Origin of the sequence: Marinobacter sp. DUT-1 (assembly GCF_050379415.1) — a bacterium.
Classification (GTDB): domain Bacteria; phylum Pseudomonadota; class Gammaproteobacteria; order Pseudomonadales; family Oleiphilaceae; genus Marinobacter.
In genome coordinates, this window is the sequence record NZ_JBNRLS010000008.1 from 1 (window position 1) to 51549 (window position 51549).

General features: G+C 60.1%; 45 protein-coding genes, 2 rRNA genes, 1 other RNA gene and 1 pseudogene. 8 read left to right on the forward strand and 41 right to left on the reverse strand.

Going from position 1 to position 51549, the window contains the following annotated elements; all coding sequences use genetic code 11:
• Nucleotides 1-138: 138 nt before the first annotated feature.
• From ACQUTG_RS17795 to ACQUTG_RS17805, 3 genes are read right to left on the reverse strand one after another with little or no spacing between them, the layout of a single operon-like run.
• Nucleotides 139-978, reverse strand: coding sequence for a thymidylate synthase (locus ACQUTG_RS17795; RefSeq protein ID WP_428920664.1), 840 nt, complete (start codon nucleotides 976-978; stop codon nucleotides 139-141).
• Nucleotides 975-1763, reverse strand: a complete 789-nt coding sequence (gene lgt / locus ACQUTG_RS17800; protein ID WP_428920665.1) for a prolipoprotein diacylglyceryl transferase — start codon at nucleotides 1761-1763, stop codon at nucleotides 975-977. The genes ACQUTG_RS17795 and lgt overlap by 4 nt, the downstream gene beginning before the upstream one ends.
• Nucleotides 1764-1773: 10 nt before the next feature.
• Entirely contained in the window at nucleotides 1774-2571 is a 798-nt protein-coding gene (locus ACQUTG_RS17805; RefSeq protein WP_428920666.1) for a sulfite exporter TauE/SafE family protein, read from the reverse strand.
• Between the two features lie 98 nt (nucleotides 2572-2669).
• Here ACQUTG_RS17805 and ACQUTG_RS17810 point away from each other — a divergent pair, with 98 nt between their 5' ends.
• The 4 genes from ACQUTG_RS17810 to dxs all read left to right on the forward strand — a co-directional run bounded on the left by ACQUTG_RS17810 (nucleotide 2670) and on the right by dxs (nucleotide 6655).
• Nucleotides 2670-3443 carry an NRDE family protein gene (locus ACQUTG_RS17810; protein ID WP_428920667.1) on the forward strand — a complete coding sequence of 258 codons (774 nt, stop codon included), beginning with the start codon at nucleotides 2670-2672 and terminating at the stop codon, nucleotides 3441-3443.
• Nucleotides 3444-3496: 53 nt separating this feature from the next.
• Entirely contained in the window at nucleotides 3497-3751 is a 255-nt protein-coding gene (locus ACQUTG_RS17815; RefSeq protein WP_092005260.1) for an exodeoxyribonuclease VII small subunit, read from the forward strand.
• Entirely contained in the window at nucleotides 3751-4647 is an 897-nt protein-coding gene (locus ACQUTG_RS17820) for a polyprenyl synthetase family protein (protein WP_428920668.1), read from the forward strand. The genes ACQUTG_RS17815 and ACQUTG_RS17820 overlap by 1 nt, the downstream gene beginning before the upstream one ends.
• 76 nt (nucleotides 4648-4723) lie before the next feature.
• Nucleotides 4724-6655 (forward strand): 1-deoxy-D-xylulose-5-phosphate synthase, encoded by a 1932-nt coding sequence (gene dxs / locus ACQUTG_RS17825; protein WP_428920669.1) that lies wholly within the window; start codon nucleotides 4724-4726, stop codon nucleotides 6653-6655.
• 85 nt (nucleotides 6656-6740) lie between these two features.
• Here the strand turns inward: dxs and ribA are convergent, their stop codons facing one another.
• From ribA to ACQUTG_RS17855, 6 genes are all read right to left on the reverse strand, one after another.
• Nucleotides 6741-7352 carry a GTP cyclohydrolase II gene (gene ribA, locus ACQUTG_RS17830; protein WP_428920670.1) on the reverse strand — a complete coding sequence of 204 codons (612 nt, stop codon included), beginning with the start codon at nucleotides 7350-7352 and terminating at the stop codon, nucleotides 6741-6743.
• 133 nt (nucleotides 7353-7485) lie between these two features.
• Entirely contained in the window at nucleotides 7486-8019 is a 534-nt protein-coding gene (gene moaC, locus ACQUTG_RS17835; protein ID WP_428920671.1) for a cyclic pyranopterin monophosphate synthase MoaC, read from the reverse strand.
• Between the two features lie 30 nt (nucleotides 8020-8049).
• Nucleotides 8050-9033: a Nudix family hydrolase gene (locus tag ACQUTG_RS17840; protein ID WP_428920672.1), complete on the reverse strand. Its 984-nt coding sequence runs from the start codon at nucleotides 9031-9033 to the stop codon at nucleotides 8050-8052.
• Nucleotides 9034-9035: 2 nt separating this feature from the next.
• Nucleotides 9036-10253 carry a bifunctional glutamate N-acetyltransferase/amino-acid acetyltransferase ArgJ gene (gene argJ / locus ACQUTG_RS17845; RefSeq protein ID WP_428920673.1) on the reverse strand — a complete coding sequence of 406 codons (1218 nt, stop codon included), beginning with the start codon at nucleotides 10251-10253 and terminating at the stop codon, nucleotides 9036-9038.
• Nucleotides 10254-10359: 106 nt separating this feature from the next.
• Entirely contained in the window at nucleotides 10360-13107 is a 2748-nt protein-coding gene (secA, locus tag ACQUTG_RS17850) for a preprotein translocase subunit SecA (RefSeq protein ID WP_428920674.1), read from the reverse strand.
• A gap of 196 nt (nucleotides 13108-13303) precedes the next feature.
• Nucleotides 13304-14239, reverse strand: coding sequence for a peptidoglycan DD-metalloendopeptidase family protein (locus ACQUTG_RS17855; RefSeq protein WP_428920675.1), 936 nt, complete (start codon nucleotides 14237-14239; stop codon nucleotides 13304-13306).
• 231 nt (nucleotides 14240-14470) lie between these two features.
• Here ACQUTG_RS17855 and ACQUTG_RS17860 point away from each other — a divergent pair, with 231 nt between their 5' ends.
• Nucleotides 14471-14917 carry a DUF721 domain-containing protein gene (locus ACQUTG_RS17860; RefSeq protein WP_428920696.1) on the forward strand — a complete coding sequence of 149 codons (447 nt, stop codon included), beginning with the start codon at nucleotides 14471-14473 and terminating at the stop codon, nucleotides 14915-14917.
• A gap of 11 nt (nucleotides 14918-14928) precedes the next feature.
• On the opposite strand, the gene lpxC is transcribed toward ACQUTG_RS17860, so the two are convergent.
• The 18 genes and pseudogenes from lpxC to rsmI form a co-directional block, all read right to left on the reverse strand.
• The gene (gene lpxC, locus ACQUTG_RS17865; RefSeq protein ID WP_428920676.1) at nucleotides 14929-15846 is read right to left on the reverse strand and encodes a UDP-3-O-acyl-N-acetylglucosamine deacetylase; all 918 of its coding nucleotides are present in this window, start codon (nucleotides 15844-15846) and stop codon (nucleotides 14929-14931) included.
• A gap of 399 nt (nucleotides 15847-16245) precedes the next feature.
• Nucleotides 16246-17235: pseudogene (gene ftsZ, locus ACQUTG_RS17870) on the reverse strand (cell division protein FtsZ); the annotation flags it as partial.
• Between the two features lie 96 nt (nucleotides 17236-17331).
• Nucleotides 17332-18567, reverse strand: coding sequence for a cell division protein FtsA (ftsA, locus tag ACQUTG_RS17875; RefSeq protein ID WP_343815020.1), 1236 nt, complete (start codon nucleotides 18565-18567; stop codon nucleotides 17332-17334).
• Nucleotides 18568-18602: 35 nt separating this feature from the next.
• Complete coding sequence (locus ACQUTG_RS17880) at nucleotides 18603-19442, reverse strand: cell division protein FtsQ/DivIB (protein ID WP_428920677.1); 840 nt, start codon at nucleotides 19440-19442, stop codon at nucleotides 18603-18605.
• Nucleotides 19435-20406 (reverse strand): D-alanine--D-alanine ligase, encoded by a 972-nt coding sequence (locus ACQUTG_RS17885; RefSeq protein WP_428920697.1) that lies wholly within the window; start codon nucleotides 20404-20406, stop codon nucleotides 19435-19437. The genes ACQUTG_RS17880 and ACQUTG_RS17885 overlap by 8 nt, the downstream gene beginning before the upstream one ends.
• 1 nt (nucleotide 20407) lies before the next feature.
• Nucleotides 20408-21853, reverse strand: a complete 1446-nt coding sequence (murC, locus tag ACQUTG_RS17890; RefSeq protein ID WP_428920678.1) for a UDP-N-acetylmuramate--L-alanine ligase — start codon at nucleotides 21851-21853, stop codon at nucleotides 20408-20410.
• Entirely contained in the window at nucleotides 21846-22931 is a 1086-nt protein-coding gene (gene murG / locus ACQUTG_RS17895) for an undecaprenyldiphospho-muramoylpentapeptide beta-N-acetylglucosaminyltransferase (protein ID WP_428920679.1), read from the reverse strand. The genes murC and murG overlap by 8 nt, the downstream gene beginning before the upstream one ends.
• The gene (gene ftsW, locus ACQUTG_RS17900) at nucleotides 22924-24123 is read right to left on the reverse strand and encodes a putative lipid II flippase FtsW (protein WP_428920680.1); all 1200 of its coding nucleotides are present in this window, start codon (nucleotides 24121-24123) and stop codon (nucleotides 22924-22926) included. Before ftsW ends, murG begins: the two co-directional genes overlap by 8 nt.
• The gene (murD, locus tag ACQUTG_RS17905; protein WP_428920681.1) at nucleotides 24123-25463 is read right to left on the reverse strand and encodes a UDP-N-acetylmuramoyl-L-alanine--D-glutamate ligase; all 1341 of its coding nucleotides are present in this window, start codon (nucleotides 25461-25463) and stop codon (nucleotides 24123-24125) included. The genes ftsW and murD overlap by 1 nt, the downstream gene beginning before the upstream one ends.
• Nucleotides 25464-25478: 15 nt before the next feature.
• Nucleotides 25479-26564, reverse strand: coding sequence for a phospho-N-acetylmuramoyl-pentapeptide-transferase (mraY, locus tag ACQUTG_RS17910; protein WP_428920682.1), 1086 nt, complete (start codon nucleotides 26562-26564; stop codon nucleotides 25479-25481).
• The gene (locus ACQUTG_RS17915; RefSeq protein ID WP_428920683.1) at nucleotides 26564-27940 is read right to left on the reverse strand and encodes a UDP-N-acetylmuramoyl-tripeptide--D-alanyl-D-alanine ligase; all 1377 of its coding nucleotides are present in this window, start codon (nucleotides 27938-27940) and stop codon (nucleotides 26564-26566) included. Before ACQUTG_RS17915 ends, mraY begins: the two co-directional genes overlap by 1 nt.
• A complete protein-coding gene (locus ACQUTG_RS17920; RefSeq protein WP_428920684.1) occupies nucleotides 27937-29421 on the reverse strand; it encodes a UDP-N-acetylmuramoyl-L-alanyl-D-glutamate--2,6-diaminopimelate ligase in 1485 nt (494 codons plus the stop codon). The genes ACQUTG_RS17915 and ACQUTG_RS17920 overlap by 4 nt, the downstream gene beginning before the upstream one ends.
• A 4-nt stretch (nucleotides 29422-29425) precedes the next feature.
• Nucleotides 29426-31165, reverse strand: a complete 1740-nt coding sequence (locus tag ACQUTG_RS17925; protein WP_428920685.1) for a peptidoglycan D,D-transpeptidase FtsI family protein — start codon at nucleotides 31163-31165, stop codon at nucleotides 29426-29428.
• Nucleotides 31166-31206: 41 nt separating this feature from the next.
• Nucleotides 31207-31611: a cell division protein FtsL gene (gene ftsL / locus ACQUTG_RS17930; RefSeq protein WP_428920686.1), complete on the reverse strand. Its 405-nt coding sequence runs from the start codon at nucleotides 31609-31611 to the stop codon at nucleotides 31207-31209.
• Nucleotides 31612-31613: 2 nt separating this feature from the next.
• On the reverse strand, nucleotides 31614-32597 hold the full coding sequence (gene rsmH / locus ACQUTG_RS17935; protein ID WP_428920687.1) for a 16S rRNA (cytosine(1402)-N(4))-methyltransferase RsmH: 984 nt from the start codon (nucleotides 32595-32597) through the stop codon (nucleotides 31614-31616).
• On the reverse strand, nucleotides 32594-33046 hold the full coding sequence (mraZ, locus tag ACQUTG_RS17940) for a division/cell wall cluster transcriptional repressor MraZ (protein WP_113860877.1): 453 nt from the start codon (nucleotides 33044-33046) through the stop codon (nucleotides 32594-32596). Before mraZ ends, rsmH begins: the two co-directional genes overlap by 4 nt.
• Before the next feature lie 299 nt (nucleotides 33047-33345).
• An RNA gene (gene rnpB, locus ACQUTG_RS17945) (RNase P RNA component class A) lies at nucleotides 33346-33695 on the reverse strand.
• 54 nt (nucleotides 33696-33749) lie between these two features.
• On the reverse strand, nucleotides 33750-34622 hold the full coding sequence (gene rsmI / locus ACQUTG_RS17950) for a 16S rRNA (cytidine(1402)-2'-O)-methyltransferase (protein WP_428920698.1): 873 nt from the start codon (nucleotides 34620-34622) through the stop codon (nucleotides 33750-33752).
• Nucleotides 34623-34779: 157 nt separating this feature from the next.
• Between rsmI and ACQUTG_RS17955 the strand changes: the two genes are divergently transcribed.
• From ACQUTG_RS17955 to ACQUTG_RS17965, 3 genes are read left to right on the forward strand one after another with little or no spacing between them, the layout of a single operon-like run.
• Complete coding sequence (locus ACQUTG_RS17955; RefSeq protein WP_428920688.1) at nucleotides 34780-36666, forward strand: penicillin-binding protein activator; 1887 nt, start codon at nucleotides 34780-34782, stop codon at nucleotides 36664-36666.
• A gap of 20 nt (nucleotides 36667-36686) precedes the next feature.
• A complete protein-coding gene (locus ACQUTG_RS17960; RefSeq protein ID WP_428920689.1) occupies nucleotides 36687-37052 on the forward strand; it encodes a YraN family protein in 366 nt (121 codons plus the stop codon).
• 8 nt (nucleotides 37053-37060) lie between these two features.
• The gene (locus ACQUTG_RS17965) at nucleotides 37061-37651 is read left to right on the forward strand and encodes a D-sedoheptulose-7-phosphate isomerase (RefSeq protein ID WP_372988317.1); all 591 of its coding nucleotides are present in this window, start codon (nucleotides 37061-37063) and stop codon (nucleotides 37649-37651) included.
• A gap of 47 nt (nucleotides 37652-37698) precedes the next feature.
• On the opposite strand, the gene ACQUTG_RS17970 is transcribed toward ACQUTG_RS17965, so the two are convergent.
• The 14 genes from ACQUTG_RS17970 to ACQUTG_RS18035 all read right to left on the reverse strand — a co-directional run bounded on the left by ACQUTG_RS17970 (nucleotide 37699) and on the right by ACQUTG_RS18035 (nucleotide 51316).
• Nucleotides 37699-38112: a ClpXP protease specificity-enhancing factor gene (locus tag ACQUTG_RS17970; protein ID WP_092005402.1), complete on the reverse strand. Its 414-nt coding sequence runs from the start codon at nucleotides 38110-38112 to the stop codon at nucleotides 37699-37701.
• Between the two features lie 58 nt (nucleotides 38113-38170).
• Complete coding sequence (locus ACQUTG_RS17975; RefSeq protein WP_372988318.1) at nucleotides 38171-38800, reverse strand: glutathione S-transferase N-terminal domain-containing protein; 630 nt, start codon at nucleotides 38798-38800, stop codon at nucleotides 38171-38173.
• Between the two features lie 109 nt (nucleotides 38801-38909).
• Complete coding sequence (locus tag ACQUTG_RS17980; protein WP_428920690.1) at nucleotides 38910-39665, reverse strand: cytochrome c1; 756 nt, start codon at nucleotides 39663-39665, stop codon at nucleotides 38910-38912.
• Nucleotides 39665-40897 (reverse strand): cytochrome b, encoded by a 1233-nt coding sequence (locus ACQUTG_RS17985; RefSeq protein WP_092005361.1) that lies wholly within the window; start codon nucleotides 40895-40897, stop codon nucleotides 39665-39667. The genes ACQUTG_RS17980 and ACQUTG_RS17985 overlap by 1 nt, the downstream gene beginning before the upstream one ends.
• Entirely contained in the window at nucleotides 40897-41490 is a 594-nt protein-coding gene (petA, locus tag ACQUTG_RS17990) for a ubiquinol-cytochrome c reductase iron-sulfur subunit (protein WP_343814961.1), read from the reverse strand. Before petA ends, ACQUTG_RS17985 begins: the two co-directional genes overlap by 1 nt.
• Before the next feature lie 243 nt (nucleotides 41491-41733).
• Nucleotides 41734-42126: a 30S ribosomal protein S9 gene (gene rpsI, locus ACQUTG_RS17995; RefSeq protein WP_008937176.1), complete on the reverse strand. Its 393-nt coding sequence runs from the start codon at nucleotides 42124-42126 to the stop codon at nucleotides 41734-41736.
• Between the two features lie 12 nt (nucleotides 42127-42138).
• Nucleotides 42139-42567, reverse strand: a complete 429-nt coding sequence (gene rplM, locus ACQUTG_RS18000; RefSeq protein WP_008937175.1) for a 50S ribosomal protein L13 — start codon at nucleotides 42565-42567, stop codon at nucleotides 42139-42141.
• A gap of 204 nt (nucleotides 42568-42771) precedes the next feature.
• Nucleotides 42772-43557, reverse strand: a complete 786-nt coding sequence (locus ACQUTG_RS18005; RefSeq protein ID WP_428920691.1) for a TatD family hydrolase — start codon at nucleotides 43555-43557, stop codon at nucleotides 42772-42774.
• 23 nt (nucleotides 43558-43580) lie between these two features.
• Nucleotides 43581-45161, reverse strand: a complete 1581-nt coding sequence (prfC, locus tag ACQUTG_RS18010) for a peptide chain release factor 3 (protein ID WP_428920692.1) — start codon at nucleotides 45159-45161, stop codon at nucleotides 43581-43583.
• Nucleotides 45162-45249: 88 nt separating this feature from the next.
• Entirely contained in the window at nucleotides 45250-45741 is a 492-nt protein-coding gene (gene rimI / locus ACQUTG_RS18015; protein ID WP_428920693.1) for a ribosomal protein S18-alanine N-acetyltransferase, read from the reverse strand.
• Nucleotides 45741-46547 (reverse strand): 2-isopropylmalate synthase, encoded by an 807-nt coding sequence (locus tag ACQUTG_RS18020; protein WP_428920694.1) that lies wholly within the window; start codon nucleotides 46545-46547, stop codon nucleotides 45741-45743. Before ACQUTG_RS18020 ends, rimI begins: the two co-directional genes overlap by 1 nt.
• A 15-nt stretch (nucleotides 46548-46562) precedes the next feature.
• On the reverse strand, nucleotides 46563-48113 hold the full coding sequence (locus ACQUTG_RS18025) for a 2-isopropylmalate synthase (RefSeq protein ID WP_428920695.1): 1551 nt from the start codon (nucleotides 48111-48113) through the stop codon (nucleotides 46563-46565).
• Between the two features lie 117 nt (nucleotides 48114-48230).
• Nucleotides 48231-48345: ribosomal RNA gene (gene rrf / locus ACQUTG_RS18030) — 5S ribosomal RNA — on the reverse strand.
• A gap of 80 nt (nucleotides 48346-48425) precedes the next feature.
• Nucleotides 48426-51316 (reverse strand): 23S ribosomal RNA (locus ACQUTG_RS18035).
• Nucleotides 51317-51549 lie beyond the last annotated feature (233 nt).

Consider the following 51549-nt stretch of genomic DNA (forward strand, 5'->3'; position numbering starts at 1 on the left):
GTGGGGCTTTCCGAAAATGTGCGGAGCCATGGATGGCGGAGCCAAGCGTACACGGACGTATTCACAGCGTTTTTCGGAAAGCCCCACCCGCTGCACTGCCACCTCCGAAACGACCGGACCGCGATCCCAAGCTGGAGGTCAAATAGCAATAGGCGCCTTGATCACCGGATAAGGCTCATACCCCTCAAACTCGAAGTCCTCAAGTTCATATTCGAAGATACTTGAAGGCTTACGCTTGATCACCAGCCTGGGCAAAGAACGAGGCTCCCGCTTCAGCTGCTCGAATACGATGTCGTCGGTCAGGTGGTTCTGGTACAGGTGGCAGTCACCGAACGTATGCACGAACTCACCCACATCCAGATCACACTGCTGGGCGATCATGTGGGTCAGCAGCGCATAGGAGGCGATATTGAACGGCACGCCCAGGAACAGGTCAGCACTGCGCTGGTACAGCTGGCAGGAGAGCTTGCCGTCGGCCACGTAGAACTGGAACAGACAGTGGCACGGGGCCAATGCCATGCGACCCTCGCGGACGTTGTCCTGGGGGCTGATGGATTCGTCCGGCAGCTCCGCCGGGTTCCAGGCGGAGACGATGAGGCGCCGGGAGTTGGGCTTGTTGCGGATCTGATCGATGACTTCGCTGATCTGGTCCACCACCCGGCCGTCCGGGCACTGCCAGCTGCGCCACTGTTTGCCGTAAATGGGGCCGAGGTCACCGTCCTCCAGGGCCCACTCGTTCCAGATGGAGACCTTGCGTTCTTTCAGCCAGTTGTTGTCGGTGGAACCGCGCAGGAACCAGAGCAGTTCGTAGATGATGCTTCGCAGGTGGACTTTTTTGGTGGTCACCAGCGGGAAGCCTTCCTGCAGGTTGAACCGCAGCTGACGTCCGAAGACCGAACGGGTGCCGACGCCGGTGCGGTCACCCTTGTCGAATCCGTTGTCGACGACGTCTTGCATCAGGTCGAGGTAGGCTTTCATTCGGCATTTCTCCGGTAAGCGATGAACATCAGGGCTGCGCCGGCGAGGATCATGGGGGTGGAAAGCACCTGCCCCATGGTGAGCCAGTCGAACGCAAGGTAACCGAGCTGGGCATCCGGCTGGCGCACGAACTCCACCAGGAACCGGAAGATACCGTAGCACACCAGAAACAGGCCTGAGACAGCCATGCGCGGGCGGGGTTTGGAGGAGAACCACCACAGGATCACGAACAGGACCACGCCTTCCAGGGCGAACTGGTATAGCTGGGACGGGTGCCGGGCCAGGCTGTCCGGAGCATGGGGAAACACCATGCCCCAAGGCACGTCGGTGGGTTTACCCCAGAGCTCGCCGTTGATGAAGTTGCCGATCCGGCCGGCACCGAGGCCCACCGGCACCAGCGGCGCCACAAAGTCCGCCAGGCGCCAAAAGCCGGAACCAAGTTTACGACCGTACCACCACATGGCGAACATGACGCCCAGCAGACCGCCGTGGAAGGACATACCGCCTTCCCAGACCCGCAAGAGCCAGAGGGGGTCAGCCAGGAAGGTGTCAAAGTTATAGAACAACACGTAACCGAACCGGCCACCGAGGATGACGCCCAGGGCCAGGTAGAACAGGAGATCGCCCATCTGTTCTTCGGTGACCGGGGACCAGGGTTTGCGGGTTCGCAGGCGGCCAAGCCACCACCCGGCGACAAAGCCGACCAGATAGGTCAGGCCGTACCAGTGAATGTTGACGGGACCCAGGGAAATGGCCACCGGGTCAAACTGGGGATGCTGCAGCATCGATTACCTCTCAGCTCAGGAGAAAACGGAGCCCCACCACCAGGAGCATCATCGCAAAGATACGTTTCAGGACCCTGGCATTCAGCTTGTGGGCCAGGTTGGCACCGAACCGGGCGAAAAACACGCTGGTCAGGATGATCCCCAGAAGGGCCGGCAAATAGATGAAACCGAGACTGTACTCCGGCAGCTCCGGGTGCTGCCAGCCGGTCCATATGTTGCTCAGGGCGCCGGCGACGGCAATCGGCAACCCGCACGCCGCAGAGGTAGCCACGGTGTTCTGCATGCGGACGTTACACCAGCTCAGGTAAGGCACGGTGAGCGTACCGCCGCCGATGCCGAAGATGGCAGACGCCCAGCCGACACCGCCACCAACTACACCCAGGCCAACCGTGCCGGGAATATCGCGACCGGGCTTGGGATTGACCTCCAGCAACATCTTCAGGGCCACCAACATCACGAACACACCGATCACCAGCTGGAGCAAGTCGCCGCTCATGAAGGCGGCCGTCCAGGCGCCCAGGACGGCCCCGCCAACAATCCCGACGGTCATCGGTCGGAAAATGTCCCAGCGTACGGCGCGGTGCTTGTGGTGGGACCGGATCGACGAAATCGAGGTGAACACGATGGTGGCCAGTGACGTACCCACCGCAAGGTGAGCGCTGATCTCCGGGCTGATACCCTGGATCTCGAAGCTGAAGATGAGTACCGGCACGATGACAAGGCCACCACCGATACCGAACAGGCCCGCCATGGTGCCTGCCAGTGCGCCCAGTGCCAGATACGATGCAAATACGGTTACCAGGGTCATAGCTGCTCACGCCCACGAGAAACAAGGCTGGTATGATACACACCGCACGGAACAAGTTCACGGCTCCCCATTCACCTTCCGGAGACTGATTACCGACCATGTGCCTCATTGCCTTTGCCCTTGGCCAGAATCGCCATTTTCCTCTGGTGGTAGCCGCCAACCGGGACGAGTTTTTCCGGCGTCCCACCGCATCCATGGATTGGTGGACCTCCGATTCCGGCCAGAGGGTCCTGGCCGGCCGCGATCTCCAGTCCGGCGGTACCTGGCTGGCCGTCACCGGGGATGGCCGGGTCAGCGCGGTGACCAATGTCCGGGAGGGCTCCCCCGAGGCCGGCCGCACCACTCGCGGGGAATTACCATTGCGTGCGCTGGCGGAGCCGGATGCAGACCTGTTCCGTGATCTCAGTGACGATCCGGATCGTTATGCGGGCTTCAACCTCATCAGCCTTGGAACCGATGGCGGCTGGTACTACAGCAACCGGGACGCCCATCCGGGCAGGAGCGTACATCGGGGCGTGTATGGCCTCAGTAACCACTTGCTGCAGACGCCCTGGCCGAAGCTGCTCCGACTGCGGGAGTCCGTGGGCGAGGCAGTCTCCATGGCCGGTGCCGACGCTGACTGCCTGCATCAACGGCTGATCACGTTGCTCCAGGACTCGACACCGGCTCCGGACCACCTGCTGCCCGACACCGGCGTGGGCCTGGCAACGGAGCGTTTCCTGTCGTCCCCGTTCATCGCCGGCGAGGAGTATGGCACTCGGGCGACCACGATTGTGACAGTCGCTGGCAATGGCGAGATCCGCGTCACCGAACAGAGCTGGGGGCCTTTGGCCTCAAAAGGCGATTGCCGTCACTTCGACTGGCAGCGATAGCCCGTCGGCTCTGGTATAATCCGCGAAATTCTGTCACCCGACCGGAGGGCCCGATGGCCGGTGAAAAAGACACCACATCCATAGCCGACTTTGAAAAGTCACTGGATGAGCTGGAAAAGCTGGTTCGCGACCTGGAGCAGGGCGAACTGTCGCTGGAGCAGTCCCTGACCGCATTCGAGCGGGGCGTGAAGCTGACCCGGGAATGCCAGCAGGCATTGAAGAGCGCCGAGCAGCGGGTCGAGCAGCTGGTGCAGAACAGCGATGGCACCCTGGAAACCCGCCCTTTCTCCCCGGATGACGCCGACTGATGACCGAACAGACCAAGGCGGCCGAGGATTTCCTGGAGTCCTGCCGCACCCTTGTCGACGCCGAGCTGGACCGCTGTATTGATCAGAGCGCGGCCTCCGATCGCCTCCAGGATGCCATGCGCTACAGTGTGCTCGGCGGCGGCAAGCGGATTCGTCCCGCACTGTGTCTTGCCGCGGCACGGGCCGTGGGCCATGAAAGTGAGCACGCCCTCGCCCCTGCCTGTGCGGTGGAACTGATCCATGCCTATTCACTGATTCATGATGACCTGCCGGCGATGGATGACGATGAGCTCCGCCGCGGCCGGCCCACCACCCACATTGCCTTTGACGAGGCCACTGCCATCCTGGCCGGCGATGCGCTACAGGCGCTGGCCTTCGGGCTACTGGCCAACGGTTCGGGGCTGGCCAGCGAGGCACGCCTGGCCATGGTGCAGGAACTGGCAAAGGCTGCGGGCCACCAGGGTATGGTGGGCGGCCAGGCCATTGACCTGGAATCGGTGGGCAAGACCCTGACCCTGGCTCAGCTGGAAACCATGCACCGCCACAAGACCGGTGCCCTGATCGAGGCCAGCGTCCGGATGGGCGCCCTGAGTGCCGAGCGGGCGGATACGGGCGCGCTGGAAGCACTGACCACCTATGCCCGTGTACTGGGGCTGGCCTTCCAGGTGCAGGACGACCTGCTGGACATCGAGGGCAGCACCGACGTGATCGGCAAGCCCCAGGGATCGGATGTCGCCCGCTCCAAGCCCACCTACCCGGCCCTGCTGGGTCTGGATGGTGCCAGGCAGCACCTGGCCGAGTTGTTGCAGACCGCCCAGGCAAGTCTCGAACGATTCGGCCCGGAAGCCGATCCCCTGCGGGCGATGGCGGATTACGTGGTGGCACGAACCCATTGAACCACCCTGCCCCAAAGGCGCACACTTGTCGTAACTTATTTTGAAAACACTGGATCATCCCAAAAGACCCGAGCAGATGCAGGATACTTATACTTTCAAGGAAATCCCGTCACAGCGGCCCAACACCCCGCTGCTGGACCGGATTGATGTACCGGCCCAGCTCCGCGAGTTGCCGGCCGAACAGCTGACCCAGCTGGCCCGGGAACTACGGGCGTTCCTGCTGTGGTCCGTCGGCCAGACCGGCGGGCACTTTGGTGCCGGACTGGGCGTACTGGAGCTGACGGTTGCTCTTCACTATGTTTTCAACACTCCGGAGGACCGCCTGGTCTGGGACGTGGGCCATCAGGCCTACCCCCACAAGATCCTCACCGGCCGCCGGGATCAGATGGGCAGCATTCGCCGCAAGGGCGGCCTGGCCGGCTTTCCCAAGCGGGCCGAAAGCGAATACGACACCTTCGGAGTGGGCCACTCCAGCACCTCCATCAGCGCGGCTCTCGGCATGGCCGTTGCCGCGCGCATGCAGAACACCGGGCGCAAGAGTATCGCCGTGATCGGCGATGGCGCTATGACCGCGGGCATGGCCTTCGAGGCTCTGAACCACGCCGGCCACCTGCATGCCAACATGCTGGTGATCCTGAACGACAACGACATGTCGATCTCCCGGAACGTTGGGGGGCTGTCCAACTATTTCGCCAAACTGCTGTCCAGCCGCACCTACAACCAGGTCCGGGACAGCAGCAAGAAGGTGTTGCAGGGTGCGCCGCACCTGATGGCTCTGGCCAAGAAGACCGAGGAACACTTCAAGGGCATGATCGCCCCGGGCACCCTGTTCGAGGAGCTCGGCTTCAACTACATCGGCCCCATCGATGGCCATGACCTGCCGCTGCTGGTGGAGACCCTGGAGAATATTCGGGAGCTGGATGGCCCGCAGTTCCTGCACGTGGTGACCACCAAGGGCAAGGGTTTCGCGCCGGCCGAGGCCGACCCGATCGGCTACCATGCCATTAACAAGATCGAACCGGTGCCACCGAGCAAGCCGGAACCGGTCACACCCAAGCCGGCCAAACCGAAATATGCCAATGTCTTCGGCCAGTGGCTGTGCGATGCCGCCGAGCAGGACGAACGGGTGGTGGGCATTACCCCGGCCATGTGTGAGGGCTCGGATCTACTGGCTTTCTCCCAGCGCTTCCCGGACCGGTATTTCGATGTTGCCATTGCCGAGCAGCACGCCGTGACCCTGGCCGCCGGCCTGGCCTGCGACCATGCCAAACCGGTGGTGGCGATCTACTCCACCTTCCTGCAAAGGGGCTATGACCAGCTGATCCATGACGTGGCCATCCAGAACCTGGATGTGCTCTTTGCCATCGACCGGGCCGGTCTGGTGGGCGAAGACGGTCCGACCCACGCCGGTGCGTTCGATATCAGCTACCTGCGCTGCATCCCCAACATGGTAGTCATGACCCCGTCGGATGAGAACGAGACCCGGCAGATGCTCCAGACCGGCATGCTGTTCAACGGTCCGGCGGCAGTGCGCTACCCCCGGGGCACCGGGCCGGGCGCAAAAATCGAGCCTGAGCTGAAACCGCTGGAACTTGGCAAGGGCCGCCGCATCCGGGAGGGCAGCGGTGTCGCCATTCTCAACTTCGGCACCCTGCTCGCGCCCGCGCTGGAAGCGGCCGAAGCACTGGGCGCCACCGTTGCCGACATGCGCTTCGTCAAGCCCCTGGACGAGGAGCTGGTACTGGAACTGGCCGAGCAGCATGACCTGCTGGTGACCCTGGAAGAGAACGTCATCGCCGGCGGTGCCGGCAGCGCGGTTACCGAATTCCTGAACCACCGTGAAGTCGCCCAGCCGGTGCTTCAGCTCGGGCTGCCGGATACCTTTATTGACCACGGCAAACACGGAGAGCTGCTGAGCGATTGCGGCCTGGACGCCGAGGGCATCCGGTCGGCCATTGCCCAACGCCTGGAACGGCTCCAGCGCTCCAGTCTCAAAGCGGTCAAATAACTCCTGGTAGCGCTGTTATCAACGAAAAAGCCCGCGTCTCCGGACGCGGGCTTTTTTGCGTGACGACTCAGGGCGGCGGGGCCAATTACTCGGGATCGTCGTCCTGATGCGTCTCCAGCCAGTGCCCCAGCTTGCTCTGCTTGGTGTTAAGGTAATTCTCGTTGTGCGGATTACGTCCCACGTGTAACGGGACCCGTTCGGCAATGTCGATGCCGTAGGACTCCAGTGCCTTAACCTTGCGCGGGTTGTTGGTCATCAATCGCAGACTGCTGATCCCCAGGTGTTCCAGCATATCCTTGCACATGCTGTAGTCCCGCAAGTCGGCGGCAAAACCAAGCTGTTCGTTCGCCTCGACCGTGTCGGCGCCCTGGTCCTGCAAATGGTAGGCGCGGATCTTGTTCAGCAGACCGATCCCGCGCCCCTCCTGACGAAGGTACATCAGGATGCCCCGCCCCTCACGGGCGATGCTCCGCAACGCTTCCTCGAGCTGATAGCCACAGTCACAACGCATGCTGTAAAGGGCATCACCGGTCAGGCATTCGGAGTGGGTCCGGGCCAGCATCGGCTCATCACTATCCAGGTCCCCCAGGGTCAGGGCGACGTGCTCCTTTCCGGTATCCGGCTCTTCGAAACCATGCATGTCAAACACCCCGAACGGGGTCGGCAACCGGCAGGTCTGGATGTAACGAACAGCCACAGTGTTTCCTCGTGGTTCAATCAATCGGGGCGCGCATTCTATCACGTGGCCGCCTTCTTGGCGTAGTCTTGGCACAGTGGGCTCTCCGGTGGTGAATCGTTACCGGACAGTACGCTCCCTGCCATGGGCCAGATCAGGCCTGCCCGGCAACCCAATGACCGCTGCGCCCGCCCTTCTTCTCCAGCAACCGCACGTTGTCCACGACCATCCCACGATCCACCGCCTTGCACATGTCATACAGGGTGAGCGCTGCCACGCTGGCCGCGGTCAGGGCCTCCATTTCGACGCCGGTCTGGCCGGAGAGCTTGCAGCGGGTCAGGATGTGCACCGAAGCGCCATCCTCGCCCGGATTCAGCTCAACCTTCACCGACGTCAGGTTCAGGCTATGGCACAGGGGTATCAGTTCATGGGTTTTCTTCGCCGCCATGATGCCCGCGATCCGGGCCACTGCCAGCACATCGCCCTTGGGATGCTCGCCTTCGATGATCATTTTCAGGGTTTCCGGTGCCATGCGGATGGTGGCCTCGGCGCGGGCTTCCCGTTCGGTCACCTCCTTATCGGTGACATCGACCATGCGGGCTTCGCCCTTCTCATCCAGGTGGGTCAGCTTGCTCACGGTTTCTCCAGAGACATGATTGGAAATGGATTGAACAGATGTCGCCAGCATACCAGACGGAGCGGAAGCCAGCCTTGATATCTACCGGTCAGACCGCCACCAGAACCGGATTCCGGCAACGCCCTGGCCACCCAGCCGGCGCGCCGCAATTTCTTCCCCCGGGCCGAGCCCACCCAGAGCATAAACAGGGATGACCGCCCCGGCCGCCAGAACCTCAAATCGCTCCCAGCCCATGGCCGGACGCCCCGGATGACTCCTGGTCGGTTGTACCGGGCCCAAAGTTGCGTAATCGGCCCCCACGGCTGCGGCGTGGGCGAGCTGATCTGCATCGTGGCAGGACACGCCCAGCCACACCGACTCCGGAAGCGGGCGACTGGCCAGGCCTTGAGCTTCACGCCAGGGCAGGTGCAGACCGCCGGCACCCGGCACCGCATCAAACATTTCCGGGCTGCCATGCAGGATCGGCGTCAGCCCCTGCTCTTTACAGAAGGGCACCGCTTTGCTGGCGAAGCGGACATAGTCCTCGAGTGACAGTTCGGGAGCACGCAGAACCACACAGCTGGCCCTGAAGGCTTTCAGCTGCTCCAGCCCGCTCCCAAGGCTGGCCAGCCCATCCTCCATAGAGGTCATCGCACCGGTAATGGCAAGCACCCCGGGCAGGCGCAGAGCACGGATCACCGGGCGGTTGGCTATCGGAAAATCCTGGTCACGGAGCTGTTCCGGTTCCAGCCAGTCCACCGGCTGTCCTTCCCGGCCTTCGGGCTCCCCAGAGACCTCAGAGGTGCGCCAGACGTCCAGGAAAACCCGCTTGTCGCCGTAGTCATGGCGAATCCCGATAACCGGCTCCAGGGACGTCTCGGACAGGCTCAAACCGGTTTCCTCAGCGATCTCCCGGACCAGGGCCTGCTGGACCGTCTCTCCCGGCTCGACCTTGCCACCGGGAAACTCCAGCAACCCGCCCTGATGCACGTGATCGGGCCGCCGGGCAATCAGCACCCGGCCCTCCCGGACAATGACACCGACCGCGACGTGGATCTCCCGGACCGGGCTTTGCGTTACGGCCATGGTCAGGTCCGGTACTCCGCGTTGATCGTCACGTAATCGTGGGAGAAATCACAGGTCCAGACCGTCTCGCGGATATCGCCACGCTTCAGGTCGATGGCGATGGTGATTTCCTCCTGGTCCATGACAGCCTGACCACGCTCCTCGGAGTAATCATCCGCCCGGCCGCCCTGACGCACCAGACAGACATCGCCCAGGAAGATTTCCAGGGCATTGAGGTCCAGGTCCGGAACACCGGCACGGCCCACCGCTGCCAGGATCCGGCCCCAGTTCGGATCGGAGGCAAACAACGCGGTCTTGACCAGGGGTGAATGGGCCACGGTGTAGGCCACGTCCAGGGCTTCCTGCTGGCTGGCCGCCGCGCTGACATCGATGGTGACAAACTTGGTGGCGCCCTCGCCGTCACGGACAATGGCATGAGCCAGGTCCAGGTAGACCTGCTGCAACGCCTCCCGCAATGTCGCAAGCTCCGGACTGTCGGCGGTAATCTCCGGACCGCCGTACTGACCGGAGGCCATCAGCATGCAGGCATCGTTGGTAGAGGTATCGCCATCGATGGTAATCCGGTTGAAGGACTTCTCCCCCAGTTCCGAAGCCAGGGTATGCAGTACGTCCGGCGCAATCCGGGCGTCGGTGGCGATGAAACCGAGCATGGTCGCCATATTCGGGCGGATCATGCCGGCACCTTTGCTGATCCCGGAAATGGTCACGGTATGGCCGCCAAGGTCCACCTGGCAGGAGGCCCCCTTGGGCCGGGTATCGGTGGTCATGATGCCGCTGGCCGCTTCGGCCCAGCGATTCTCCGCGGTATTGGCGAGCGCCTCGGGCAGGGCCCCGACAATCTTGCCGACCGGCAGCGGCTCGCCGATCACGCCGGTGGAAAACGGCAGCACCTCGTCGGCACTGACACCAGCGTTGTCTGCCAGTGCCCGGCAACAGGCGACAGCATCCTTCATGCCCTGTTCACCGGTACCGGCATTGGCATTGCCGGTGTTGACCAGCAAATACCGGGGCGTGGTCCGGGCCAGGTGTTGTCGACTCACAGTGACCGGCGCGGCACAGAACTGGTTTTGGGTAAAAATACCGGCCACTCGACTTCCGGGAGCGAGTTCGAATACCACCACATCTTTCCGGCCCGGTTTTTTGATGCCAGCACTGGCAATACCCAACTTGACGCCGGCTACCGGGAAAAACTCGGGTAAGGTGCCTGGACCTACCGCCATCCTGCCTCTCCTCTCACTCAATCCAATCAGTAACTTTCAAAACGCAAAAACCCGCAGCCTGCGCTTGTCAGGTTGCGGGTCTTTGACCGGTATCAGAGCTCCGGGGTCAGCTGACCTTGCCGCAGCACTGTTTGTACTTCTTGCCGGACCCGCAGGGACACGGCTCGTTTCGCCCGACCTTGCGCTCCTGGCGGACGAAGGTTTCCGGCGTCGCGGACTGCCGTTCACCCTCAGCTCCGCCCTCGCCTTCCGCCTGGCTCTGGGCGGTGGCACTGGTCTCGTCATGGCGCATGCGGGCACGGGCCAGTTCTCTCTCGAGCTCGGCCTTACGGCGGCGCTCTACCTCTTCCATTTCCTCAGGAGTCTGCACACGGACATGGCAAAGGATACGGGTTATATCCCGCTTCATGGTCTCCAGCATGTCCTCGAACAGGTTGAACGCCTCGCGCTTGTATTCCTGCTTCGGGTTCTTCTGGGCATAGCCGCGCAGATGAATACCCCGGCGCAGGTGATCCATGTTGGACAGGTGCTCTTTCCAGAGGGTATCCAGCACCTGCAGGAACACCTGCTTCTCGAACTTGCGCATGGCTTCGGAGCCGGCGATAGCTTCCTTCGCCTCATACGCGGCCACAATCTCGTTGAGGATCTTTTCCCGGAGGCTTTCCTCGTAAAGCTTGCTGTCTTCCTGCAGCCACTGCTGGATAGGCAACTCGATGGCCATCTCTGACTGCAGCTGGGACTCCAGGCCCGCCACATCCCACTGTTCCGGCATGCTCTGGGGCGGGATGTACTCGTTGATCAGCTCGCTGACCACGTCCTCACGGATGGTCTTGATCATGTCCGAGATGTCCCCGGAGGACATGACCTCGTTACGCTGGTCGTAGATAACGGTACGCTGGTCGTTGGCCACGTCATCGTATTCCAGCAGGGTCTTCCGCATATCGAAGTTGCGGCCTTCCACCTTGCGCTGGGACTTCTCGATAGCGTTGGTGACCATGCGGTGCTCGATAGCCTCGCCCTTCTTCATGCCCATGGCCTGCATCAGGCTCTTCACCCGGTCCGGGGCGAAGATCCGCATCAGGTTGTCTTCCAGGGACAGGAAGAAGCGGGATGACCCCGGATCCCCCTGACGACCGGCACGACCACGCAACTGGTTATCGATCCGGCGGGACTCGTGACGTTCGGTACCGATGATGTGCAGGCCACCGGCCTCGAGCACCTGGTTATGACGCTCGGTCCACTCGGCCTTCATCTTGGCGACGGATTCCTCGGTGGGATTCTCCATCGCCGCGACTTCGTATTCCCAGTTACCACCGAGGACGATGTCGGTACCCCGGCCGGCCATGTTGGTGGCAATGGTCACCGCACCCGGGCGACCGGCCTGGGCCACGATCATGGCCTCGGACTCGTGCTGCTTGGCGTTCAGGATCTTGTGGTCGATCCGGGCTTTCTTCAGCAGCATTGACAGCAGCTCGGAGGCCTCAATGGATGCGGTACCCACGAGGATCGGACGACCCTCGGCGGTGACATCCTTGATCTCGTCGATGATAGCGTGGAATTTCTCTTCCTGGGTGAGATACACCAGATCGTTGTAATCGATACGCTGGATCGGCTTGTTCGGCGGAATCACTACCACGTCCAGGCCATAGATCTGGCGGAATTCGAAGGCTTCGGTGTCCGCGGTACCGGTCATACCGGCCAGCTTCTCATAGAGACGGAAGTAGTTCTGGAAAGTGGTCGAGGCCAGGGTCTGACTCTCGGCCTGGATCCTGACACCTTCCTTCGCCTCAATCGCCTGGTGCAGGCCTTCGCTCCAGCGACGGCCCGGCATGGTCCGGCCGGTATGCTCGTCAACGATCACCACCTGGTCACCCTGGACGATGTAATCGACATCCTTCTGGAACAGGTGATGGGCCCGCAATGCCGAGTGCACATGGTGCAGCAGGCTCAGGTTGGAGGCGGAGTAAAGGCTCTCGCCTTCGTTCAGCAGGCCGCGACTGAGTAGCAGTTCCTCGACCCTCTCATGACCAGCCTCGGTCAGCTCCACCTGCCGGGATTTTTCATCGATGGTGAAGTCGCCCGAAGGTTCGCCCTCTTCTGATACCTCCCCTTTCTCAAGGCTCGGTACCAGTTCATTGATCGCCTGGTAGAGCTTGGAGCTGTCCTCGGCGGCACCGGAGATGATCAGCGGCGTCCGGGCTTCGTCGATCAGGATGGAGTCCACCTCGTCGACGATGGCGAAGTTCAGCCCGCGTTGGACCTTGTCCTCGGTGCTGAATGCCATGTTGTCGCGGAGATAGTCAAAACCGAATTCGTTGTTGGTGCCATAGGTGATGTCCGCCTGATAGGCCGCTTTTTTCTCATCGGGGGCCTGACCGGCGACCACCACGCCCACCTGCAGACCCAGGAAGCGGTAGAGTTTACCCATCCAGTCGGCGTCCCGGCGGGCCAGGTAGTCGTTGACCGTGACCACATGCACACCCTTGCCGGACAACGAGTTGAGGTAGACCGCGGCGGTCGCCACCAGGGTCTTACCTTCACCGGTCTTCATCTCGGCAATCCGGCCTTCGTGCAGGGTGATGCCACCAATAAGCTGAACGTCATAGTGGCGCATGCCCATGACCCGACGGCTGGCTTCCCGGACCGTGGCAAAAGCTTCCGGCAACAGGGCATCGAGGCTCTCGCCCTCTTCCACACGGCGCCGAAACTCAGCGGTCTTGCCCTGCAACTCGGTGTCGGAAAAATTGCCAAACTGCTCTTCAAGTTCATTGATGCGCGCTACTTGCTTTCGCATCCTCTTGATTTCTCTGGCATTTTTGCTGCCGAACATCTTGGTTGCAAGCTTTGTGAACATAGACCACTGCTTCTTTAATTAAACGAGGGAAGCCGGCATTCTAACCTTATTTCCCGACAGGACAAAAGGCGCACCTCACAAGTGCCGGAATGAAAGTGTCGGAATGCCAACGACTTGCCCTCCGGAAGGCACAAGTGCAAAGCCGGAGGGAGCTGGAGAGGAAAACCGGGATACCGAGACAAGGCACCGCCGGGACTTAACGATTGGCCCGGGCAATGTATTTTACAGGATCCTTGGAGCGGCCATTCTGCAGGACCTCAAAGTGCACGTGAGGGCCCGTGGACCGACCGGTGCTGCCCATCAGGGCAACCACCTGCCCCTTCTGGACCACATCACCAGTCTTTACCTTGACGGTCTTGCAGTGACCATAACGGGTCACCAAGCCATCACCATGATCGATTTCCACCAGGTTACCATAGCCGTAACGCTCACCGGCCCAGGTGACAACACCACCGGCAACGGCAATGATGTCACTACCGTCCTTACCCGCCAGGTCGACCCCGTCATGCCAGGTCCGCTTGCCGGAAAACGGGTCGGAACGATAGCCATACTTCGAGGACAACCAGCCCCAGGTGATAGGCCGGCCCTCGACATACATCTCTTCTTCCAGTTTCTGGCGGGAGGCAAGTTTGTCGAGCAGGCGCAACTGCTGTTCCCGGTCGGCCAACTGGGCCTCCATGCGGTCGATCATGTCCGTCAGTTCCGGTGCAGAGAAAGATTCCCGGGTCTCAGGCCCCTCAGGGCCACCGACAGCCGGCGGCTCATCAAAGTTGAACTCTTCACTGGCGACCAGCCCGGATTCCACAAACCGCTGCCCGAGAGCATCGAGGCGCAACATACGACCCTGGAGTTCGCCGAGGCGCAGGGTCAGGGCATCAACCTGTTCACGGACCTGCTCCTCAACAGCGGCCAGTTCCTGCTGCTGGGCTTCCAGCTTGCTTTTCCAGTGCGCCACCAGTTCCGACGGTGTTGGTTCCTGTGCTTTGGCCTTGCTGACTGCCGCCTGGTAGCCGCCCCAGACCGCCACGCTGATCAACGCAAGTACCAGCATCAGCATACCGGCCAGGAACTTGCCGTTCAGGGCGACAACCCGGGACTTCCCGTGGTGTTTGCCTACGAGGATAATGTTCATATCGTCTTCTGGTTTCATCGGGGAGCCGCAAGCCTGATCCTGCGTGTTGCGGCCCGGGATGTCCGAATGGGTTTGACCTTTCCCTGGCGACAACTACGTACTGAATAATCGCAGCGCCCGCTGGACATAGGTATTTGTGACAATGTAAAACGAGTCTGAAGCGGGCACTACCCTCAAACCGTGCCGAAGTGTAACCAATCGTAAATGGAACCGTCGAGTAAAAACGCGTCAATGAGCCGGAAACGTAAACAGAACATGAGCTTCGACAAGGTCGGCGGCAACCCGGCCCTGCGCGAACTCGTGGCCAAAGCCGAACTGCACCGGCAGGCGGAAGAGCAGATCCTGGGCGCCCTTCCGAAAGAACTGGCCAGTGGCGTTCGCTTTCTCAGCTGCCAGGACGGCGAACTGATACTTTCGGCCACCAACGCGACGCGGGCCAGCCAGATCCGCTTCCGTCAGCACGAGATCATGGCCAACGTCCGCGAGCAGGAGCTGTTTCGTTACGTATGGAAACTGAAAGTGAAGGTAACGCCGCCGCGCTTCAGGGAGACCAGGCCCGCCGAAAAGCAGTCCCTGAGCAAAGAAAATGCCCGGCTCCTCGAAGAGGAAGCCGGGCACACGAAGGATAAAGCTTTACGCGAGGTTCTCGAAAAACTCGCAAGCCACGCCCGCGATTAAGGCTTCCTGCCTTAACCCTGAGCTGCCAGCACAGGCTTCATGTAGGAGATGGGTGCCGTTGCCTCGTCATCGAAGGTAACCACTTCCCATGCATCCTCTTCGGCCCGGAGCTTACGGAGCAGCTTGTTGTTCAGGTCGTGACCGGACTTCACACCGCGGAACTCACCGATCAGGCTGTTACCAAGCAGGTACAGGTCGCCAATGGCGTCCAGTACCTTGTGCTTGACGAACTCATCGTCGTAACGAAGACCGTCTTCATTAAGGATCTTGTAGTCGTCAACCACGATGGCGTTATCGACGGAGCCACCCAGAGCCAGATTCATCGCCCGCAGCTTCTCGATATCCCGCATGAACCCGAAGGTCCGGGCGCGGGAGACTTCTTTCACGAAGGAGGTACTGGAGAAATCCACGGTCGCGGTCTGGGCACGGCCCTTGAACACCGGATGGTCGAAGTCGATACCGAAGGAAACCTTGAAACCTTCGAAGGGCAGGAAGGTCGCCTTCTTGTCGCCTTCTTCCACGGTAACTTCACGCTTGATGCGGATGAAGCGCTTGGCCGCGTCCTGCTCGGCGATGCCGGCAGACTGCAACAGGAACACGAACGGTCCGGCGGAGCCATCCATGATGGGCACTTCAGCCGCGCTGAGCTCCACGAAACAGTTATCAATACCGAGACCAGCCATGGCTGACAGCAGGTGCTCTACTGTTGCCACACGGACACCGTTTTTTACCAGCGTCGTGGACAGCATGGTCTCACCCACATTTTCCGCACAGGCACGAATCTCGACCGTCGGGTCCAGATCTGTCCGGCGGAAGATGATACCCGAGTCTTCCGGAGCCGGCTTCAGGGTCAGGTAAACCTTTTCCCCCGAGTGCAGGCCGACACCGGTAGCCCGGATGGTGTTTTTGAGTGTCCGTTGTCTGATCATCGGTTCATCATTCCGTCACAATATGGCGATATTCTGGGCAAAAAACTGCCCGGAGAATATCAGAAATTAAGACTGAGTACCATTTGACCAAGAGGGCTTTGCCTCAAATTTACACAAAGCCAACACTCGGCACTCAGCGCACGTAATTTCCGGCAGTCAGGTTCCCTTAATCGGCAAAAAAGCCGAGATGGATTCCTGCACGCATTACCGGCTCACAGTTGCGACAGATTATCAATCAGCCTGGCGGCGAAGGAATGCGGGAATATCGAGATAGTCCACGCCCTGCTCTTCGCTTTCCTTGTTCTGATCGATAGCCACATTACCACTGGACACCGCACGACGACGCAGAACCGCCGGACGATCCAGCTGGTTGTAGTCGGTCTTGCCATCCAGGGTACGGGTGTTGTCGACAACCTTCGTTGGCTTTTCACGGTCACCGCCCAGGCCAGTGGCAACAACAGTCACCTTGAGCTCGTCGGTCATTTCCGGATCAATCACGGTACCGACCACGACGGTCGCGGAATCGGACGCGAACTCACGCACAATGTCGCCAACCTCGGAGAACTCGCCCAGGTTGAGATCCATGCCGGCGGTGATATTGACCAGGATACCCTTGGCGCCCTGGAGATTGATGTCCTCGAGCAGTGGGCTGCGCACGGCGGCTTCCGCGGCTTCCCGGGCACGGTTCTCGCCGGTGGCACGGGCGGTACCCATCATCGCCATGCCCATCTCGGACATCACCGTCTTCACGTCCGCAAAGTCGACGTTGATCATGCCATTGCGGGTAATCAGGTCGGCAATACCCTGCACAGCGCCCAGCAGAACATCGTTGGCCGAGGCAAAAGCATCCAGCAGGCTGGTTTTCTTGCCCATGACCGCCAGCAGTTTCTCGTTGGGGATGGTGATCAGCGAGTCAACGCTCTCTTCGAGCTCTTTCAGCCCCTCTTCGGCGACGCTCATGCGCTTGCCACCTTCGAACATGAAGGGCTTGGTGACGACCGCCACCGTCAGGATACCCAGTTCCCGGGCCACCTCGGCAACGATCGGGGCGGCTCCGGTACCGGTACCACCACCCATGCCTGCGGTGATGAACACCATATCGGCGCCCTGCAGGGCTTCGGCGATGCGGTCACGGTCCTCCAGGGCCGACTGACGCCCTACTTCCGGATTGGCGCCGGCACCCAGCCCCTTGGTAATGTTGCCACCAAGCTGGATTACCTGCCGGGCATCCAGATCGGTCAGCGCCTGGGCATCGGTGTTGGCGCAGATAAATTCCACACCTTCAACGTCGCTGTTGAGCATGTGACGTACGGCATTACCACCGCCACCACCAACACCGACGACTTTAATGACAGCATTTTGCTGGACATTATCGACGAGTTCGAACATTTCCCCTACTCCTTCGTGCTGTAGACAGCCTATCCAGGCTGTTTTTTCGAGATTTATGTTTTCGAGATACCTTCGTGTACTGCTTGTCCCGGCCGGTCAGAAGTGACCGGTAAACCAGGCTTTCATGCGCTCAAACAGCGAGGGGGCCTCTTCCCCCTTGAGCACGGGCGCCCGCCCGAGATCCATCTGGCGGAAGCCATGGATCAGCAACCCGACGCCAGTGGCGTAGATCGGGTTGTTGACCACTTCCGTCATACCGGACACCGCCTGCGGAGAAGCCAGGCGGACCGGCATGTGGAAGATCTCTTCGGCCAGTTCCACCACACCTTCCATGGTGGAGGAACCGCCGGTTATCACGATGCCTGCGGGAATCAGGTCCTCAAATCCGGACCGGCGCAGTTCCGACTGCACCAGGGTGAAAAGCTCCTCGTAACGGGGCTCCACCACTTCGGCCAGTGCCTGCCGCGAAAGATCACGCGGAGCACGGTCGCCGACGCTCGGCACCTTGATGGTTTCATCGGCACCTGCGAGCTGGGTCAACGCGCAGGCATACTTGATCTTGATCTCCTCGGCATTCTGGGTCGGAGTCCGCAACGCCATGGCAATGTCGTTGGTGACCTGGTCCCCGGCAATCGGGATCACCGCGGTGTGACGGATAGCACCGCCGGTAAACACCGCGATGTCGGTGGTGCCACCGCCGACATCCACTACGCAAACTCCAAGCTCCTTCTCGTCCTCGGTCAGGATGGCGTGGCTGGAGGCCAGCTGTTCCAGAATGATGTCATCCACTTCCAGACCGCAGCGCCTGACGCATTTCTCGATGTTCTGAGCGGCGTTTACCGCACAGGTCACCAGATGCACCTTGGCCTCCAGGCGGACACCGGACATGCCCATGGGCTCCTTGATGCCCTCCTGACTGTCAATCACGAACTCCTGCGGCAGGATATGCAGGATCTTCTGGTCGGCGGGAATAGCCACCGCCTGGGCAGCGTCGATAACCCGGTCGATATCCGCCTGGGTCACCTCCCGGTCGCGGATGGCCACGATGCCATGGGAGTTCAGGCTCTTGATGTGGCTGCCCGCGATTCCCGCATACACCGAGTGGATCCGGCAGCCGGCCATGAGCTCGGCCTCCTCGACAGCGCGCTGGATGGCCTGCACGGTGGTCTCGATATTGACCACCACACCGCGCTTCAGGCCCCGGGACGGGTGGGAACCGATCCCCACCACTTCAATGGTGCCGTCCATCTTGCGCTTGCCGACGATCGCAACCACCTTCGAGGTTCCGATATCGAGGCCAACAATCATGTTTTCCGTTTCAACCGATGACATGTGTTCCACCAAACCGTTGGTCTGTCGTTAAATTGCTATGATTTCGGTCCGGAAGCCGCTACCGCCTGCTTCCACTGCACCGCCACACCATTGGTGTAGCGGGCATCCACCTTGCTGACTTCGTCCGACCGGGAAGCCAGCCGGGTCTCATAAACCGTCATGAAACGTTCAAAACGCTCATCCACCTGATCCCTTCCCAGTACCACCTCGATGCCATTCGCGAGGGTGAGGGTCCAGGCACCCCGGGCCTCCAGTGCCAGGCCGGCGAAACCCAGTCCGTGACTGACCAGCCGATCGTTCATGGTCTGCGCCATCCCGATCACCTCCCGCACCCGCTCGTCCGGACCTGCCAGCCGGGGCAGACGGCCCGCCACCTCGGGATTCGGCGGTGTGAACAGCTCACCGGTGCGGCTGACCAGGCGACCATCGGTCCAGTACGCCAGCGGCTTCTTCTCCCGGATATTGATCACCAGCCGATCCGGCCAGACCCGGCGAACCGCCGCAGAAGCCACCCAGGGGCGCTGCTCCAGCTCCTCCTTGATGTCCGACAGATCGGTCGCAAAATAGCTTTTCCCGATCCAGTTGCCTGCCTGCCGCTCGATCGCCACCCGACTGTCCCCGACAAAGTCACCGTTAACATCGATCGCCAGGATCTGCTGGTCCATCGCGCCCAGAACCTTGCCGGTGCCCCAGGGCACCAGGGCTGCCAGCAACACGATCAAGGCTCCTAGCCCCACCTGCAACCAGGGCACCGCAGCCAGAATGCCCTTGAGAACACCAAACCGGTCCCGCTCGGGACCGAGGGACGTCGCCCCCCGGCGCCGCGGGGGCTCGGACGGAAACGCCCGACTCCGGATCAGCAGGTTCTCAAGCATTGGCATCCTCCAGGGTGTCGCGGAGTATCCGCACCACCAGTTCCTCAAAACCAATACCTGCCGCCCGTGCCGCCATCGGCACCAGGCTGTGGTCGGTCATGCCGGGCACGGTGTTCACCTCAAGCAGCCAGAAACGGCCATCGGCATCCTGCATGACATCCACCCGGCCCCAGGTCCTGCAACCCACCACCCGGAACGCATCCAGGGCAAGGTGCTGGAGCCGGAGCTCATCCTCGGGCGCCAGGCCGCAGGGAATCCGGTAATGGGTGTCGTCCGCCAGGTACTTGGCCTCATAGTCGTAAAACGCATGGTCGGTACTGGCACTCAGACCAATGGCCGGAAGGGCCCGGTCCTGCAACAGGCTCACGGTGAATTCCGGCCCCTCGATCCACTCCTCCACCAACACCAGATCATCCATCGCCGCAGCAGCCCGGTAAGCCTCTACCAGTTCAGATTCGGACCGCACCTTGCGGATGCCGATGCTTGACCCCTCGTGCGCCGGCTTGACGCTCAGGGGCGGCCGCAGCTCGGCCATGATCCTGCCGGCTTCGTCCTCGGCGGTCATGGCCCGGAATTTCGGCGTCGGTAGGCCACAACCTTCGAACACATACTTCGTGCGGAGCTTGTCCATGGCCAGGGCCGAAGCCAGCATCTCGCTACCGGTGTAGGGAATACCGGCCTGGGACAGGATCGCCTGCAGTGTTCCGTCCTCACCACCCCGGCCATGCAGAGCAATAAACACCCGGTCGAAATCCGGATCCTCGACGGCTTTCAGCAGGCAACCCCGGACATCCACCCCGAACGCGTCCACGCCGGCAGACTGCAGGGCCGCCAGCACAGCCTTGCCGCTCTTCAGGGAAACGTCGCGTTCGGCCGAATCGCCACCCATGAACACGGCAACCCGACCCAGCGCCTTCACCAGCTCCGGATCTGCCTGATAATCCTGAATCTCGCTGTGGTGCATATCAGTCACCAGAAATCACCCCCGCTGCCGCCAGCCGGGCAGCCACACCACCAATATCTCCAGCGCCCTGGGTAATCAGCAGGTCGCCATCCTGCAGCACATTGGCCAGCAGGCTCTCGATTTCGCTGTTGTCCTCGACAAACACCGGCTCCACCTTGCCGCGCTGGCGAATGCTTCGGCACAGGGAGCGGCCATCCGCACCCGGGATCGCCGGTTCACCAGCGGAATACACGTCCATCAACAGAAGACCGTCCACTTCCGACAGCACCCGGACGAAGTCCTCGTAGAGGTCCCGGGTGCGGGTATACCGGTGTGGCTGATACAGCATCACCAGCCTGCGGTTCGGCCAGGCGTCATGGGCGGCACGGATCACCGCCTCCACTTCGGTCGGGTGATGCCCGTAATCGTCGACCAGGGTGACGGTGCCTTTCGGGGTCTGGTAATCGCCGTACACCTGGAACCGGCGGCCAACGCCGGCAAATCCGGACAGCCCCTTGCAAATGGCGTCGTCCGCCACCCCTTCGTCGGTGGCAACGGCGATGGCGGCCAGGGCATTGAGCACGTTATGGCGACCCGGCATCCGCAACTCTACCGGCAGATCACTGCGACCACCCGGGCGCTTGACCACAAAACGGGTTTTCAGGCCATCGGAGGTAATCTGCTCGGCCCGGTAATCCGCCTCCGGGTTGTCGATACCGTAGGTGACGATGGCCCGGGAGATCCTCGGAATGATTTCCTGCACATAGCCGTCATCCACACACATCACGGCCACGCCGTAGAACGGCAGATTGTGGAGAAAATCCACAAAAGTCTGCTTCAGCTTCTCAACATCACCACCATAGGTGTCCATATGGTCGGCCTCGATGTTGGTCACCACGGAAATCACCGGAGTCAGGTGCAGGAAGGAAGCATCGCTCTCATCCGCTTCCGCCACCAGGTAGCGGGAACCTCCCAGCTGGGCGTTAGTGCCGGCACTGTTCAGCTTGCCGCCGATCACAAAGGTGGGATCAAGCCCCGCCTCACCCAGTACCGAGGCAATCAGGCTGGTGGTCGTGGTCTTGCCATGGGTGCCGGCCACGGCAATTCCGTGGCGGTAGCGCATAATCTCCGCCAGCATCTCGGCCCGCGGCACGATGGGAACCCTGCGGCTCCGGGCCGCCGTCACTTCCGGATTGTCAGACTTGACTGCCGTGGACACCACGACAACATCCGCCCGGGCACTGTTCTCTTCCCGGTGCCCGATCTGGACCTCGACACCGAGGGATTTCAAGCGGTCAGTCACCGGCCCTTCTTTCAGGTCGGAGCCGGAAACCTCATAGCCCTGATTCTTCAGGACCTCGGCAATGCCGCTCATGCCGGCGCCACCGATCCCGACAAAGTGGATGTGGCGGATCCGGCGCATTTCCGGCACCTGATAGACCAGTGGCGGATTGGTTGCGTCAGCCATTGGCGGCCTCCAGACAGTAATTCACGACTCTCTCCGTTGCATCCGGGCGGGCCAGCGTTCGTGCAGCCTTCGCCATATTCATGACCCTGGTCCGGTCCTTTGCCAGGTCTTGCAGGGTTTCAGCCAGAACTGCCGGTGTCAGCTTTGGTTGTGGAATCAGCACCGCCGCCTTCGCATCCACCATCTGCTTAGCATTGGCCGTCTGGTGGTCATCCACGGCATGGGGAAACGGCACCAGTACGGCACCGATACCCGCCGCGCAAAGCTCGGAGACCGTCAGCGCTCCCGAGCGACAGATGACCACATCTGCCCAGCTGTAGGCCTCGGCCATATCCCTGATAAACGGCTCGATACTGGCCGCAACACCCTGTGCCTCGTAGGCGGTTCTCGCTTCATCCAGGTTCTTCTCACCACACTGATGACGCACCTCCGGCCGATGCGCCTCCGGGATCAGGGCCAGGGCCTCGGGCAATTGCTGGTTGAACACCCGGGCACCCAGGCTACCGCCGACCACCAGGACTCGCAGCTGACCGGAACGGCCAGCCATGCGGGTTTTTGGCTCCGGAAGACTGGCCAGATCCTGGCGCACCGGGTTACCTGTGCATCGGGTCACCACGTCTGCCCCGAAACTACCCGGGAAGGCCTCCAGCACGGTGTCGGCGAACCGCACCAGAATCCGGTTGGTCATCCCGGCGATCGCGTTCTGCTCGTGGATCACCAGCGGCTTGCGGGTCAGCCAGGCGGCCAGGCCCCCGGGGCCGGTCACGAATCCGCCCATGCCGACAACGCAGTCGGGGCGAATCCGGCGCACGACCGTAAACGCTTCTCCCAGGGCCCGCATCAGGCGGAACGGCGCCAGCAGCAGGGCCAGCTTGCCTTTGCCCCGCAGGCCCGAAATATGAATCAGTGACAACGGAATATCGGTATCGCCAATCAGCCTCTGCTCCATTCCACCGGTGGCGCCCAGCCAGTAGACCTCATGCCCCCTGGCCTCGAGGGCCCGGGCAGTGGCCAGCGCCGGGAACACATGCCCCCCGGTGCCGCCTGCCATCATCAGGAAGCGACGGGATTCAGTCATACACCGCCCCTCCCCGTTTCTTTGGACCGTTTTTCTCGCTGGCCACACGCACCTTGTCCAGCCGTTCCATTTCAATGCGTGCGAGTACGCCAAGGCACACGCAGGTAATCATCAGACTCGACCCGCCATAACTCACCAACGGCAGGGTCAGGCCCTTGGTCGGCAGCAACCCGGTGCTGACCGCCATGTTGATCCCGGCCTGCAGCCCGATCAGAAGTGTCAGGCCATAGGCAAAACAGGCACCAAACGGCATTTCAGCCTTCTCCGCCCGGCGGGCAATCACGAAGCCTGAAACCACCAGGACGGTGAACAGGGCCAGTACCAGCAACGACCCCAGCAGACCGAATTCTTCGGCAATGATCGCGAAGATGAAGTCGGTATGGGCCTCGGGCAGATAGAACAGCTTCTGGATCGAGTTCCCCAGGCCAACACCAGCCCACTCACCACGGCCGAAGGCTATCAGCGACTGGGTCAGCTGGTATCCGGTATCGAACTGGTCTTTCCAGGGATCCAGGTAACTCACCACCCGCTTCAACCGGTATGGCTGTGTCAGCACCAGCACAGTCCCCAGGGCCACCAGGATCGCGATCAACGGCAGGAACCGGGTCAACCGGACGCCACTGAGAAAGATCATGCCGGCCGCTGCCGTCACCAGTACCACCGTGGCACCAAAATCCGGCTGGATAACCAGCAGGACCGAGGCCACTCCCAACACCACCAGCGGCTTCAGAAAGCCGGGCCAGGTATTGAGCAGCTCGTCCCGCCGGCGCACCACGTAACCGGCGAGGTAGGCAATCAGACACAGTTTTGCCACTTCGGACACCTGCACGTTGAACAGGCCAAACGGGATCCACCGAGTGGATCCATTAACCGTGCGCCCCATGGGCGTCAGCACCAGCACCAGCACCAGCAGACCGATGCCCAGCAGCAACCAGCCACTGCGTTCCCACCAGGCAACCGGCACATTAACCGCCACCAGGGCCAAGCCACCGCCCATGGCGGCAAAGAGCAACTGGCGGATCACATAGTGGTAGCTGTTACCCATGGTTTCCGCCGCCATGTCCATGGACGCGGATGAAATCATCACCACACCGACCACCAGCAATGCTGCCGCACTGATCACCAGCACCGGCAGAGGCTGGATCTCACCCAGCCAGCTGCTGCGGTTCGAAAGGCTGATTCCGGCTGACATCACAGCGCCTCCACCAGGGTTCGGAACTGGTCACCGCGATCCAGGTAGTCACGGAACATGTCAAAACTGGCACACGCCGGTGACAGTAGCACCCGGTCACCCGGCCGGGCCTCTTTCCGGGCAGCCAATACCGCGTCACGCAGGGTCCCGGCCCGAACTGTCGGCACGCCGCTGCCAATGGCATCGGCTATCCGGTCTGCATCCGTGCCGATCACCACCACCGCCCGGCCATACAGCGCGACCGGCGCCTCCAGGGGTGCGAAGTCCGCCCCCTTGCCATCACCGCCGGCAATCAGGACCACCTTGCCCTGCTCCGGGGCCAGACTCTCGATGGCCGCCACCGTAGCCCCCACGTTGGTACCTTTGGAGTCATTGATGTAGTCAACGCCCTCGAAACTGCGAACGAACTCGCAGCGGTGGGGCAGCCCTCGAAATTCGCGGGCGACCTGCAGCATCACGTCCATCGGGAAGCCGGCTGCATGCCCAAGGGCAAGCGCTGCCATGACATTGCTGACGTTGTGGCGGCCCAGTAGCCGAAGCTCACTGGTAAGCAGCAGATTGTCGAACCCGAAGGTGATCCAGGTACCCTGGTCGTCGTCCCGGGTACTGAAGGTGTCCGGGTTCACCCGGTGAAAACCGAAACACAGGAACCGCAGGGTGTCGCGGGCCATGGGGGTACTCAGTGCATCATCCAGGTTGACGATGGCATTCCTGGCACCCCGGAAAATCCGCTGTTTGGCCTGAAAGTAGGCCATCTTGTTCGGATAACGGTCCATGTGGTCATCGCTGACATTCAAAACCGTTGCAGCCAGGGCATTCAGCTCGTCCGTAGTCTCCAGTTGGAAGCTCGACAGCTCCAGCACGTAGAGATCGGCGCTGCGTCCAAGCAGGTCCAGGGCCGGAGTGCCGATGTTGCCTCCAACTTCCACCTTACGTCCGGCCGCCTTCGCCATCTCGCCCACCAGCGTGGTGACCGTGGTCTTGCCGTTGGAGCCGGTGATGGCAATAATCGGCGCATCCGCCGCCTCGGCGAACAGGTCGATATCGCCCCGGATCCGGGCGCCGCGTTCGGCCGCGCCTGCGATGGCCGGCTCGGCTATGCTGATGCCCGGGCTGACCACCAGCTCGTTGAACCCGGCGAACAGTTCGGCATCGAACGCCCCCAGGTGAACCGGCACCTCCGGCCAGTCCGAACGCAGCTCATCCAGGCCCGGCGGCGCGGTGCGGCTGTCCGCCACCGCGAGCTCCCGCCCCTGTTCGGACAGGTAGCGCACGCAGGAGAGCCCGGTCTTGCCGAGCCCTACCACCAATGTGCGACGATCCGAAGCAATGACACTCATAGCCGTAGCGTTACCCTATCGTATCTTCAGACTGGCCAGGCCAATCAGGACCAAAACCACAGTGACCACCCAGAACCGCACGATAACGCGGGGTTCCGGCCAGCCTTTCAATTCGAAATGATGGTGCAGCGGCGCCATCCGGAAAATCCGGCGTCCGGTCAGGCGGAACGACGCCACCTGCAGAATCACCGAGATGGTCTCCATTACGAAGACCCCGCCCATGATGAACAGCACGATTTCCTGGCGCACAATGACCGCCACCACGCCGAGTGCAGCCCCCAGGGCCAGTGCCCCCACATCGCCCATGAAAACCTGGGCCGGATAGGTGTTGAACCACAGGAATCCCAGGCCCGCACCCACCAGGGAGCCACAGAAGATAATCAGCTCACCGGTTCCGGGCAGATGGGGAATCAGCAGGTAATTGGCAAACTGGGAATGCCCGGATACATAAGCGAAAACCGCCAGGGCCCCTGCCACCATGACCGTAGGCATGATCGCCAGACCATCCAGGCCGTCGGTCAGGTTCACCGCATTGCTGCTGCCTACAATCACGAAATAACTGAGCAGGATGAACAGCACCGGGCCCAAGGTCAGGGAGACGTTCTTCAGGAACGGAAGATACAATGAGGTTTCCTGGGGCAGCGCGGAGCTGAAATACAGGAAAATCGCCGCACTGGCGCCAATCACCGACTGCCAGAAGTATTTCCACTTCGCTGGCAGCCCCCGCGGATTGCGTTCCACCACCTTGCGATAGTCATCGACCCAGCCAATGGCACCAAACGCCATGGTAACCAGCAGGGTGATCCACACATAACGGTTGGTCAGGTCAGCCCACAGCAAGGTACTGATGGCGATGGCCACCAGGATCAGCGCGCCGCCCATGGTCGGAGTTCCCGCCTTGCTGAGGTGGGTCTGGGGACCGTCATCCCGTACCGCCTGACCGATCTGGTACTGACTGAGTTTGCGGATCATCATCGGACCGATAATCAGCGAGATAAGCAGCGCAGTCAGAATCCCCAGAATCGCGCGCAGCGTCAGGTACTGAAACACCGTCAGTTCGGAAAAATATTGTGATAGAACCTCTGTTAGCCAGAGCAGCATTAGTTATTCACCTTTTCTTTAATTCCCTCCACCACGCGATCCATGGCGGAACTGCGAGAACCCTTTACCAGAACGGTGGTTTCAGAATCCAGGGTACTGACAATGGCATTCACTGCCGCTTCATGGGTCGAAAACTGCTCGGTTTCCGGCCCGAATCCATCCACATAACCTTCGCAACCGGGGCCCACTACCATCAGGCGGTCGATGCCCCCTTCTTTAGCGGCGGTTCCCACTTCGGCGTGCAGGGCCCGGGCATCCGGCCCCAACTCGGCCATAGCCCCAAAGACCGCCACTCGCTGACCAGCCCGTTCAGCAAGCACTGCCACCGCAGCTCTCATGGACGCCGGGTTGGCATTGTAACTGTCGTCGATCAGGGTCAATCCCCGCCCCAGCTCCAGCAGCTGCAGGCGTCCCTTCACTGGATGGACGCCGGCCAGGCCTTCCTCCAGCTGCTGATCGGTAGCCCCGAGTTCCCGGGTCGCGGCAATCGCCATCAGGGCATTACTCCGGTTGTGCTCCCCCGGAAACGAGAGCGTCAGCGTGCAGGACCAGCCATCGGGGCCAGTCACTGTCAGTTGCTGCCCGACGCCGGACACTCCGGCGTCCGATACCTTATAGTCCGCGTCCGGATGTCCCAGGCGACTGACACTGACCACGCGGCGGTCTCCCGCCCGCGCAAGCCACTGGTCGAAAGCGGGATCGTCCCGGTTCAGAACCACCAGGCCACCCTCGGCGACGCCTTCGATGATCTCTCCCTTGGCCCGGACAATGTTCTCATAGCTCCCGAAACCTTCCAGGTGAGCCTGGCCGGCGTTGGTGAGGATGACCACCTGAGGCCTGGCTACAGCAACGGTGTGGGCGATCTCACCCACGCCACTTGCACCCAGTTCGATGGCGGCAAACCGGTGTTCCGGGGCCAGGCGGAACAGCGTCAGTGGTACCCCAATGTGATTGTTCAGGTTGCCTTCGGTTGCCAGGGTCGGCCCCATTTTCGACAGCACCGCCGCGGTCATCTCCCGGACCGTGGTCTTGCCACTACTTCCTGTGACAGCCACAAGTTGCACCTGGCTCTCATTGCGGTTGCCCTCCGCCAGACGGGCCAGAGCTTCGACTGTATCCTGCACGACAAGCTGTGGGATGCTGATCTCGCTGTTCTCGGTGTCCACCACCACGGCCACCGCACCAGCCTCCTGCGCCTTGGCCAGGAACCGGTGGCCATCAAAATTCTCACCGCGAAGGGCAACGAACACATCTCCTTTCGCCAGCGTACGGGTATCGGTCGATACGCCTTCAAACCGGACAGACTCCAGTGCCTGCGTGGCGCATCGGGCACCAGTCCAGTCACGGGCTTCGGCCAGCGCAAAGGCGCGCATCATGCCACGCCTCCGTTAAGCTTCAGGCAATGCCGGACCTGTTCGGTATCGCTGAACGGCAGTTTCCGGCCGGCAATTTCCTGATAGGCCTCATGCCCCTTACCGGCAACCAACACCAGATCGTCCGGGCTGGCCCGGGCAATGGCACTCTGGATGGCCTCGGCACGATCATGAATCACCGTGACCTGTTCCGGACGATCAAAGCCGGCCAGGATATCCCCGACAATGGCCCCGGGACTCTCCCCACGAGGATTGTCATCGGTAACAATGACCTCATCCGCCAACTGCTCGGCCTCCCGGGCCATCTCCGGACGCTTTCCGGAATCCCGGTCGCCACCGCAGCCGAACACGCAGATCAGTCGGCCTGCCACGTGCGGGCGAAGCGCTGACAATGCATTGGAGAGTGCATCTGGCGTGTGGGCGTAATCCACCACAACCCGGATACCATTGCTTCCGGAAAACCGTTCCAGACGACCCGGTGGCGGCACCAGCCGTGCAACGGCTTCCCGGACCCGATCCGCCGGCACGCCAAGGCTCAGGACTGCCGCCATCGCTGCCAGTACATTGCTGGCATTGAAGCTGCCCATCAGGGGAACGCGAATATCGAAGGCACCCCATTCGCCATCGACCGAGGCCTCGAATCCCTCGTCGGTCGGGTGGAACTCTCTGAGCCAGAGTTCGGTCTGAGCCTCGTGCAGGCTGTACCTGACCCGGTCGCACTTACCCTCCAGCTGGCCATACAACTGGCGTCCGAACGGGTCGTCGAAATTGATCACCGCAAAGTGCAGCTCCTCGCGCTGAAACAGCTTTGCCTTTGCAGCACCATAGGCCTCCATCGACCCGTGGTAATCCAGGTGATCGCGGGTCAGGTTGGTGAAGACCGCACCGGTCATGGTGAGCTTGTCCACCCGACCCTGATCGAGTGCATGGGAAGACACCTCCATGGCCGCGGCCCGGCCACCCTGGGCCAGGATCCGGTACAACACCCGATTGACCTGAACCACATCCGGGGTGGTGTGAGTCGCCGGCTGAAGGGCGTCTGACATACCGTAGCCAAGCGTACCGATCACGCCGCAGGGGGTTCCGGTATCCTTCAGCAGGCGCGCAATGTACTGGGAGACCGACGTCTTGCCATTGGTACCAGTGACGCCAACCAGTCGCAGACGTTGCGAGGGGTGCTCGAAAAACCGGTCAGCCAGTCGACCAAGCTGCTCCCGCAACCCGACCACCGGCACGATCAGTGCGCCATGATGCTCGGCACACTCGCCCGCGATGGCCGATTCCAGCAGCACCACGGTCGCGCCAGCCTCGATGGCCTTATCGACATAAAAGTCTGCCGGCGTTCGCGTACCCGCCAGAGCAACAAAGGCGTCACCGGACCGAACCTCGCGGCTGTCGGTCTTGAGCCCATGAATGGTGACATCGAAGACCGACGGCACCTCGACAATGCCATGCAACAGAGTGCTGAGAGATGCGATGCACATAGGACTAACCTCGCTCCCCGGTCGTCTGCGACTCGCCGCGCGAGCCGGTGACTTCCAGTTCAGGCTTCACATTCAGCAGTCGCAGTGCGTCACTCATCACTCGGGCGAACACGGGAGCGGCAACCTCACCGCCGTAGTATTCCCCGGACTGCGGCGCATCAACGGCCACAACGGTAACGATTCTCGGATTATCTATTGGTGCCATACCGGCAAAAATCGCCTTGTACAAGCTGTCTTCATACCCCCGGGCGCCGACGAGATGAACAGTTCCTGTCTTTCCACCAGCGGTGTAAAAGCCGGGCTGGGCGCGGGTACCGGTGCCCTTCTCGACAACCTGCCCCAGCATTTGCCGGACCTCGTGTGCCACACCCTCGGACAGTACCCGCTGCCCCCGGGGCGGCTCGTCCACCTTGAGCAGGCTCAACGGATACCGGATGCCGCCATTGGCCAGGACCATGTAGGCTTGCGCCAGTTGCAGGGCGTTCACGCTCATGCCGTAACCATAGGACAAGGTGGCCTCCTCTACCGGACGCCACTTGGGCGGAGCCGGCAACACCCCGACGGCCTCGCCCGGAAAACCCACGCCGGTGGGCTGCCCCAGTCCCAGGCGGCTATAAAGATCGCGAATCACGTCGCCACCGATTTCCGAGGCGATCTTGCTGATCCCCACGTTACTGGATTTTACAATTATGCCGCTGAGATCCAGGACTCCGTAATTGCGGTGGTCACGGATGGTAAAACGGCCAAATCGGCGAAAGCCGGGGGAAGTATCAACGGTGTCACCCGGCTCATAAAGACCGGACTCCAGGGCTGCCGCCATGGTAATCGGTTTCATGGTCGAGCCAGGCTCGAACAGATCGGTAATGGCTTTGTTGCGCAGGTTTTCCGCCGCCAGCTGGCTCCGGTCATTGGGGTTGTAGGAGCCCTGGTTGACCATTGCCAGAACCTCACCGGTATCCACATCCAGCATGACCAGGGTACCGCCACGTGCCTTGTGGGCGTTAACCACTGCTTTCAGCTCACGATACGCCAGGTACTGGAGACGGAGGTCGATACTCAGCTCGAGCTGCTGTCCAGGCTGGGCATCCCGGATCAGGGTCAGATCCTTGATTACCCTGCCACGGTTATCCTTGAGCACCCGCTTGCGCCCGGACTCCCCGGAGAGCCAGTCGTTGTATGCCAGCTCAATGCCTTCCTGCCCCTGCTCGTCAATGTTGGTAAAGCCGACAACGTGAGCGGTCACTTCCCCTGCCGGGTAGTAACGACGGTATTCCTGCCGGCTGTAGATGCCATTGATGTCCAGCGCCATCGCGTCCCGGGCAAGTGAGGGCTGAACCTTGCGGCGCAGATAGATGAATTCCCGACCGGCGTAATCCCTGAGCCGCTCACGCAGCCGGGCCTCACTGATATCCAGCAGGCGCGCCAGATTGGTCAGCCGGGGCTCGTCCGGGTCGGCTTCCGAGGGGTTAGCCCAGATCGTCTGAACCGGGGTGCTGACCGCCAACGGCTCACCATGACGGTCGCTGATAACGCCACGGTGGGCATCGATGGTCTCGACGCGGATGGTTCTCACGTCCCCCTGCTTACGCAGAAACTCGTTGTCCACCACGTGCAGGTCTACGAGCCTCCACGCCACGGCCGCAACCACCAGCAGGAAGACACCCAGCACGGTGCCGAACCGCCAGGCTTTGAGCCCTGCAGCCACGCGTTGGCCCCATGTTGTGTGTGTTCCCTGACCGGACAATTCGATCACCCTGACGTTTTGTGAGTGTTGTTGTTATCGGCTTACCGGATCGATGCCGGCGACATCAGCGGCACCAGGACAATATCCTCGCGACCCGGAACAACCATCCCCAGGCGTTCCGAGGCGAGAGCTTCCACACGTCCGTGGGCACTGAGCGCGCTCTGCTCGAGCAGCAACTGGCTCCATTCCCTCTGGTACTGGTCACGCTGCGCCTGCAGCTGGGACAGAGTGTTGAATAACTCCCGGTTCTCGTGGGCGCTCACCACCACGCCGATGGACGACGCCACCAGCACAGCCATCAGCCCCAAAGAAACCAGCACCCGCTTCTGGCGGGTAGCATCAAACACCTGCTGTGAAATGCGCACCGCGGTGGCAACGCCATCGCGAACCCTCTGCTTGTTCAGCCCTGTCGTCTTGACCGGTTGTTCTATGGCTACCGCGCCCATGATCACGCGCTCCCCTGCGTTTTATCGTTTCTGTCGATTCGCTCAAGTACCCGCATCACTGCACTGCGGGCCCGGACGTTGTCGCTGATTTCCTCTGCCCCGGCCTTGGCGGCCTTTCCCACCAGCCGGAACGCCGACTGCTCCTGATCGGCGGTAACCGGTATTCCCCGGGGCAGCTTCGGCCCCCGCGCCAGATCACGCATGAACCGCTTCACCAGCCGGTCCTCAAGGGAATGGAAACTGATCACAACCAGCCTGCCACCGGGTGCCAGCCGCTCGGCCGCCGCCTGCAGACAGACCTCCAGATCCTCCAGCTCCCGGTTGATATAGATGCGGATAGCCTGGAAGGTCCGGGTTGCCGGATGCTTGTGTTTTTCCTTTTTCGGTACGGCGTCACTGACCAGCTCCGCCAATTGCCTTGTGGTCTCGATGGGCGCTTCCTGACGACGCGCCACAACGAGACGGGCGATACGGCGGGAAAACCTTTCCTCTCCGTATCGCCAGATTACGTCTGCAATGTCTCTCTCATCGGCACTGGCCAGCCACTCCGCGGCGCTCGGCGACTGATGCGGATTCATGCGCATGTCCAGCGGCCCGTCACGCATGAAACTGAAGCCCCGGGACGGATCATCCAGCTGGGGAGAAGACACCCCCAGATCCAGCAGCAAACCGTCGATTTCCTCCCAGTCACGGCGAGCCATGGCGAGAGCCAGTTCGGCGAAAGAGCCGTGGAACCAGGAGAAGCGCGGGTCTTCGGCTGCCAGGGCCTCGGCGACCCTGATCGCCTCAGGATCCTTGTCGAATCCGAGGACATGCCCTTTCGGGCTCAGGCGCTCCAGGATCAACCGGCTATGACCGCCGCGGCCGAAAGTGCCGTCCACGTATCTGCCATCGGGGTCGCCAACGAGATAATCGACCGCCGAATCCAGAAGCACCGAGCGATGGGCGTAATCCGCTCCGTCCTTCTGGTTGTGATCGGAAGTCATAGTGAAAGCGCCTCCATTTCCGGCGGCATGTCGTCATCGCCTGAAGACTCGTCCAGCCAGGCGAACCAGCGCTCCTCGCTCCAGAGCTCCAGTTTTTTGCCCTGACCGATCAGCATGAGCTTCTTCTCCAGATGGGCGTAGCTTCGAAGTGTGGGTGGAATCAGGATACGACCCGCGGAGTCCAGCTCCATGGGCGCAGCATTACCGAGCAACAGACGCTGCAGCCGTCTGGCGGCCTTGTTCATGTTGGGCAGGGCTTCAATCTTGGGACGCAGGACCTCCCACTCTGGCTCCGGATACACCAGAAGACAGCGCTCTTCGTCAGCATTGGCCGTCACCACGATGCGGCCACCACAGATCTGCGAGAGCTCCTCGCGGACCTTGGAGGGGATCGCCAGGCGACCCTTCGCATCCATGTTGATGGCATGACTGCCCAGAAAATTGCTCATTTACACCGTCTCGGGGTAGCTGAAAACCACAAAAAACCACTAGAAACCACTTTTTCCCACTTCTGCACACTATAGAAACACGCCATACACAATGCAAGCGCCGCAAATGGCGTCGGTCTTGCAAAAGTTCCTTTTATGACAAGAGGTTACGAGCGAAGGTTTGACTGGAGAGGGATATTACGGAAAAGAAACAAAAGGAAATCAAACACCTGCGGATAGTTCTGAAGATGGCAAGTTAGGTTTAAGATTTTTTGGCTATAAAGAATCAGTCTTGAGAATTGCATACTTCACAGAAGGGAAAGGAGAGCTCGCCGATAAGCCGGGTTCTGTCTTGGACAGTCATTCATCTAGGGCCTGTGTCACCACAGGCCTCAAGCAACCTACCCGAATCCAGCGCGGGCCACGCCATTGGATTCCTATTTGGTCTTGCTCCAGGTGGGGTTTACCATCGCCGTGGACTGTTGCCAGCCACGCGGTGCGCTCTTACCGCACCATTTCACCCTTACCGGCGCCCGGAGGCGCTTAGGCGGTATACTTTCTGTTGCACTTTCCGTCGGCTCGCGCCGCCCAGGCGTTACCTGGCACCTTGCCCTGCGGAGCCCGGACTTTCCTCCCCCGGCGGACCGGCGGCGACTGTCTGGCGAGCTCGGGCGTGACAATACTCTGCCCGTTCCGGGCATGCAAGGAAAACCTGTCCGGCCGATCAGCGGTCCTTGAGCTCGAGGGCCCGCTGATACAACTCATTCTTGGAGCCACCGGTCAGCTCGGCAACGATCTTCGCCACCTTCTTTACCGGGAGCTCGGCCAGAAGCAATGCCAGCAGCTTGTCCACATCCAGCCCGGGCTCTTCCCCAGCCCCGCCGGAGGCCTCCGCGCCACGCACAACCACCACGAATTCCCCCTTACTGCCATGGGGGTCCGCCTGCAGCTCTGCCAGCACATCCTCGGCGGTACCGCTGTAGAACGTCTCGAAGGTTTTGGTCAGCTCTCGCCCCAGCACCAGCTCCCGCTCGCCGCCCAACACCGCGACCAGATCTGCCAGGGTGTCCAGAATCCGGTGGGGCGACTCATAAAACACCAGCGTTGCCTGCTCTCGCTTGAGGGCTTCCAGCGCGGATTTTCTACCGGTGCGCCTGGCCGGCAGGAAGCCGGCAAAAAGGAAGCGATCGGTAGGCAAGCCGGCAGCACTCAGGGCGGTCACCAGGGCACACGGCCCCGGAATAGGACTGACCCGGATTCCCAGCGCCCTCGCCTCGCGAACGACAACGTATCCCGGGTCGGAAATGAGCGGCGTGCCGGCGTCGGAGATCAGGGCGAGATCCTTTCCCGCCTGCAACGCCTTCAGCACCTGGGCGACCCGCTCACGCTCGTTATGCTCGTGCAGGGCTATCATCGGCTTGCGAAGACCCAGGTGCTGAAGCAGCCGGCCGCTGTGACGGGTATCCTCGGCAGCGACAACCGCCACCGAGGACAAAACCTTTTCCGCCCGCGGGGACAAATCCTCAAGGTTGCCGATAGGAGTCGCCACGATATACAGGGTGCCCGCCCCATCACCTGCCTGCCCGCTTTCTTTCAAGGCATCCGCCGTTTCTCTAGCCAATCTTTGCACCCTATGCCTGTTTTGGTATCGGAGCATGACAGCGTGGTCATGTGAATTACCCCCGGAGCTGTTAAACTTGCCACCGTTAATGCGGCGTCTCAAGCCCAATCATCCGGAGTGAGTCAAGCTTGTCATGATCAAGAAGTCTATCAACCAGCCTATTCTGGCCAGTGTTCTGTCGGTGTTCCTGGTATTGTCCGGGTGCGCCACCGTAAACCTGGATTCCCATGTTGCCCAGACCCCGAACGAAGCCCTCGAGCTTGCCGCCGGCGAAGACAACCGGGCAACTGCGCAACAGTACCTGCTGCGGATTGCCGGTCGCTTCCAGAGTCAGGGTAACCACGAGGACGCACGCACCATACTCGAAAGCGCTCAACTGGACCAGATGGCCCCGGGCCTGGAAGGCGAAAAGCGCCTGCTGGCAATGTCCAGCGCCACGGCCCTCGAAGACAGCAACTGGGCGCAAACCATCACCGCAGGACTTACTCCCGACGCATTCATTGAGTACGCACCGGATCAGATGGCCGGCGCGGCAGATCTTCAGGCTCGGACCTATGAGCTTGCCGGCGACCGCGTGGGCGCTGCAATGACACTGATGCTGTTGGCGCAGACCGACCCCGAGGCGGATGTACAACAGCTGCACGATCGAATCTGGCAACTGCTCCAGACCTTGTCAGACCAGGAGCTGGCCGATGCGACCGCGAAAGCGATCGGCTACGAGAACCAGGGCTGGCTGGAACTCGCTGCCCTGGTCCGGGAACCGGGCATCAACCTGGACGAGCAAGGACGCATTGTGCGCCGCTGGCAGAACAACTGGCCAGGGCACCCGGCGGCCCAGGTTCCACCGTCAGAGCTGCAGCTGATTGCTACGCTCGCGACCAGCCGGCCGGAGAAGATCGCGCTGGCACTGCCGCTTGAAGGACCTTTTGCAAGTGCAGGAAAAGCCATCCGGGACGGCTTCCTCTCCGCCTATTACATGGATGAATCCGCGGACCGCAGCAAGACCGATATTCGCGTCATCAATACGTCCAATGAGGATTTCGCCGAGCTTTACAACGAGCTTTCCTCCGGCAACTTTGACCTGATCGTCGGCCCCCTTGAGAAAGAAGCGCTCGCAGAACTTGCTGCCATGAACACGCTTCCAGTTCCGGCGCTGGGCCTGAACTACCTCCCCGAGGGCTCCACCCCGCCAGACGGCCTGTACCAGTATGGCCTCTCCGCCGAGGACGAGGCCCGCCAGATTGCAGACCGACTGGTTGATCAAGGACTCGATCATGTCCTGATTCTGATTCCCCAGGGTGAGTGGGGTGATCGGGTGGAACGCGCCCTGCTATCCCGGCTGCAGCAACGCAATGGTATTGCCCTTGATATCGAGCGCTTTTTTCCGGAAGACAACCTGCGCACCGTTACCGCGGATCTACTGGGGATCACGGTTTCCCGCAATCGTGCGATCCAGGTTGAGCGCACCATTGGCATCGACGTGGAATTCGAAGCTCGCCGGCGTCAGGATGCGGATGCCATTGTGATGGTGGCTGAGCCCACTGTCGCCCGACAGTTCAAACCACTGTTCGCCTTCTACTTTGGCGGCGACTTGCCGGTTTACTCGCCTTCGATTGTATACGGCGGCAGCCCCAATCCCTCCCGCGACCGCGACCTCAACGATGTCATTTTCACCGACATTCCCTGGGTGCTCGGAGAGAATAATGAGCTCCGGGCACAAGCCCGGGAACACCTGAAGGGCACCCAGGGCCAGCTGGGCAGACTTTTTGCCATGGGCGCGGACGCCTGGCAGCTGAGCAAACGCCTGCCCCTGCTGCGTCAGCTCGATTCCGCCTCAATTGACGGCCAGACCGGCATACTGACCATGACCCGCCAGGGCAGTATTCACCGAAGCCAGCTCTGGGCCCGGTTCACCAAGGGCTCACCGGAACTTCTGCCTGAACAGCAGCTTTCGGAAGATGAGCAGGCACCGGCCCGAAATCTTGACAGCGAGAATTCGCGTCAACCCGGGACAATCTGAACCAGACGAAGACCCTCGCCATGGACGGCAAACGAGAATTGGGCAACCACTACGAGGGTGTCGCCGCACGGTATCTTCAAAGCCGTGGCGTCACCATTATCGAGAGAAATGTCTACAACCGGGGTGGAGAAATCGACCTGATCGGTCGGGAGGGAGACACCCTGGTATTCTTTGAAGTCCGCTTCCGCGGCGAAGGCAGCCTGACCGATCCGGCTGGCTCAATCACCTACGGCAAACAGCGCAAGCTGCTCAGGGCGGTCTCCTTTTATCTGCATCGACATGGCCTGTGGAACGCCTGCAGCAGGATTGATGTAATAGGCATTGTGCCGGGGACAACCAGCAAATACCGGGTACAATGGATCAGGAACGCCATCCAGGCAGAGTAAGAAACCCAATGGACACAACCGAACAGCAAATCAGCCAGTGGTTCGCCACACACATGGAGCACACCGCCCAGGCCGCAACCACCGTAGCGCCGCAGATCGAGCCCGCCGCTGACGCCTTTGTCAGCACCCTGTTGCAGGACGGCAAGCTGATCACCTGCGCCAACGGCAACGCCAATATTCTGGCCCAGTATTTCTGCACAGCGTTGCTGAACCGCCTGGATCATGACCGGCCGGCGCTGCCCGCGATCAACCTCGGAGCTGACGCAACCACCTACTCTGCCATTTGCCGGGACAACCGGTTCAACGACACGTTTTCACGACAGGTCCGCGCTATCGGAAAGCCGGGAGATCTTCTGTTCGTGGTGGTAGATGACGGCCACAAGGCCAACCTGATCCAGGCCATACAGGCTGCCCACGACCGCGAAATGCAGGTGGTGGTCCTCAGTGCGCGGGAAAAGTCCGATATCACATCCCTGCTACACCCGGAAGATCATGAGATCGCCCTCAACAATCTCGATCCGGCAGACGCGACACCGCTGCTCCTGCTGATCATCAATACGCTGTGCCGACTGGTGGACGCCAAGCTGTTCGGCGGATAAAAAAAGCCGGCTTGCGCCGGCTTTTCGGATAGAAGGGATTGGCAGATCTACTTCACCACTTTCAGGGTTGGTCTGCCCGAAGGTCGGTCATCCGGGCCACCTTGTGAACGCCCGTCATCCTTGTCACCAGGACCGTCCGGATCCGGAGTCCCCGGCTCACTGCCGAACACCATACCCTCGCCATTTTCCTTGGCGTAGATGGCCATCACCGCCTGAAGCGGAATAAAGACCTGCATCGGAACGCCGCCGAAACGGGCACTGAACTCCAGTGCGCCGTTGCCAATCACCAGACCCCGAACCGCGCCGGGGCTGATATTAAGTACAATCTGACCATTGGCGACATGCTCGGTGGGCACCTGGACTCCCTGAACACCCGCGTCCACGACTATGTAGGGTGTACAGTCATTATCCAGAATCCATTCGTTAAAGGCCCGCACCAGGTACGGCCGACTGGATGTCATGGCGATCTTGTTGTCAGGCACTACCAACTCCTGCCCCGCTAACCGGGTTTGCCAAAAATCAGCTGCGAATATCTTCTTCCAGGTCGGAAAGACTTGCCTTGAAGCCTTCACGAGCAAAGATGCTGTCCATGTATTTCTGGATCGGTTTCGCCTGCTTTTCATTCAGCTCGATTCCCAACGCCGGCAGGCGCCAGAGGATCGGAGCAATACAGCAATCGACGATCGTGAACTCCTCGGAGAGGAAGAACGGCATCTCGCCGAACAGCGGCGCCGTTGCCAGAAGACTCTCGCGCAGCTCCTTGCGGGCAGCCTCGGAGGCCTTGGCATTGGGCTGGGCCAGAATCTGGTCAACCAGGCCACACCAGTCCTTCTGAATCCGGTGAATCATCAGCCGGCTGTTGGCGCGGGCCACCGGATAGACCGGAAGCAGCGGCGGATGGGGGAAACGCTCGTCCAGGTATTCCATCATGATGTTGGGCTCATAGAGCACCAGGTCCCGATCCACCAGCGTCGGCAAGGCGTTGTAGGGATTCAGGTCGGCCAGTTCCGCCGGCGGATTGTCCGGGTCCACATCCACTATATCAACGGTAACACCTTTCTCTGCCAGGACAATACGCACCCGGTGACTGTAATGACTGGCCGGATCAGAGAAAAACGTCATTGATGACCGCTTGGTCACAACGCCCATAGAACTACCTCACGAGTAAACAAACCGAAATAACCCTGAAAAAACGCAAAAATCCAGCGGGCCCAGAAGAGCCCGCTGGAATTCAGGAAACGGGATTATACCCTATTTCTCAGTGTACGTCCTTCCAGTACTCACGATTGAGCAGGTACGCGAAGACGAAGAAGATCGCCACGAAGATCAGTACGAAGATACCCAGACGCTCACGCTCAACCCGGACCGGATCTGCCATATAGGACATGAAGTTGGTCAGGTCGTACATGGCCTTGCTGAACTCCGCCTCGGTCATGGAACCTTCGCTTGCGTACTGCGGACAAAGATCACCGTTGTTGATGTTACCGCTGAGCGGCTCAACAGAGGCTTCAACGCCCACATTCGGGTGAACCGCACACAGCCCCTGCAGCTCAACCATCACGTGCGGCATACCCACGTTCGGGAAGACCACATTGTTGACACCCAGCGGGCGGCTTTCGTCCTTGTAGAAGCCACGCAGGTAAGAATACACCCAGGACTCTCCACGCAGACGGGTTTCCAGAGTCAGGTCGGGGGGCGGTGCACCGAACCAGCCCGCCGCCATATCCTTGCTCATGGAGTTCTTCATCAGCTCGCCAATCTTGGCGCCTGTGAATATCAGGTTCTCCTCGTACAGCTCCGCAGGAATACCAAGGTCATCCGCCACGCGCTTGTATCGGGCGTATTCCATGGAGTGGCAGCCCATGCAGTAGTTGGTGAACAGCGCCACCCCCCGCTGCAGGGATTCCTTGTTGGTGTGATCCGTCTCGATATGGTCGAGCGGAACCGCGCCACCGGCTGCCAGCCCGAGAGCTGGCAGGACTGCGAAAACGAGACCAAAAATCAGCTTTCTCATTATCCTGTCACCCTCTCTGGTACTGGCTTGGTTTTCTCCATGCGCGTATAGAACGGCATCAGAATGAAATACAGGAAGTACAGCACCGTCAGGATCTGCGCGACCATGGTGCGACCTTCTGTTGCCGGAACCAGGCCGAGGTAGCCCAGGATCACGAAGCTGATGGCAAAGATCACCAGAGCAATCTTGCTCAACCAGCCCTTGTAGCGAATGGAGCGAACCGGACTACGATCAAGCCAGGGCAGCACGAACAGGATAGCGATAGCACCACCCATGACAACGACGCCCCAGAACTTCGCCGGCAAACCGAACAGGTCGACGGTCACCGCACGCAGCATCGCGTAGAACGGCGTGAAGTACCAGACCGGCGCAATATGCGCAGGCGTCTTCAGGGCGTTCGCCGGCTCGAAGTTCGGCTTCTCGAGGAACAGGCCGCCCATTTCCGGGAAGAAGAACACCACAATGAAGAAGATGAAGAAGAACACAGCCACGCCCAGCAGGTCGTGCACGGTGTAATACGGATGGAACGGGATGCCGTCTTTCGGGATGCCGTTCTCGTCCTTGTTCTTCTTGATATCAATACCGTCGGGGTTGTTGGAACCAACCTCGTGCAACGCCAGGATGTGCAGTACCACCAGACCCAGCAGAACGATCGGCAGTGCAACCACGTGCAGGGCGAAGAACCGGTTCAGGGTAATACCGGAGATCAGGTAGTCACCACGGATCCACAGGGAGAGGTCTTCACCGATCACCGGAATGGCACCGAACAAGTTAACGATAACCTGGGCGCCCCAGTAGGACATCTGGCCCCACGGCAGCAGGTAGCCCATGAAAGCTTCGGCCATCAGCACCAGATAGATCAGCATTCCGAAGATCCAGATCAGCTCGCGGGGCTTCTGGTAGGAGCCATACATCAGGCCACGGAACATGTGGAGATAGACCACAACGAAGAAAGCGGAGGCACCCGTAGAGTGCAGGTAACGGAGCAGCCAGCCCCACTCCACATCCCGCATGATGTACTCGACGGAAGCGAAGGCGCCCTCAGCGGAGGGGTTGTAACTCATGGTCAGCCAGATACCGGTCACCAGCTGGTTGACCAGTACAAGCATGGCCAGGGAGCCGAAGAAGTACCACACGTTGAAGTTTTTCGGCGCGTAATACTTGGCCAGGTGTTTGTTCCAGGCATCAACGATCGGGAGACGGTCGTCTACCCACTGAATCAGTTTCTGCATTACGCTGCCTCCGGATCAAGACCAATCGTGAGGGTCACATCGTCATCGAAACGATACGGCGGCACCTCCAGGTTCAGGGGAGCAGGCTGCGCTTCATAAACCCGGCCAGCCAGGTCGTAGCGGGAGCCGTGACACGGACAGAAGAGACCACCGAGCCAGTTTTCGCCAAGATCCGCCGGCGCCACTTCAGGACGATAGGACGGCACGCAACCCAGGTGGGTGCAAAGACCGACATACACACCAAACTCTGGCTTGAGGGCACGAAGCGCCCCATCAATGTATGGAGGCTGCTGAGGCGCTTCCGACTGTGGATCTTTCACTACATCGTTGAGCTTCTCGATGTTTTCCAGCATTTCCGGAGTGCGGCGGATGACCCAGACAGGCTTACCGCGCCACTCAACGGTGATTTGCTGGCCAGGTTCAATCTTGCTGATATTGACGGTTACCGGTGCACCTGCTGCTTCCGCCTTGGCACTGGGATTCCAGGATGCCACGAAAGGAACTGCTGCACCGACGACGCCGACTCCACCCACCACGGACGTAGCGCCGATCAGGAACCGGCGCCGGCCTTGGCTCACGTCGCCATTACTCATTATGGTTTTCTCCCATCAGGCGATGTCACAGCCCGCCCAAAAGCCGGCAATGTGCATCTTAAAGGACTTCACAACCCAAAAATATAAGCGCCCAAATGGTAATGAAATTGCCATGGGCTTACAAGTCGGAAAGGCGCTGCGCGCGGCGCTTCCCTGTTCCAGATCAATTTGATAGCAAATCGCCCGGACACAAAAAAACCCGGCCAGAACGGACCGGGTTTTTTCGCATTCTGCAAAGCAGAATTAACGCTTGGAGTACTGCGGACGCTTACGCGCCTTGCGCAGACCAACCTTCTTACGCTCGACTTCACGCGCGTCACGGGTAACATAACCCGCTTTGCGCAGTGCCGGGCGCAGAGTCTCGTCGTAATCCATCAGGGCACGGGTCAGACCATGGCGAATAGCGCCAGCCTGGCCACTGGTACCACCACCCTTGACGGTGATGTTGATGTCGAAACGATCGGTAGACTCGGCAACCACCAGCGGCTGACGAACGATCATGCGCAGAGTCTCACGACCGAAGAACTGCTCGATGGTGCGACCGTTGATAGTGATGTTACCGCTACCCGGCTTGATAAAGACGCGAGCCGTGGAGTTCTTGCGGCGACCAGTACCGTAATTTTGTGCTACAGACATATCCGCCTTCCGTTAAATGTCGAGTTCTTTGGGCTGCTGGGCTGCATGGGGATGCTCAGCGCCGGCGTAGACTTTCAGCTTCTTGAACATGGCGCGGCCGAGCGGGCCTTTCGGAAGCATGCCTTTGACAGACTTCTGGATGATTTGCTCGGGAGCCTTGTCTACCAGCTTCTCGAAATTGATGGACTTGATTCCACCCGGAAAGCCGGTGTGGCTGTAGTACATCTTTGCAGATGCCTTTTTGCCGGTAACCTGCACCTGGCTGGCATTAATTACAACGATGTAGTCGCCAGTGTCCACGTGAGGGGTATACTCAGGCTTATGCTTGCCCCGCAGACGACGGGCGATTTCGGTTGACAGACGACCCAGCGTCTTGCCGGCTGCGTCTACAACGTACCAGTCACGTTTTACTGTTTCTGGTTTCGCACTCAGAGTCTTCATTGATTCCGCCTTGAACGCTATAAAAGAAACGTTAAAAACCACCACCGGTAAATGCAAGGCATCCGGAGGAGGTTCATACCTGTAATGTTGGCAGTGACACTATTCGGGGCTGAGATAGTGACATCGCCTTGAAAAGCCAGGGCGCGAAGTATACTCGAACCCACAGGGAAAACCAACCCCGAGCGGCCCTGTTTCGCCATTCCCTTATTCTGGCAGATCGCCGCCGGTCCAGCCATAGAGCGAACAGACATTGGCGAGCAGTTCCGGCGCAATGTCCGACGCTCCCCCCCCCCGGAGAGTCGCCAGAATTTCAAGTATCCGCGGCAGGTACACCGGGGAATTCTGCCCGGGCTCCACACCCGCCGGCGCCATATCCGGTGCGTCCGTTTCCAGCACCAGGCAATCCAGCGGCAGCCGCGAGACCGTGTCCCGGGTCTTGCGGGCGCGATCATGGGTGATCACTCCGCCAACCCCGATGTAACAACCCAGATCCACCAGCTTGGCCGCCTGCTGGTAACTGCCCGAAAAGCCATGGATCAGCGCCCGCCCCGACCAGTTGGCCCGGCGGAGCGTAGCATGAACTTCATCGTGGGTCTTTACCGAGTGGATAATCAGCGGCAGATCCAGCCTCGCGGCGAGTGCCACCTGGTGTTCGAACCAGGGCTGCTGCCCATCCAGCGCCCCGTGCAGGCGATCCAGACCGCATTCGCCAAGACCAACACAACGCTCAGGCCGCGCCGACAACTGATCCTCCAGTGCCTGAAGATCCTCTTCCCTGTGCTCCTTTACAAACCAGGGATGAATTCCGAGACAGTACCACAGTCCCCGGTGTGTGCCGGCGACCTCCCGGACCCTTGGCCAGTCCGGTCTGCGAACCCCCGGGATGACGACACCCAGAACGCCGAGTGCCCGGCCCTGGTCCAGCACCTGCGCTCGCTGGCCGTCGAACCGGGAAAAATCAAAGTGGCAATGGGCGTCGATCATTCTCATGCTTACCTCCGCCCGGCGCCAGTTCAGTGTTCCCGGGTCTTCTGGAAGCGGATATCCGGGTAACGCTCCTGGGCCAGGTTCAGGTTGACCATAGTCGGCGCGATATAGGCAAGCCGGTCACTGCCATCGAGGGCAAGGTAATCGTTGTTCTTGCGCTCGAACTCATCCAGCTTACGCTCATCATCACAACTCACCCACCGGGCCGTGGCCACGTTGATGGGCTCGTAGACCGCGTCCACCTTGTACTCACTCTTCAGGCGCGCGACCACGACATCGAACTGGAGCACACCAACCGCGCCCACGATCAGATCATTGTTCTTCAGCGGCCGGAATACCTGTACCGCGCCCTCTTCCGACAACTGGATCAGACCTTTCTGCAACTGTTTGGCCTTGAGCGGATCCTTGAGTCGAATCCGACGGAACAGTTCCGGGGCGAAGTTCGGGATGCCGGTAAACTTCATGTCCTCGCCGGCGGTAAAGGTATCGCCAAGCTGAATGGTGCCATGGTTATGCAGACCGATGATATCCCCGGCAAAGGCCTCGTCGGCATGCTCACGGTCACCGGCCATAAAGGTCAAGGCATCGGAAAAACGCACTTCCTTGCCAATGCGGACATGACGGGCCTTCATTCCCTGGGCGTACTTCCCGGACACAATGCGCAGGAAGGCGATCCGGTCACGGTGCTGGGGATCCATGTTGGCCTGAATCTTGAACACGAAGCCGGAAAAGCCTTCCTCGCTGGGCTCGACCAGGCGCTGGTCCGTTTCCCGCGGCTGGGGCTCCGGCGCCCACTCCACCAGACCGTCGAGCATATGATCGACGCCGAAGTTGCCCAGGGCTGTACCGAAGAATACCGGGGTCAGCTCTCCGGCCAGGAAGGCCTCCTGATCGAATTCGTGCGAGGCGCCCTTTACGAGCTCGATCTCGTCCCGGAGATCCGACGCATAGGCACCGATCGCTCCATCGAGATCCGGGTTATCCAGCCCCTTGATGATGCGCTTCTCCTGGATAGTGTGGCCCTGTCCCGACTGATACAAGACCACCTCATCGCGCAACAGGTGATAGACCCCCTTGAAGTTCTTGCCCATGCCGATCGGCCAGGTCACCGGCGCGCAAGCAATCTTGAGAACCTCCTCCACTTCGTCCATCAGCTCCACCGGATCCCGGGTATCGCGATCGAGCTTGTTCATGAAGGTCAGGATCGGGGTATCCCGTAACCGGGTGACCTCCATGAGCTTGATGGTCCGCTCCTCGACACCCTTGGCGCTGTCGATCACCATCAGGCAGGAGTCCACGGCGGTCAGGGTGCGGTAGGTATCCTCCGAGAAATCCTCGTGGCCCGGTGTATCCAGAAGGTTGACCAGCTTGCCACCATACGGGAACTGCATGACGGAAGTGGTTACCGAGATGCCCCGCTCTTTCTCCATTTCCATCCAGTCGGACTTGGCGTGCTGACCGGATTTCTTGCCCTTTACCGTACCGGCTTTCTGGAGCGCCTGCCCGAACAGCAACACCTTCTCGGTGATGGTGGTCTTACCGGCGTCCGGGTGGGAAATAATCGCGAAAGTACGGCGCTTGGCCACTTCCTGGGAAAGATTCGACATAGTGTAATAAGAGCTCGGAATCGGAGGATTGTGAAAACCCGGTATTATAAGGGGTAAGCACCCACCCCGTGAACAGCACCGGTGGTGATCACTTATCCAACGGCAAGGTCATGACCCTGGCGTCTTCCCGGCCATTGGCGGCAGGATAGTAGCCCGGACGGCAGCCAATCTCACCGAAACCCGCACTTTTGTAGAGCTGTTCAGCGGTTCGATTACTCACCCGAACCTCAAGCAGAACCTGCACCATGCCATCTTCCCTGGCCTTGTCCACCAGGTATTGGAGCAGATAGCGACCGGCACCAAAACCACGGCTGTCCGGGTGGATGCACAGGTTCAGCAGATGAGCCTCATCCACCAGGTACGCAACTACTGCATAACCGATAAGCCCCCCCTCTTTGCAGAGCGCCCACAGACGATAGTTGTCCTTGAAGCAATCCAGGAACACCCCTTCGCTCCATGGGTGGGAATAGCCCTGGCGCTCGATTTCCAGCACCTGGACTAGATCCGAGCGGGACAGGGAGCGGGTCTCAAGAAAAATCCCGTCCGGCCCCGGAAATGCGTGTCCGTTACTTATTGGCATCAGGCAAACGGCTTGAGAAGCTGCCACAGATTTTTCTTCAACTCGGGATTGCCAGCAAGTTCCGCCAGGGTATGGGGGAATACCAGTTCCGGTTCCCGCCCCAGCGCCCGGGCAAACCAATGGTCCCCCGTTGCTTCCGCGCCGGAACCGGGTACACCCAGAAGGATCACCCGCTGACCATCCAGAGCTTCAAGCACGCCTTTGAGAACATCGACGAGATCGGGCAACTGATTCCCCGGAAGCAGCGGATTATTGAATACCGGCCACGAAATTGGCCCCAGCACTTGGGGGTCTCGATCGCCAATACTTTTCAGGATATTTGCCGCCAGGGTCTCCTGCAACCGCAGACTTGCCTCTTCGGACAGATCTGACACCAGTACGAAACGGCGGCCGACCCACAAGCGGAGATTCAATCTTTGCCGGAACGGGGCCGTTTCGAATTCACTGGTGGACTGGTTGGAGTCATTCGCTGCGCCGGCCTCCTGCTCGGACTTCGCCTCAGGCCCGTTGGATGGCGATACCGCTGTAGTACCTGAAGACTCCGGGGCGGACGTCTCCATTAGCGACTGAAGGTTTACAGCCCGGGAAGGCTTCTCGCTCTTCCCGGCAGGTTTGTTCGCTACCGCAGATCTAACCCCGGCAGCCGGCTCCCGAGCAGCGCGAAGCTCCTCGGTGGCTGCAGATACCTCCTCCGGGAATTCAAATTCCGGGCTAGGGGCAGCACCGGGTAGCGGTGAGCGAGCGTACCAGAGCCGCACACCGGCAACTCCCAGGTAGAACTGACGTTCTGCTTCGGTTCGGATCATCAGGCTGCCTGCGGGTTATACGTCCGCCACTTGCGGATGCTGACGGATACCGCCCCGACTGATAAGGTTCAGGGCCTCAATGTAGGCCTTGGCCGAGGCAATAATGATATCGGTATCAGCGCCGACACCGTTGACGATCCGGCCGCCCCGCTCGAGGCGGACAGTAACCTCGCCCTGGGCATCCGTACCGCTGGTGATGGCGTTAACCGAATACAACTGCAGGTTACAGCCGGAATCCACCAGGGACTCGATCGCCTTGAAGGTGGCATCGACCGGACCACTGCCCTCAGCTTCCACCTTGTGCTCCTTGCCTTCCACCGTGAGGGTCAGGCTGGCCGTCGGCACGACGCCAGTCTCAGAACAGACTTGCATGCAAACCAGTCCATAGGGACCTTCCTCTTCCTTCTGACGGGTATCGCTGGCAATCGCCTGCAGATCCTCATCGAAAATCTCATGCTTGAGGTCGGCCAGAGCCTTGAAGCGGGTAAAGGCTTCATTCAGTTCAGTCTCAGTCTCAAACTGGATACCCAACTCCAGAAGTCGGGTACGGAAAGCGTTGCGACCGGAGTGCTTGCCCAGCACCAGGCTGTTGGTGTGCCAGCCTACATCCTGGGCACGCATAATTTCGTAGGTCTCCCGGTGCTTGAGCACCCCGTCCTGGTGGATTCCGGACTCATGGGCGAAGGCATTCGCGCCCACGATCGCCTTGTTTGGCTGAACCGGGAAACCGGTGATCGTGGAAACCAGCCGTGAGGCGGGAACGATGTGCTGTGTATCAATCCGGGTGTCGATATTGAAGAGGTCCTGACGGGTACGAACCGCCATCACGATTTCTTCCAGGGCGGCATTGCCTGCACGCTCACCAAGACCGTTGATGGTGCATTCCACCTGGCGCGCGCCGCGGGTGACTGCGGCCAGGGAGTTGGCCACCGCCAGGCCCAGATCATTATGGCAGTGCACCGAGAAAATAGCCTTGTCGGCGTTCGGCACCCGACTCATGATCTGATGGATGGTTTCACCGAACTGCTCTGGAATTGCGTAACCGACGGTGTCGGGGATATTGATCGTGCGGGCACCGGCATCAATGGCGGCCTCAATGATGCGACAAAGGAAATCCAGTTCGGAGCGGCCGGCATCCTCACAGGAAAACTCAACGTCGTCCACGTGACTGCGGGCACGCTTGACCGCACGTACCGCCTGCTCAACAACTTCGTTTGGTTCCATCTGAAGCTTGTGCTTCATATGGATCGGAGAGGTGGCAATGAAGGTGTGGATGCGCCCACGCTCTGCTGGCCGGATGGCTTCGGCAGCACGATCGATATCGCTGTCCAGCGCTCTCGCCAGACTGCATACCGTCGATTCCTTGATGGTTTCTGCAATCGTTTTGACGGCATCAAAGTCGCCCTGACTCGCAATTGCGAAGCCCGCTTCGATCACGTCAACACGCAGTTTCTCCAGGGCCTTGGCAATGCGGAGCTTTTCCGCCTTGTTCATGGTCGCGCCCGGGCTTTGTTCGCCGTCACGAAGGGTGGTATCAAAAATGACCAGGTGATCTGTTGCGGCCATTGGAAGGGCTCCCGTCAGAAACTTTGATGTGGTTTTGGGACGGAGTATATCACTTCTCCCGAACCGGAAATAAAAAACCCCCAGCGGCAAAGCCGCTGGGGGTTTCAGGTATTAGGAGCCTGACGATGACCTACTCTCGCATGGGCCATGCCACACTACCATCGGCGCTGGTCTGTTTCACTTCTGAGTTCGGGATGGGATCAGGTGGTTCCAGACCGCTATGGTCGTCAGGCAAAACGGTTGATCACTGGGGGACGGGATAGAGTTAAGTGATGTTGATTTCGCGTTATCCGCAATTGTCTTGGGTGTTATATAGTCAAGCCGCACGAGCAATTAGTATCGGTTAGCTCAACGCCTCGCAGCGCTTACACACCCGACCTATCAACGTCCTGGTCTTGAACGGCTCTTCAGGGACCTCGAGGGTCCAGGGAGATCTCATCTTGGAAGGGGCTTCCCGCTTAGATGCTTTCAGCGGTTATCCTGTCCGAACATAGCTACCGGGCAGTGCGTCTGGCGACACAACCCGAACACCAGAGGTTCGTCCACTCCGGTCCTCTCGTACTAGGAGCAGCTTTCCTCAAATCTCCAACGTCCACGGCAGATAGGGACCGAACTGTCTCACGACGTTCTAAACCCAGCTCGCGTACCACTTTAAATGGCGAACAGCCATACCCTTGGGACCGGCTTCAGCCCCAGGATGTGATGAGCCGACATCGAGGTGCCAAACACCGCCGTCGATGTGAACTCTTGGGCGGTATCAGCCTGTTATCCCCGGAGTACCTTTTATCCGTTGAGCGATGGCCCTTCCATACAGAACCACCGGATCACTATGACCTGCTTTCGCACCTGCTCGACGTGTCTGTCTCGCAGTTAAGCGGGCTTGTGCCATTACACTAACCGCATGATGTCCGACCATGCTTAGCCCACCTTTGTGCTCCTCCGTTACGCTTTGGGAGGAGACCGCCCCAGTCAAACTACCCACCACACAGTGTCCTCATCCCCGATCAGGGGACCAAGTTAGAACCTCAAACATGCCAGGCTGGTATTTCAAGGTTGGCTCCACCGGAACTGGCGTCCCGGGTTCAAAGCCTCCCAGCTATCCTACACAAGCATGCTCAAAGTTCACTGTGAAGCTATAGTAAAGGTTCACGGGGTCTTTCCGTCTAGCCGCGGATACACCGCATCTTCACGGCGATTTCAATTTCACTGAGTCTCGGGTAGAGACAGCGCCCCCATCGTTACGCCATTCGTGCAGGTCGGAACTTACCCGACAAGGAATTTCGCTACCTTAGGACCGTTATAGTTACGGCCGCCGTTTACCGGGGCTTCGATCAAGAGCTTCGGACGAATCCTAACCCCATCAATTAACCTTCCGGCACCGGGCAGGCGTCATACCCTATACTTCCACTTTCGTGTTTGCAGAGTACTGTGTTTTTAATAAACAGTCGCAGGGGCCTGGTATCTTCGACTGGTCTCGGCTCCACCCGCAGGGGCTTCACCTACTACCAGCGTGCCTTCTCCCGAAGTTACGGCACCATTTTGCCTAGTTCCTTTACCCGAGTTCTCTCAAGCGCCTTGGTATTCTCTACCTGACCACCTGTGTCGGTTTGGGGTACGGTCTCGAATAGCCTGAAGCTTAGAAGATTTTCCTGGAAGCAGGGCATCAATGACTTCCCGCCCGTGGGCAGTCGTCGTCGCGTCTCAGGATTGTGGACCCGGATTTGCCTAAGTCCACTCCCTACTCGCTTAAACCGGGACAACCGTCGCCCGGCTCACCTAGCCTTCTCCGTCTCTCCATCGCAGCTATCCAAGGTACGGGAATATTAACCCGTTTCCCATCGACTACACCTTTCGGTCTCGCCTTAGGGGCCGACTCACCCTGCGCCGATTAGCGTTGCGCAGGAACCCTTGGTCTTCCGGCGTGCGGGTTTTTCACCCGCATTGTCGTTACTCATGTCAGCATTCGCACTTCTGATACCTCCAGCATGCCTCTCGACACACCTTCGCAGGCTTACAGAACGCTCCCCTACCCCGTACACTTACGTGTACAGCCGCAGCTTCGGTGACCAGTTTGAGCCCCGTTACATCTTCCGCGCAGGCCGACTCGACTAGTGAGCTATTACGCTTTCTTTAAAGGATGGCTGCTTCTAAGCCAACCTCCTAGCTGTCTGAGCCTTCCCACATCGTTTCCCACTTAACTGGTACTTGGGGACCTTAGCTGGCGGTCTGGGTTGTTTCCCTCTTCACGACGGACGTTAGCACCCGCCGTGTGTCTCCCGGATAGTACTCACTGGTATTCGGAGTTTGCCTGGGGTTGGTAAGCCGAGATGGCCCCCTAGCCCAAACAGTGCTCTACCCCCAGTGGTATTCGTCCGAGGCGCTACCTAAATAGCTTTCGGGGAGAACCAGCTATCTCCGGGCTTGATTAGCCTTTCACTCCGATCCACAAGTCATCCCCTGGCTTTTCAACGACAGTGGGTTCGGTCCTCCAGTTGATGTTACTCAACCTTCAACCTGCTCATGGATAGATCGCCCGGTTTCGGGTCTATGCCCAGCGACTGAATCGCCCTATTCAGACTCGGTTTCCCTACGGCTCCCCTAAACGGTTAACCTCGCCACTGAACATAAGTCGCTGACCCATTATACAAAAGGTACGCCGTCACACCCGAAGGTGCTCCGACTGCTTGTACGCATACGGTTTCAGGGTCTATTTCACTCCCCTCACAGGGGTTCTTTTCGCCTTTCCCTCACGGTACTGGTTCACTATCGGTCAGTCAGGAGTATTTAGCCTTGGAGGATGGTCCCCCCATGTTCAGACAGGATATCACGTGTCCCGTCCTACTCGATTTCACTGAACTCAGGTTTCGGATACGGGGCTATCACCCACTATGGCGGCACTTTCCAGAGCCTTCTCCTACCAGTCGTCCAGCTTAAGGGCTGGTCCCCGTTCGCTCGCCGCTACTGAGGGAATCTCGGTTGATTTCTTTTCCTCGGGGTACTTAGATGTTTCAGTTCCCCCGGTTCGCCCCGTACAGCTATGGATTCACTGTACGGTACCGACCCGAAAGTCGGTGGGTTTCCCCATTCAGAGATGTCCGGATCACAGCTCGTTTGCCAGCTCCCCGAACCTTATCGCAGGCTTCCACGTCTTTCATCGCCTCTGACTGCCAAGGCATCCACCGTATGCGCTTAGTTGCTTGACTATATAACCCCAAGACAACTGACCACGAATCCGCACCCGCCAGGCAAGCCTGATTGACGCTTATTCGAGACAGCCGACTGAAGCCATACAACAACCACTTCAACGACAACACCGGATAACGCTTGAAATCGCTATCACTTTGAACATCTTCTCTCGGAGATAAAGAGAGAAGAATATTCGTGTTCTATCTCGTCCAATTTGTTAAAGAGCAAATCTGACCCAGTGATCAGAAAG

Excerpts from the sequence above, each read along its gene's own strand:
- mraY (WP_428920682.1), bottom strand. The coding sequence starts at position 26,564 with ATGCTGCTCTGGCTAACAGAGGTTCTATCACAATATTTTTCCGAACTG.
- ACQUTG_RS17885 (WP_428920697.1), bottom strand. The coding sequence starts at position 20,406 with ATGCACCACAGCGAGATTCAGGATTATCAGGCAGATCCGGAGCTGGTG.
- prfC (WP_428920692.1), bottom strand. The coding sequence starts at position 45,161 with ATGTCGAATCTTTCCCAGGAAGTGGCCAAGCGCCGTACTTTCGCGATT.
- ACQUTG_RS18025 (WP_428920695.1), bottom strand. The coding sequence starts at position 48,113 with ATGGCCGCAACAGATCACCTGGTCATTTTTGATACCACCCTTCGTGAC.
- rplM (WP_008937175.1), bottom strand. The coding sequence starts at position 42,567 with ATGAAGACTCTGAGTGCGAAACCAGAAACAGTAAAACGTGACTGGTAC.
- ACQUTG_RS17960 (WP_428920689.1), top strand. The coding sequence starts at position 36,687 with ATGGACGGCAAACGAGAATTGGGCAACCACTACGAGGGTGTCGCCGCA.
- ACQUTG_RS17795 (WP_428920664.1), bottom strand. The coding sequence starts at position 978 with ATGAAAGCCTACCTCGACCTGATGCAAGACGTCGTCGACAACGGATTC.
- ACQUTG_RS17815 (WP_092005260.1), top strand. The coding sequence starts at position 3,497 with ATGGCCGGTGAAAAAGACACCACATCCATAGCCGACTTTGAAAAGTCA.
- ACQUTG_RS17980 (WP_428920690.1), bottom strand. The coding sequence starts at position 39,665 with ATGAGAAAGCTGATTTTTGGTCTCGTTTTCGCAGTCCTGCCAGCTCTC.
- mraZ (WP_113860877.1), bottom strand. The coding sequence starts at position 33,046 with ATGAGCAATTTTCTGGGCAGTCATGCCATCAACATGGATGCGAAGGGT.
- ACQUTG_RS17805 (WP_428920666.1), bottom strand. The coding sequence starts at position 2,571 with ATGACCCTGGTAACCGTATTTGCATCGTATCTGGCACTGGGCGCACTG.
- ACQUTG_RS17915 (WP_428920683.1), bottom strand. The coding sequence starts at position 27,940 with ATGATGCGCGCCTTTGCGCTGGCCGAAGCCCGTGACTGGACTGGTGCC.
- ACQUTG_RS17840 (WP_428920672.1), bottom strand. The coding sequence starts at position 9,033 with ATGGCCGTAACGCAAAGCCCGGTCCGGGAGATCCACGTCGCGGTCGGT.
- ACQUTG_RS17985 (WP_092005361.1), bottom strand. The coding sequence starts at position 40,897 with ATGCAGAAACTGATTCAGTGGGTAGACGACCGTCTCCCGATCGTTGAT.
- rimI (WP_428920693.1), bottom strand. The coding sequence starts at position 45,741 with ATGCCAATAAGTAACGGACACGCATTTCCGGGGCCGGACGGGATTTTT.
- ACQUTG_RS17955 (WP_428920688.1), top strand. The coding sequence starts at position 34,780 with ATGATCAAGAAGTCTATCAACCAGCCTATTCTGGCCAGTGTTCTGTCG.
- petA (WP_343814961.1), bottom strand. The coding sequence starts at position 41,490 with ATGAGTAATGGCGACGTGAGCCAAGGCCGGCGCCGGTTCCTGATCGGC.
- lpxC (WP_428920676.1), bottom strand. The coding sequence starts at position 15,846 with ATGATCAGACAACGGACACTCAAAAACACCATCCGGGCTACCGGTGTC.
- secA (WP_428920674.1), bottom strand. The coding sequence starts at position 13,107 with ATGTTCACAAAGCTTGCAACCAAGATGTTCGGCAGCAAAAATGCCAGA.
- ACQUTG_RS17860 (WP_428920696.1), top strand. The coding sequence starts at position 14,471 with ATGAGCCGGAAACGTAAACAGAACATGAGCTTCGACAAGGTCGGCGGC.
- ACQUTG_RS17970 (WP_092005402.1), bottom strand. The coding sequence starts at position 38,112 with ATGACATCCAGTCGGCCGTACCTGGTGCGGGCCTTTAACGAATGGATT.
- argJ (WP_428920673.1), bottom strand. The coding sequence starts at position 10,253 with ATGGCGGTAGGTCCAGGCACCTTACCCGAGTTTTTCCCGGTAGCCGGC.
- ftsW (WP_428920680.1), bottom strand. The coding sequence starts at position 24,123 with ATGTCAGCCGGAATCAGCCTTTCGAACCGCAGCAGCTGGCTGGGTGAG.
- murD (WP_428920681.1), bottom strand. The coding sequence starts at position 25,463 with ATGAGTGTCATTGCTTCGGATCGTCGCACATTGGTGGTAGGGCTCGGC.
- ACQUTG_RS17975 (WP_372988318.1), bottom strand. The coding sequence starts at position 38,800 with ATGGGCGTTGTGACCAAGCGGTCATCAATGACGTTTTTCTCTGATCCG.
- ACQUTG_RS17820 (WP_428920668.1), top strand. The coding sequence starts at position 3,751 with ATGACCGAACAGACCAAGGCGGCCGAGGATTTCCTGGAGTCCTGCCGC.
- ACQUTG_RS17965 (WP_372988317.1), top strand. The coding sequence starts at position 37,061 with ATGGACACAACCGAACAGCAAATCAGCCAGTGGTTCGCCACACACATG.
- ftsL (WP_428920686.1), bottom strand. The coding sequence starts at position 31,611 with ATGGGCGCGGTAGCCATAGAACAACCGGTCAAGACGACAGGGCTGAAC.
- rpsI (WP_008937176.1), bottom strand. The coding sequence starts at position 42,126 with ATGTCTGTAGCACAAAATTACGGTACTGGTCGCCGCAAGAACTCCACG.
- moaC (WP_428920671.1), bottom strand. The coding sequence starts at position 8,019 with ATGCTGGCGACATCTGTTCAATCCATTTCCAATCATGTCTCTGGAGAA.
- ACQUTG_RS17855 (WP_428920675.1), bottom strand. The coding sequence starts at position 14,239 with ATGAACATTATCCTCGTAGGCAAACACCACGGGAAGTCCCGGGTTGTC.
- ftsA (WP_343815020.1), bottom strand. The coding sequence starts at position 18,567 with ATGTCATCGGTTGAAACGGAAAACATGATTGTTGGCCTCGATATCGGA.
- murC (WP_428920678.1), bottom strand. The coding sequence starts at position 21,853 with ATGGCTGACGCAACCAATCCGCCACTGGTCTATCAGGTGCCGGAAATG.
- ACQUTG_RS17920 (WP_428920684.1), bottom strand. The coding sequence starts at position 29,421 with ATGTGCATCGCATCTCTCAGCACTCTGTTGCATGGCATTGTCGAGGTG.
- rsmH (WP_428920687.1), bottom strand. The coding sequence starts at position 32,597 with ATGACTTCCGATCACAACCAGAAGGACGGAGCGGATTACGCCCATCGC.
- murG (WP_428920679.1), bottom strand. The coding sequence starts at position 22,931 with ATGACTGAATCCCGTCGCTTCCTGATGATGGCAGGCGGCACCGGGGGG.
- ACQUTG_RS17810 (WP_428920667.1), top strand. The coding sequence starts at position 2,670 with ATGTGCCTCATTGCCTTTGCCCTTGGCCAGAATCGCCATTTTCCTCTG.
- lgt (WP_428920665.1), bottom strand. The coding sequence starts at position 1,763 with ATGCTGCAGCATCCCCAGTTTGACCCGGTGGCCATTTCCCTGGGTCCC.
- ACQUTG_RS17880 (WP_428920677.1), bottom strand. The coding sequence starts at position 19,442 with ATGCTTGAGAACCTGCTGATCCGGAGTCGGGCGTTTCCGTCCGAGCCC.
- dxs (WP_428920669.1), top strand. The coding sequence starts at position 4,724 with ATGCAGGATACTTATACTTTCAAGGAAATCCCGTCACAGCGGCCCAAC.
- ACQUTG_RS18005 (WP_428920691.1), bottom strand. The coding sequence starts at position 43,557 with ATGAGAATGATCGACGCCCATTGCCACTTTGATTTTTCCCGGTTCGAC.
- ACQUTG_RS18020 (WP_428920694.1), bottom strand. The coding sequence starts at position 46,547 with ATGATCCGAACCGAAGCAGAACGTCAGTTCTACCTGGGAGTTGCCGGT.